The sequence below is a fragment of the Candidatus Gracilibacteria bacterium genome, assembly GCA_041658685.1.
In the GTDB taxonomy this organism is placed as follows: Bacteria; Patescibacteriota; Gracilibacteria; order UBA1369; family UBA12473; genus JBAZZS01.
Window position 1 is genome coordinate 115,344 of sequence record JBAZZS010000003.1, and the last position, 57,671, is coordinate 173,014.

The 57,671-nt window shown below is 45.3% G+C and carries 63 protein-coding genes, 1 tRNA gene and 1 other RNA gene (2 of these 65 cut by a window edge); 25 read left to right on the forward strand and 40 right to left on the reverse strand.

Going from position 1 to position 57,671, the window contains the following annotated elements:
- The 4 genes in view from sufC to WC882_05035 are tightly spaced (at most 10 nt apart) and all read left to right on the forward strand, a layout consistent with a single transcriptional unit that may run on beyond the window.
- Window positions 1–530, forward strand: the 3' portion of a protein-coding gene (gene sufC / locus WC882_05020; protein ID MFA5842995.1) for a Fe-S cluster assembly ATPase SufC. 220 nt of this gene lie to the left of the window's left edge; the window shows 530 of its 750 coding nt (coding positions 221–750); the start codon falls outside the window, past its left edge; its stop codon occupies window positions 528–530.
- An 8-nt stretch (window positions 531–538) separates the two neighbouring features.
- On the forward strand, window positions 539–1,927 hold the full coding sequence (gene sufB / locus WC882_05025; GenBank protein ID MFA5842996.1) for a Fe-S cluster assembly protein SufB: 1,389 nt from the start codon (window positions 539–541) through the stop codon (window positions 1,925–1,927).
- Between the two features lie 10 nt (window positions 1,928–1,937).
- A complete protein-coding gene (locus WC882_05030; protein ID MFA5842997.1) occupies window positions 1,938–2,684 on the forward strand; it encodes a SufD family Fe-S cluster assembly protein in 747 nt (248 codons plus the stop codon).
- 1 nt (window position 2,685) lies between these two features.
- The gene (locus tag WC882_05035; GenBank protein ID MFA5842998.1) at window positions 2,686–3,924 is read left to right on the forward strand and encodes a cysteine desulfurase; all 1,239 of its coding nucleotides are present in this window, start codon (window positions 2,686–2,688) and stop codon (window positions 3,922–3,924) included.
- Between the two features lie 76 nt (window positions 3,925–4,000).
- On the opposite strand, the gene WC882_05040 is transcribed toward WC882_05035, so the two are convergent.
- A complete protein-coding gene (locus WC882_05040) occupies window positions 4,001–4,705 on the reverse strand; it encodes a DNA alkylation repair protein (GenBank protein MFA5842999.1) in 705 nt (234 codons plus the stop codon).
- A 123-nt stretch (window positions 4,706–4,828) separates the two neighbouring features.
- Between WC882_05040 and WC882_05045 the strand changes: the two genes are divergently transcribed.
- Window positions 4,829–6,763 (forward strand): hypothetical protein, encoded by a 1,935-nt coding sequence (locus WC882_05045; GenBank protein ID MFA5843000.1) that lies wholly within the window; start codon window positions 4,829–4,831, stop codon window positions 6,761–6,763.
- Here the strand turns inward: WC882_05045 and WC882_05050 are convergent.
- Window positions 6,752–7,666: a GerMN domain-containing protein gene (locus WC882_05050; GenBank protein MFA5843001.1), complete on the reverse strand. Its 915-nt coding sequence runs from the start codon at window positions 7,664–7,666 to the stop codon at window positions 6,752–6,754. The genes WC882_05045 and WC882_05050 overlap by 12 nt on opposite strands.
- Before the next feature lie 89 nt (window positions 7,667–7,755).
- A complete protein-coding gene (nth, locus tag WC882_05055; GenBank protein MFA5843002.1) occupies window positions 7,756–8,409 on the reverse strand; it encodes an endonuclease III in 654 nt (217 codons plus the stop codon).
- A gap of 74 nt (window positions 8,410–8,483) precedes the next feature.
- Here nth and WC882_05060 point away from each other — a divergent pair, with 74 nt between their 5' ends.
- Window positions 8,484–9,098 (forward strand): MarC family protein, encoded by a 615-nt coding sequence (locus WC882_05060; GenBank protein ID MFA5843003.1) that lies wholly within the window; start codon window positions 8,484–8,486, stop codon window positions 9,096–9,098.
- Between the two features lie 387 nt (window positions 9,099–9,485).
- Here the strand turns inward: WC882_05060 and WC882_05065 are convergent, their stop codons facing one another.
- The 5 genes from WC882_05065 to rpmH are packed head-to-tail and all read right to left on the reverse strand — an operon-like array spanning window position 9,486 to window position 12,812.
- A complete protein-coding gene (locus WC882_05065) occupies window positions 9,486–10,484 on the reverse strand; it encodes a septal ring lytic transglycosylase RlpA family protein (protein MFA5843004.1) in 999 nt (332 codons plus the stop codon).
- A 32-nt stretch (window positions 10,485–10,516) separates the two neighbouring features.
- Window positions 10,517–10,981: a R3H domain-containing nucleic acid-binding protein gene (locus WC882_05070; protein ID MFA5843005.1), complete on the reverse strand. Its 465-nt coding sequence runs from the start codon at window positions 10,979–10,981 to the stop codon at window positions 10,517–10,519.
- A 50-nt stretch (window positions 10,982–11,031) separates the two neighbouring features.
- A complete protein-coding gene (locus WC882_05075) occupies window positions 11,032–12,333 on the reverse strand; it encodes a YidC/Oxa1 family membrane protein insertase (GenBank protein ID MFA5843006.1) in 1,302 nt (433 codons plus the stop codon).
- Window positions 12,288–12,671 carry a ribonuclease P protein component gene (gene rnpA, locus WC882_05080; protein ID MFA5843007.1) on the reverse strand — a complete coding sequence of 128 codons (384 nt, stop codon included), beginning with the start codon at window positions 12,669–12,671 and terminating at the stop codon, window positions 12,288–12,290. The genes WC882_05075 and rnpA overlap by 46 nt, the downstream gene beginning before the upstream one ends.
- Before the next feature lie 12 nt (window positions 12,672–12,683).
- Window positions 12,684–12,812, reverse strand: a complete 129-nt coding sequence (rpmH, locus tag WC882_05085; GenBank protein MFA5843008.1) for a 50S ribosomal protein L34 — start codon at window positions 12,810–12,812, stop codon at window positions 12,684–12,686.
- Window positions 12,813–12,959: 147 nt separating this feature from the next.
- Here rpmH and WC882_05090 point away from each other — a divergent pair, with 147 nt between their 5' ends.
- A complete protein-coding gene (locus WC882_05090; protein ID MFA5843009.1) occupies window positions 12,960–15,005 on the forward strand; it encodes a hypothetical protein in 2,046 nt (681 codons plus the stop codon).
- Window positions 15,006–15,008: 3 nt separating this feature from the next.
- Here the strand turns inward: WC882_05090 and WC882_05095 are convergent, their stop codons facing one another.
- The 6 genes from WC882_05095 to gltX all read right to left on the reverse strand — a co-directional run bounded on the left by WC882_05095 (window position 15,009) and on the right by gltX (window position 19,713).
- Window positions 15,009–15,362, reverse strand: a complete 354-nt coding sequence (locus WC882_05095; protein ID MFA5843010.1) for a hypothetical protein — start codon at window positions 15,360–15,362, stop codon at window positions 15,009–15,011.
- A 17-nt stretch (window positions 15,363–15,379) separates the two neighbouring features.
- Complete coding sequence (locus tag WC882_05100; GenBank protein ID MFA5843011.1) at window positions 15,380–16,537, reverse strand: acetate kinase; 1,158 nt, start codon at window positions 16,535–16,537, stop codon at window positions 15,380–15,382.
- A 39-nt stretch (window positions 16,538–16,576) separates the two neighbouring features.
- Window positions 16,577–17,299: a hypothetical protein gene (locus WC882_05105; protein ID MFA5843012.1), complete on the reverse strand. Its 723-nt coding sequence runs from the start codon at window positions 17,297–17,299 to the stop codon at window positions 16,577–16,579.
- A gap of 161 nt (window positions 17,300–17,460) precedes the next feature.
- Window positions 17,461–17,790 (reverse strand): hypothetical protein, encoded by a 330-nt coding sequence (locus WC882_05110; protein ID MFA5843013.1) that lies wholly within the window; start codon window positions 17,788–17,790, stop codon window positions 17,461–17,463.
- Window positions 17,791–17,814: 24 nt separating this feature from the next.
- Entirely contained in the window at window positions 17,815–18,138 is a 324-nt protein-coding gene (locus tag WC882_05115) for a hypothetical protein (GenBank protein MFA5843014.1), read from the reverse strand.
- Between the two features lie 84 nt (window positions 18,139–18,222).
- Complete coding sequence (gene gltX / locus WC882_05120; GenBank protein ID MFA5843015.1) at window positions 18,223–19,713, reverse strand: glutamate--tRNA ligase; 1,491 nt, start codon at window positions 19,711–19,713, stop codon at window positions 18,223–18,225.
- Between the two features lie 906 nt (window positions 19,714–20,619).
- On the opposite strand from gltX, the gene WC882_05125 reads away from it, so the two are divergent.
- A complete protein-coding gene (locus WC882_05125; protein ID MFA5843016.1) occupies window positions 20,620–22,950 on the forward strand; it encodes a DNA translocase FtsK 4TM domain-containing protein in 2,331 nt (776 codons plus the stop codon).
- A gap of 190 nt (window positions 22,951–23,140) precedes the next feature.
- On the opposite strand, the gene secA is transcribed toward WC882_05125, so the two are convergent.
- Window positions 23,141–25,879 carry a preprotein translocase subunit SecA gene (gene secA / locus WC882_05130; protein ID MFA5843017.1) on the reverse strand — a complete coding sequence of 913 codons (2,739 nt, stop codon included), beginning with the start codon at window positions 25,877–25,879 and terminating at the stop codon, window positions 23,141–23,143.
- A 59-nt stretch (window positions 25,880–25,938) separates the two neighbouring features.
- Here secA and WC882_05135 point away from each other — a divergent pair, with 59 nt between their 5' ends.
- The gene (locus tag WC882_05135) at window positions 25,939–26,229 is read left to right on the forward strand and encodes a hypothetical protein (protein MFA5843018.1); all 291 of its coding nucleotides are present in this window, start codon (window positions 25,939–25,941) and stop codon (window positions 26,227–26,229) included.
- Here WC882_05135 and WC882_05140 read toward each other — a convergent pair.
- The 9 genes from WC882_05140 to WC882_05180 all read right to left on the reverse strand — a co-directional run bounded on the left by WC882_05140 (window position 26,226) and on the right by WC882_05180 (window position 34,635).
- A complete protein-coding gene (locus tag WC882_05140) occupies window positions 26,226–26,495 on the reverse strand; it encodes a type II toxin-antitoxin system YafQ family toxin (protein ID MFA5843019.1) in 270 nt (89 codons plus the stop codon). The two genes, WC882_05135 and WC882_05140, sit on opposite strands and share 4 nt — an antisense overlap.
- Complete coding sequence (locus tag WC882_05145; GenBank protein ID MFA5843020.1) at window positions 26,408–26,773, reverse strand: type II toxin-antitoxin system RelB/DinJ family antitoxin; 366 nt, start codon at window positions 26,771–26,773, stop codon at window positions 26,408–26,410. Before WC882_05145 ends, WC882_05140 begins: the two co-directional genes overlap by 88 nt.
- Window positions 26,774–26,848: 75 nt before the next feature.
- On the reverse strand, window positions 26,849–28,303 hold the full coding sequence (locus tag WC882_05150; GenBank protein MFA5843021.1) for a sugar transferase: 1,455 nt from the start codon (window positions 28,301–28,303) through the stop codon (window positions 26,849–26,851).
- A gap of 86 nt (window positions 28,304–28,389) precedes the next feature.
- Window positions 28,390–28,746: RNase P RNA component class A (gene rnpB, locus WC882_05155), an RNA gene on the reverse strand.
- 166 nt (window positions 28,747–28,912) lie between these two features.
- Entirely contained in the window at window positions 28,913–29,503 is a 591-nt protein-coding gene (locus tag WC882_05160; GenBank protein ID MFA5843022.1) for a tetratricopeptide repeat protein, read from the reverse strand.
- A gap of 143 nt (window positions 29,504–29,646) precedes the next feature.
- Window positions 29,647–30,531: a UTP--glucose-1-phosphate uridylyltransferase GalU gene (gene galU, locus WC882_05165; protein ID MFA5843023.1), complete on the reverse strand. Its 885-nt coding sequence runs from the start codon at window positions 30,529–30,531 to the stop codon at window positions 29,647–29,649.
- Between the two features lie 2 nt (window positions 30,532–30,533).
- Window positions 30,534–31,052: an Hsp20/alpha crystallin family protein gene (locus tag WC882_05170; protein MFA5843024.1), complete on the reverse strand. Its 519-nt coding sequence runs from the start codon at window positions 31,050–31,052 to the stop codon at window positions 30,534–30,536.
- Window positions 31,053–31,102: 50 nt separating this feature from the next.
- Window positions 31,103–34,291, reverse strand: a complete 3,189-nt coding sequence (gene ftsH, locus WC882_05175) for an ATP-dependent zinc metalloprotease FtsH (GenBank protein ID MFA5843025.1) — start codon at window positions 34,289–34,291, stop codon at window positions 31,103–31,105.
- Window positions 34,292–34,305: 14 nt separating this feature from the next.
- Complete coding sequence (locus tag WC882_05180; protein ID MFA5843026.1) at window positions 34,306–34,635, reverse strand: RNHCP domain-containing protein; 330 nt, start codon at window positions 34,633–34,635, stop codon at window positions 34,306–34,308.
- Window positions 34,636–34,746: 111 nt separating this feature from the next.
- On the opposite strand from WC882_05180, the gene WC882_05185 reads away from it, so the two are divergent.
- From WC882_05185 to WC882_05215, 7 genes are read left to right on the forward strand one after another with little or no spacing between them, the layout of a single operon-like run.
- Window positions 34,747–35,256 (forward strand): PilN domain-containing protein, encoded by a 510-nt coding sequence (locus tag WC882_05185; protein ID MFA5843027.1) that lies wholly within the window; start codon window positions 34,747–34,749, stop codon window positions 35,254–35,256.
- Between the two features lies 1 nt (window position 35,257).
- Entirely contained in the window at window positions 35,258–35,791 is a 534-nt protein-coding gene (gene pilO / locus WC882_05190) for a type 4a pilus biogenesis protein PilO (GenBank protein MFA5843028.1), read from the forward strand.
- Between the two features lie 19 nt (window positions 35,792–35,810).
- Complete coding sequence (locus WC882_05195) at window positions 35,811–36,989, forward strand: type II secretion system F family protein (GenBank protein ID MFA5843029.1); 1,179 nt, start codon at window positions 35,811–35,813, stop codon at window positions 36,987–36,989.
- A 20-nt stretch (window positions 36,990–37,009) separates the two neighbouring features.
- Window positions 37,010–37,822, forward strand: coding sequence for a prepilin-type N-terminal cleavage/methylation domain-containing protein (locus WC882_05200; protein ID MFA5843030.1), 813 nt, complete (start codon window positions 37,010–37,012; stop codon window positions 37,820–37,822).
- A gap of 9 nt (window positions 37,823–37,831) precedes the next feature.
- Window positions 37,832–38,455: a hypothetical protein gene (locus WC882_05205; protein MFA5843031.1), complete on the forward strand. Its 624-nt coding sequence runs from the start codon at window positions 37,832–37,834 to the stop codon at window positions 38,453–38,455.
- Window positions 38,456–38,500: 45 nt separating this feature from the next.
- Window positions 38,501–39,289 carry a prepilin-type N-terminal cleavage/methylation domain-containing protein gene (locus WC882_05210; protein MFA5843032.1) on the forward strand — a complete coding sequence of 263 codons (789 nt, stop codon included), beginning with the start codon at window positions 38,501–38,503 and terminating at the stop codon, window positions 39,287–39,289.
- A gap of 22 nt (window positions 39,290–39,311) precedes the next feature.
- Window positions 39,312–40,256: a hypothetical protein gene (locus WC882_05215; GenBank protein ID MFA5843033.1), complete on the forward strand. Its 945-nt coding sequence runs from the start codon at window positions 39,312–39,314 to the stop codon at window positions 40,254–40,256.
- Window positions 40,257–40,261: 5 nt separating this feature from the next.
- On the opposite strand, the gene WC882_05220 is transcribed toward WC882_05215, so the two are convergent.
- Complete coding sequence (locus tag WC882_05220; GenBank protein MFA5843034.1) at window positions 40,262–40,813, reverse strand: hypothetical protein; 552 nt, start codon at window positions 40,811–40,813, stop codon at window positions 40,262–40,264.
- A 62-nt stretch (window positions 40,814–40,875) separates the two neighbouring features.
- Between WC882_05220 and metG the strand changes: the two genes are divergently transcribed.
- On the forward strand, window positions 40,876–42,393 hold the full coding sequence (metG, locus tag WC882_05225) for a methionine--tRNA ligase (protein ID MFA5843035.1): 1,518 nt from the start codon (window positions 40,876–40,878) through the stop codon (window positions 42,391–42,393).
- Here metG and WC882_05230 read toward each other — a convergent pair whose 3' ends face one another.
- Genes WC882_05230 through WC882_05250 form a run of 5 tightly spaced genes read right to left on the reverse strand, consistent with a single transcriptional unit; the run spans window position 42,394 to window position 44,948 of the window.
- Window positions 42,394–42,813, reverse strand: coding sequence for a pilin (locus WC882_05230; protein MFA5843036.1), 420 nt, complete (start codon window positions 42,811–42,813; stop codon window positions 42,394–42,396).
- 10 nt (window positions 42,814–42,823) lie between these two features.
- On the reverse strand, window positions 42,824–43,372 hold the full coding sequence (locus WC882_05235) for a hypothetical protein (GenBank protein ID MFA5843037.1): 549 nt from the start codon (window positions 43,370–43,372) through the stop codon (window positions 42,824–42,826).
- A 10-nt stretch (window positions 43,373–43,382) separates the two neighbouring features.
- Complete coding sequence (locus WC882_05240; protein ID MFA5843038.1) at window positions 43,383–43,868, reverse strand: pilin; 486 nt, start codon at window positions 43,866–43,868, stop codon at window positions 43,383–43,385.
- Window position 43,869: 1 nt separating this feature from the next.
- Window positions 43,870–44,478 carry a hypothetical protein gene (locus tag WC882_05245; GenBank protein ID MFA5843039.1) on the reverse strand — a complete coding sequence of 203 codons (609 nt, stop codon included), beginning with the start codon at window positions 44,476–44,478 and terminating at the stop codon, window positions 43,870–43,872.
- A 14-nt stretch (window positions 44,479–44,492) separates the two neighbouring features.
- Window positions 44,493–44,948 (reverse strand): hypothetical protein, encoded by a 456-nt coding sequence (locus WC882_05250; GenBank protein ID MFA5843040.1) that lies wholly within the window; start codon window positions 44,946–44,948, stop codon window positions 44,493–44,495.
- Between the two features lie 119 nt (window positions 44,949–45,067).
- Between WC882_05250 and WC882_05255 the strand changes: the two genes are divergently transcribed.
- Together WC882_05255 and WC882_05260 are read left to right on the forward strand one after the other, a co-directional pair.
- Window positions 45,068–45,144 (forward strand) — tRNA-Ala (locus WC882_05255).
- Window positions 45,145–45,201: 57 nt separating this feature from the next.
- Complete coding sequence (locus tag WC882_05260) at window positions 45,202–46,029, forward strand: hypothetical protein (GenBank protein MFA5843041.1); 828 nt, start codon at window positions 45,202–45,204, stop codon at window positions 46,027–46,029.
- A gap of 1 nt (window position 46,030) precedes the next feature.
- Here WC882_05260 and WC882_05265 read toward each other — a convergent pair whose 3' ends face one another.
- The 9 genes from WC882_05265 to WC882_05305 all read right to left on the reverse strand — a co-directional run bounded on the left by WC882_05265 (window position 46,031) and on the right by WC882_05305 (window position 51,414).
- Entirely contained in the window at window positions 46,031–47,074 is a 1,044-nt protein-coding gene (locus WC882_05265; GenBank protein ID MFA5843042.1) for a type IV pilus twitching motility protein PilT, read from the reverse strand.
- A 45-nt stretch (window positions 47,075–47,119) separates the two neighbouring features.
- Complete coding sequence (locus WC882_05270; GenBank protein MFA5843043.1) at window positions 47,120–48,142, reverse strand: hypothetical protein; 1,023 nt, start codon at window positions 48,140–48,142, stop codon at window positions 47,120–47,122.
- 84 nt (window positions 48,143–48,226) lie between these two features.
- A complete protein-coding gene (locus WC882_05275; protein ID MFA5843044.1) occupies window positions 48,227–48,766 on the reverse strand; it encodes a hypothetical protein in 540 nt (179 codons plus the stop codon).
- A 167-nt stretch (window positions 48,767–48,933) separates the two neighbouring features.
- Window positions 48,934–49,284, reverse strand: a complete 351-nt coding sequence (locus WC882_05280) for a small basic family protein (GenBank protein MFA5843045.1) — start codon at window positions 49,282–49,284, stop codon at window positions 48,934–48,936.
- Window position 49,285: 1 nt separating this feature from the next.
- Window positions 49,286–50,206 (reverse strand): hypothetical protein, encoded by a 921-nt coding sequence (locus tag WC882_05285; protein MFA5843046.1) that lies wholly within the window; start codon window positions 50,204–50,206, stop codon window positions 49,286–49,288.
- A 15-nt stretch (window positions 50,207–50,221) separates the two neighbouring features.
- Window positions 50,222–50,383: a hypothetical protein gene (locus tag WC882_05290; GenBank protein MFA5843047.1), complete on the reverse strand. Its 162-nt coding sequence runs from the start codon at window positions 50,381–50,383 to the stop codon at window positions 50,222–50,224.
- Window positions 50,384–50,405: 22 nt separating this feature from the next.
- Window positions 50,406–50,549 (reverse strand): hypothetical protein, encoded by a 144-nt coding sequence (locus WC882_05295; GenBank protein ID MFA5843048.1) that lies wholly within the window; start codon window positions 50,547–50,549, stop codon window positions 50,406–50,408.
- 131 nt (window positions 50,550–50,680) lie between these two features.
- On the reverse strand, window positions 50,681–51,247 hold the full coding sequence (locus tag WC882_05300) for a DUF1858 domain-containing protein (GenBank protein MFA5843049.1): 567 nt from the start codon (window positions 51,245–51,247) through the stop codon (window positions 50,681–50,683).
- Window positions 51,248–51,261: 14 nt separating this feature from the next.
- Window positions 51,262–51,414, reverse strand: coding sequence for a hypothetical protein (locus tag WC882_05305; protein MFA5843050.1), 153 nt, complete (start codon window positions 51,412–51,414; stop codon window positions 51,262–51,264).
- Between the two features lie 65 nt (window positions 51,415–51,479).
- Between WC882_05305 and WC882_05310 the strand changes: the two genes are divergently transcribed.
- Entirely contained in the window at window positions 51,480–52,457 is a 978-nt protein-coding gene (locus tag WC882_05310; GenBank protein ID MFA5843051.1) for a magnesium transporter, read from the forward strand.
- 359 nt (window positions 52,458–52,816) lie between these two features.
- Here WC882_05310 and WC882_05315 read toward each other — a convergent pair whose 3' ends face one another.
- Window positions 52,817–53,662, reverse strand: a complete 846-nt coding sequence (locus tag WC882_05315) for a sugar nucleotide-binding protein (GenBank protein MFA5843052.1) — start codon at window positions 53,660–53,662, stop codon at window positions 52,817–52,819.
- A 112-nt stretch (window positions 53,663–53,774) separates the two neighbouring features.
- Here WC882_05315 and WC882_05320 point away from each other — a divergent pair, with 112 nt between their 5' ends.
- The 5 genes from WC882_05320 to WC882_05340 all read left to right on the forward strand — a co-directional run.
- Entirely contained in the window at window positions 53,775–54,056 is a 282-nt protein-coding gene (locus WC882_05320; protein MFA5843053.1) for a YerC/YecD family TrpR-related protein, read from the forward strand.
- 119 nt (window positions 54,057–54,175) lie between these two features.
- The gene (hisG, locus tag WC882_05325) at window positions 54,176–55,054 is read left to right on the forward strand and encodes an ATP phosphoribosyltransferase (protein MFA5843054.1); all 879 of its coding nucleotides are present in this window, start codon (window positions 54,176–54,178) and stop codon (window positions 55,052–55,054) included.
- Window positions 55,055–55,065: 11 nt separating this feature from the next.
- Window positions 55,066–55,263, forward strand: coding sequence for a hypothetical protein (locus WC882_05330; GenBank protein ID MFA5843055.1), 198 nt, complete (start codon window positions 55,066–55,068; stop codon window positions 55,261–55,263).
- Window positions 55,264–55,286: 23 nt separating this feature from the next.
- Complete coding sequence (gene hisD / locus WC882_05335; GenBank protein MFA5843056.1) at window positions 55,287–56,576, forward strand: histidinol dehydrogenase; 1,290 nt, start codon at window positions 55,287–55,289, stop codon at window positions 56,574–56,576.
- A gap of 26 nt (window positions 56,577–56,602) precedes the next feature.
- A protein-coding gene (locus WC882_05340; GenBank protein MFA5843057.1) for a phosphotransferase crosses the window boundary here: on the forward strand, window positions 56,603–57,671 show its 5' portion. It continues 125 nt past the right edge of the window; the window shows 1,069 of its 1,194 coding nt (coding positions 1–1,069); it begins with the start codon at window positions 56,603–56,605; the stop codon falls past the right edge of the window.

The following is a 57,671-nucleotide window of genomic DNA, read 5'->3' on the forward strand; positions in this document are numbered from 1 at the left end:
AACGAGCTCGTGCCGGACTTTTCCTTTCGTTTCAACATCCTCGGGAGATTCCGGGTGTGAATTTGGTTTCTTTTTTAAAGTCGTCGTACAATGCGGTGAAAAAGCTGAACATGTCTTTGTTCCATTTTAAGAAATTATTAACTGATAAAATGAGTGTGGCCGGAATGCCATTGGGGTTTATGAATCGTTATTTGAATGTGGGTTTTTCCGGGGGAGAAAAAAAGAAATGCGAAATTTTACAAATGGTTTTGCTGGAGCCCAAGTTGGCGATTTTGGATGAGCCGGATTCGGGGATGGATTTGGATGCGGTGAAAGATATTTGTCGCGTGATTAAGGCGCTTCGTAATCCGAAACAAAGCTTTTTGCTTATTACTCACAATCCGCGCATTTTGGACTGCGTGTTGCCGGATTATGTGCATTTGATGGTGGAGGGAAAAATCGTGAAAAGCGGGGGTGTGGAATTGGCGAAACGCATTGAGAAAGAGGGGTATGTGAATTTTATGAAAGCGAAAGGATTAAAAATTTTATAAAATTTTTCATGCCTGCTCTCGATTATCTCAAATCTTCTTCTCAGCGTTCATTAAAATCGGTTCGATCCCCGAAACGGTTTAAGCGTGCTAAAAAAGGGCTCTCAAAAGAGGTGGTGCTTGCGATTTCTCGGTCTAAAAAAGAGCCCCAATGGATGACGGATTTTCGATTGGAATGCTTGGATTTGTTTTATAAAATTCCATTGCCTTCGTTTGGCCCGGATTTATCGGCGTTGGATTTTGATGAATTGATTTATTACGCTTCTCCGGAAGAAATGAAGGGTTATGCCACGCGCTGGGAGGATGTTCCGGATTCGGTGAAAGAAACGTTTGAACGATTGGGAATTCCACAGGCGGAACGTGAGGTGTTGGCCGGAGCCGGGGCGCAATACGATTCATTGAATGCGTATCATAAGTTGAAGGAAACGTGGGGAAAGATGGGTGTGATTTTTGAGGATATGGATCAGGCGTTGAAGCATTATCCCGAGTTGGTGAAAAAATATTTTATGAAAGGGGTGCCTCCGCGAGATCATAAATTCGCGGCATTGCATGGCGCGGTGTGGTCCGGAGGAACGTTTTTATATGTGCCCAAAGGCGTTCAAATTAAAGATCCGTTGCAGGCTTATTTTCGAATGAATACCAAGGCTATGGGGCAGTTTGAGCATTCCGTGATTGTGGTGGAAGACGGGGCGAGCGCGCATTATATCGAAGGGTGCAGTGCGCCTAAATACAATGCCACGTCGTTGCATGCAGGGTGTGTGGAAATTTTTGTAAAACCGCATGCGAAAATGCGTTATTCCAGTGTGGAAAATTGGTCGCTCAATACCTACAATTTGAACACCAAGCGTGCGATTGTTGAGGAGGAGGGGACCATGGAATGGGTGAGTGGGAATTTGGGAAGTGGAAGGACGATGTTGTATCCGTGTTCGATTTTGAAAGGACGAGGGGCGCGAGCGGATCATTGGGGTGTGGCGATTGCCGGGAAAGACCAAGTGCAAGATATTGGGAGCAAAGTGATTCATGCGGCACCGGAGACTACGTCCACGGTTTTGAGTAAAAGCATTTCCAAACAAGGGGGAGTGGCGGTGTATCGCGGGTTGCTTCAAGTGAATAAAGGCGCTAAAAACTCTAAGGCTTCCATGCGTTGCGATGGGTTGATTTTGGATAATCAATCGCGCGGCGATACGATTCCAACTCTTCGCGTGAATGAAAAAAATGTGTCTATTGCGCACGAGGCCACGGTCGGAAAAATCAGTGAAGAGCAGTTGTTTTATTTGCGTAGTCGCGGGCTTTCTGAAGAGGAAGCGCTGGCTATGATTGTAAATGGTTTTATTGAGCCGGTGGTGCGCGCGTTGCCGCTGGAATATGCGGTGGAAATGAATCGGCTCATTGCTTTATAATTTTATTTTTATGGTGAATTTGTCTGCTTTTAAAGGCGCTCGATCGACTTCATTTCAATTTGAAGTTTCTAAAAAATCAACACTTGAAATTGTAGATGATGTTTTGTTAAAAGAAAGAACGATTGAAATTCACGTTGGGGCCGGAGCGGAGTTGCATTGGCAGTCTTTTCAATCGTCGGTTTCAAAATTTCCTTCGAACATTAAAAAGCGATTTATTTTGGATTCAAATGCGAAGCTTGTTTTATTTGAGGGGGGTAAAGGCGGATCAAAATTTCATGAAGAAATTGAAGTGGTTTTAAAAGGAGCCGGAGCGGAATGCACAACGGAAATGTTGTTTTCCGCGGATGGAGTTCAAGAATCCACGGTTTTATTTTTTGCTCATCATTACGGAAAAAACACCAAGTCCATTGTGCGATTAAAGGGCACTTTGAGTGGTAAATCGCGAGGCGTTTTTAAAGGATTTATTCGGGCGCATTCGGGGTCGTTTGGGATGCAAGGAAGTTTGGAGGAACATGTGCTTCTTTTGTCTGAAGATTGTCGCTTGGAAACGATTCCGGGGTTAGAAATTCAACATTCGGAAGTTGGTGTTTTTCACTCCGCCAAAATTGAACATGTGGATGAAGAAAAATTATTTTATTTGCAGTCTCGCGGGCTTTCGACCGAACAGGCGATTGAGTTGATCGTGCAAGGATTTTTCGAGGATTCGTTTCGGCTTTTGAAATCTTCCAAACCTAAGTCATTTGCTTTAAGCTTGTAGCATGATTAAATCTCGTTTTCCCATTTTCAATCATCAGTCCGAGTTGGTTTATCTCGATAGTGCAGCCACGGCTCAGAAACTTGATATTGTGTTGGAGGCCATGCAGCGTTATCACGAAACGTTCAATGCAAATGTGCATCGCGGTCTTTATCCGTTGGCGGAAGAGGCGACGGCCGCGTATGAGGCGGTGCGCGATCAAGTTGCCGTGACTATGAAAGCTCGTTCGCGAGAAGAAGTGATTTTTACGCATGGCACAACCGAGGGTTTGAATTTGGTGGCGCAAGGCTTTGCCCCGCAATTTTTGAAATCCGGAGACGAGATTGTTTTGACAATTTTGGAACATCATTCCAATTTGGTTCCATGGCAAATGATGGCAAAAAAAACGGGTGTGATTTTAAAATTTTGTCCGCTCACAAAAAAAGGAATTTTGGATGAAAACGCGTTGGAAAAACTCATCACACGCCGTACAAAAATCGTGAGTGTAACCGGGCTGTCGAATACGCTTGGGTTTGTGGTGGATTTGCCTCGCGTGATTGCTCGGGCGCATGCCATGGGCGCAAAAGTGTGTGTGGATGCGGCGCAATATGCGGCTCATTTTCCGATTGATTTTAAAGGATTGGACGCGGATTTTTTGGTGTTTTCCGGGCACAAGATTTATGGGCCCACCGGGGTTGGCGTTTTGTTGGCGAAACGAGATTTATTGGAGAAATTGGAGCCTTGGATGGGGGGTGGAGACATGATTCGTGAAGTGCACCTAGACCATGCCACGTGGAATGATTTGCCGTGGAAATTTGAGGCGGGCACTCCGCCGATTGCAGAGGTGATGGGGCTGGGGGCTGCGGTTTCTTTTTTTCATGAAATTGGATGGGACGTCATTCAAAAACACGATCAAGAACTTTATGATTATGCCAAAGAAAAATTGTCTACTCTTTCGTTTGTAAAATTGTTGGGCCAAGGTAAAGCAGGGAAAAATTGCGGAGCGCTTTCATTTGTTGTAAAAGATGTGCACCCGCATGATGTGGCTGCACTTTTAGGTGAAAAAAATATTTGTGTTCGTGCCGGGCATCATTGCACCATGCCGTTGATTAAAGCATTGGGTGTGTCGTCAACAACACGTATGAGTTTTGGAATTTACAACACCAAAGAAGACATTGATCGGGCCGTGAGTGCAATTCGTGAAGCGAAAAATAAATTGAGAGGATGAATTAAAAAAAAGGCGGGTATTCCCTCTGTCGCATAGGAGCGAAACGCCTCGGATCATGAGTCGCTGGCCTTTCTTCCTTGAAAATGCGACTTCGGAAACACCCACATCTTTTTTATAAATTTAAATACTTTTTCCTTTTCTCCTCCTGGAATTTTTCGATCGCGTAACGAAACATGGTGCGAGGCATACGACTTGCGTATTTTTTAAGAAATTGTTCTTCGGTATCGAGGTTTCGTTTGCCGATTTCGCGCAACATCCATCCTACGGCTTTGTGTAAAAGATCGTGCGTGTCGTTGAGTAAAATTTCCGCAAGGGCCAGGGCATCTTTATAATCATTGTTTTTGATGAAATGGAAGGTGGCGAGCACGGCAATGCGGCGTTCCCATAGGTTTTTGGAGCGTGCGAATTTGTATAAAATGGAACGATCTTTGCCCTTTAGCCACGGGCCTAAAATGTACGGAACCGAGGTGTCCACCAAGTCCCAATTGTTGATGCCTTTTCGATGTTTGAGATAAAAATCGACGATTTTTTTGCGTTCAATTTCGGTTTTTGATTTCTCGAAATTATGACGCAAAATGAATAAGGCAATCATGCGTTCTTCGTGGATTTTTGAGTGGATTAATTTTTTTAAATCGTTGAGCGGAAGTGTGGAATATTGTTTTGCGAGAGTGCGTAAGACCGGAACTTTAATTCCAATAAAAATATCGCCTTCGCCGTATTGTCCGGGCCCGGTTTTGAAAAAACGTTGCAAGGCAATGGCTTGATTGGGGTTTGCTTTTTTTGAGAGGTCTTTTTTTAAAGAGAGAAAATCTTTCATGAATAGGTCATTTTATAAATTTAAAATACCAAAAAATAAGGATAAGAGATATCCTTCATGTTTGACGAATGTTTTTATCTCATTATTATGAATGTAGGCTTAAGAGAATTCTAATTTTATGTAATGGCTTCACTTTTAAGAAAATGTTTAGTTTGCCATGAATCGTTTGAAATCGATGAGTTGGATCAAGCGTATTATTTAAAACGCCAAGTTCCACTTCCCAAACTCTGCCCCAAGCATCGGTTACAACAACGTCTCGCTTTTCGTAATGAACGGAAATTATTTATGAGACGTTGCGATGCCACTCCGAAAAATATTGTTTCCAATGTGCGCCCGGATGCAATTTTCCCTGTTTTTAATCTTGAAGAGTGGCATAAACAAAATCATGATGTCTCTTTTTTAAATGAGTTTGATTTTGAACGGACTTTTTTTGATCAATATGCGGATTTGTGGCCGCGTGTTCCCCGTATGAGTAAGGCGAGTGCCGGCAATGAAGAAAAATCCGAATACAGCAATCATTGTGGGAATTGTCGTAATTGTTATTTTATTTTTAACTCCGAGGTGGATGAAGATTGTATGTATTTAAAGTTTGGGGATAAGTGTCGGAATTGTATGGATTGTAATAATATTTTGAGCTCCGAATTGTGTTATGAATGTGTGAATGTAAAGCATTGTTTTAATCTTAAATTCTCCGATGATTGTGAGTCTTGTAGTGATGGGGATTTTTTACGCTATTGTCGTGATGTTAAAAATTGTATGTTTTGTTATGGGTTGAAGCATAAAGAATTTTGTCTTTTTAATCAGCAACTTTCTAAGGAGGAATATCAAAAACGGGTGAAAGAATTTCAATTGAATTCGTATATTGGAATTCAGTCTTGTATACGAAAATGGGAAGAATGGAGTAGCTCTTGGCCCAAGATGAGGCATGTGATTGTAAAATCCGAAAATTGTACAGGGGAGTCTATTTTTAGCAGTAAAAATGCACGCGATTGTTATAATGTAAATAAGCTTGAGAATTGTCGTTATGTGATGAATTCCGTGGATGTGAAAAATTCCTATGATCTTTTTGCTTACGGCATGAAAACCGCTTTTTGTTATGAATGTGTTACGATTGCGAATTCTTATGATTTAAAATTTTGTAATTATTGTTTTGAAAGCCGTGGGCTTGAGTATTGTGAAAGTTGTTGGGGGTGTACGGATTGTTTTGGATGTATTGGTTTAAAAAAGGCGCAGTATCATATTTTTAATAAGCCGTATTTGGAACTGGATTATCGTCGGTTGGTTTCTAAAATTCGTAAACACATGATTCAAACCGGGGAATATGGAGAGTTCTTCCCTGAGAAATTTTCACTTTTTCCGTATGAAGATACTTTGGCGCAAGATTATTTCCCTCGTCCTATGGAACGATCTGCGGCTTCCATCCCTCTGGGTTTATCTTTTGTGGATGAAATCCCGGATGCGATCGAGGAGGTTTCGCTTGAGATTACGGAGCGTACTTTTTTGTGTCCAAAAGAAGAGAAACCGTTTAAATTTCAACGTAAGGAAATTCAATTTTATAAAAAAATCGGAGTAGCATTGCCTCACGTGTCGTTTGAGTCGCGGTATAAACGCAGGGATGGATTTGTTCCGTTTCCGTATGGGAAAATTTGATCGTTGAGTCTTTCTCGCGGTACACTGAGGCGGTATGGATCTTTATCAAGAGCAAATCATTGATTTGGCCAAGCACCCGTTGAATCGCGGGGCTTTAAAAAACGCCACACATACGCATTCGGGTGTGAATGTGACGTGCGGGGATCATGTGCGAATTTATTTGAAGGTAAAGGGGAAAGGAGCTTCGGCTGTGATTGAAGAGGCGATGTGGGAAGGCGAAGGGTGCGCGATCAGTGTGGCGGCTGCGTCATTGTTGACCGAGGAACTCAAAGGCAAGCCGCTGAAGGTTGTGAAAACGATGGAGTTGAAAGATATGTTAACATTGCTCGGGATTGAAATGCTGGGGCCTGCGCGAGTGAAATGCGCAACGTTGTGTTTGGAAACGGTGAAGGGGGTTTAGGGCTGTAAAATATCTTCGGTTTGGCCGTTGATGGAGATTTGGACTTGAGTGATTCCGTCGAATTGGAGAAGGGTTTTTTCGATTTGCGCGCGGATGGCGCTCACACGACAAGAGCCGCCTACGGCTTGTTCAAAGGTTTTGTCAAAGTCGACGGAAACCGTGTTTTTATTTATTGAAAGGGATTGAAGCGTGACATTGTCATTGATGGAGGTGAAATAACCTTCTGAGGTTTCTGTTTCGGTGGGGCCTTTGAGGAGTTTTTGAATGGTGGCTTCCATGGCTTTTTCAACAGGGATTATTTGAGCGATGATTCTGGAAACGGGATAAACTTGTTCGCAATCGAGCATTTCCGGATTTTTTTCTGTGTTTCCAAAAAAGATAGAGATGTTTTTTCCTGTCGAAGCAGAAGGGGTGAATTGAACCGGGAGGTCAAAAGAGGCGTCGTTCTCGGGAAGGCCGGAGGGGTTGTCTTTTTCAAAGTGAAGGATACCGGTTGTAGATTCTCCGGGTGAAAAAGAGTCGATTTGGGCGGTGAAAGGGACAAAATTTTCCGTCATCCAGTCGCCTTGAGCTTGGGCTGTGGTTTGAGCGAGGACGTTGTTGTTTTCATCGAGGAGGGTGATGGGGAAAGAAGCTTCAAAAAACCAAGTGCCTTGAGCTTGGCCTTCGATGATGAGAGGTGCGGAAACGAGCGCGTTTTCAGTGGGGGTGGTGAGGGTGATGGAGGCAGTGGAGCTTGTTGAATCGGATGTGTCTGTTGATCTCGTGGAGTCGGAGTCGTCTGTCGGACTTATTGAATCGGTTGTGTCTGTGGAGTCCGAGGTGTCTGTTGTGCCGATTGAAAATTGGCATCCGGCCATTAAGGCGATGGCGAGAAAAATGGAAATTAAAAGAAGAAATTTGAATTTCATGGGGGTGGGGATTAAAGAATGGGAAATTGAAGAGGTGGGTCGACTTAAAACCATATCATAAATAACATAATTTTACTATTGGAAAGCGATTATTTTTTGGCGGCCAATTGTTCTTTTTTCCCCGGCCATTGGCAGATGTTTTTTATCGGACATTCCCCGCATTTGGGGCGAGGGGCTTTGCATGTGGTTCGGCCGTGCGCGATGAGTTGCATATGAAATTCAATCCAACGGTTTTTTGGGATGGTTTTTAAGAGTGCAAATTCGGTTTTTTGCGGGGTTTTTTCGTGCACCAATCCAAGGCGGTTGGTGACGCGAAAAATGTGCGTGTCTACGGGGAAAGCCGGGATGTTGTAGGCTTGGGCGAGGATGGCGCTCGCGCTTTTGCGACCAATGCCGGGGAGGGCAATGAGCTCTTCCATGGTTTTAGGCACGATGCTCTTGTGTTTTTCGACCAGCGCGCGAGCGCACAAAATGAGATGTTTTGATTTTTGTCGATGATAGCCGGTGGAGTGAATGATGTCGCGCAAACGATCTTCTCCCAATTGGAGGAGTTTTTGAGGCGTGTTGTAGTGAGGGAACAGATTGGGGGTCACCTTATTCACCCGTACATCGGTGCATTGTGCCGCCAGGACCACAGCCACCAAGAATTCAAACGGCGATTTAAAATTGAGCGTGGGTTTTGGATGGGGGAATTTTTTATCCAAAATGCGTAATACGGTTTGGACTTTTTGAGGAGTCAGCATGATTGATTTAATCTTAAAAATAAGGTATAATCATAAGATAAATGGATCCCATTTAAGACCTAATTTCCATTTTTATGTTTCAGGGCGTTTGGTTCGATTCCTATTTTACCGCTTTTTTCTCTCTTTTTGTAATCATGGATGCGTTTGGCGCACTTCCTCTTTTTTTGATGCTTTCAGAAAAAATACCCAAAGCAAAGCGTGTCAAAGCGGCAAATAACACCTTATTGGTGGCCGCGATTTTGTTGTTGATTTTTATTTTTGGGGGGAGTGCGATTTTAAATTATTTTGGAATTTCAATCCCGAGTTTTCAGGTTGCCGGAGGACTTATTCTTTTGATCATTGGACTTAAAATCGTGTTGGGTCTTAAACTTGGAGCACAACAAAAACATGTTGAGTTGTATGAATTCACTGCGGTTCCTATGGCTACGCCTCTTATTGTGGGCCCGGGTACCATTACGACCACTATTATTTTGGTGGCTCAATATGGGTATGTTTTAGTGGCACTCGCCGCACTGCTTAATCTTATTGTGATGTGGATTGTTCTTCGTAACGCTTTTTTTATTTATCGTTTCTTGGGGCATCAAGGGGTTGAGATTATTTCTCGTATCGTGGGTATTATTTTAACAGCCCTTGCCGTTGAATTTATTCACGAAGGGCTTGTGGCTTTGGTTTCTGGTAGTTCTTTATAGTTTTTTCATCGTGTCGCTACTCCCGTATTCGGGTGCACATAATCCATGCTTTGTTCCAAGGGGGCGTCCATTTCGGCAACACTTTCGGTTTCATTCACATTGATCATGGCTTGAGCGTCATTGAGTAGGCTTTGGAGTTCGCGATTGTCACTGCTTAATGTTTCATATTCGGCTTGAAGTTGTTCCAAATAATACCCCTTGCCGGATTGAAGGCCTCGGATGTAAAGAAAGCTCACCATAGAGACAATGAGTAAACTGAAAACCGTAAGAACCAACATGCGTGAAGCGCTTCGGATTTGTTCGGAAAGCGGTTTGGTTTTTTCACGAATTCGGCGAACTTTTTTTGAATTTTTAAAACGGTTGTGATAATAGGGGTCTTTCATATTTTTAGTTATAAACGATTTCCATTTCGACTTCAACCACTCCTGCGCTTAAATCTTTTCCAAGAGCCTCGAAAGCGCCGGTGGTGAGGTCTAAAATACGTCCTTCCACGTAGGGTCCGCGGTCAACTATTTTTACAATAATCGTATTGCCATTGGCGGGATTGGTTACGCGCACATGCGAGCCAAACGGGAGTGTTTTGTGCGCGGCTTGATATTCGTTTTGGGCCAACGGCTCGCCCGAAGCGGTATTGTGCCCGTCAAAGGATTGGCCGTAATAAGAGGCAACTCCATATTCCATCACGCCCGAATAAATTCCCGGATTTTTGAATCGATAAATGATATCAGCGAGTGCTCCGCGCGTTAGGGGATCTCCGGCATGGAGATTGCCGTCTTTTTTAATGTAAGCGAGCCCGTTGGCAAAGGCATACGATACATAATTGGCATACCAGGTGTCCTTGAGAACATCCGGGGCCGGGTCTTCAAATAACGTGGGAGAAACATACGGTTCGTTAAACGTACCCGAGGTTTTGATGAGCATTTTTAGGGCTTCAGCCAGATTGACCGTATTTTCGGGAGCAAAGGATCCATCGTCGTATCCGTTTACAATCCCTTTTTCATAAGCGGTTTGGATGTAAGGGAAAAACCAGTCGTCTTGTTGAACATCCGAGAAATAAAGAGTTGGCGTTGGAGGTTCAGTGAAGGTTGCGTCCGGGGTGGCATCGTTGAGTTCAACGGGATTCACGTTTTCCGTTTCATCAAATGCCAACAGTAATATTTTAAGCGTTTCAGCTCGGTTGATTTCATCATACGGGCGGAAGGTATTGTCCTCATAGCCTTCGACCACCTCCAAATCGTATAAAAAATGAATGGCCTCGTAATAGCGGTCGGTTTCAGGAAGGTCGGGAAAGAGGAGAGTTTCTTGCGCGTACACAAAAGGCACATTTCCTCCCCATAAGAAGAAAGAAAATATAAAAATTACACTGAGCGCTAGTTTTTTTTTCATAATAAGTCCTTAGGGGTCCGATCCAGGACTGATTAAGCATTGGCAAGGCTGATCACTACGGCACGGAAATTTCCTTCTCCTTCGCTTTGGGTGGCCACATCGCTGAATTCGGGTTTGGTGAGATGCATGTGAACCAAGCGTCGGAAATAAGGAGACATGGGAGGCAGTTTTTTGGGAGTGCTGTATTTTCGCACCAATTCCACTTTTTGTTCCGCGAGGTTGAGCACGCTTTCTTCTTGGCGTTTTCGATAATTGTCCACATCGAGTGCCACAGAGAAAGATTGTTCCATCTTTTTATTGAGAAGGATCTTTAAAAGGTGTTGGATCGCAAAAAGAGTGGCTCCGTGATAACCGATCAAGTGTTGAGGTTCATCGGTTTCAATGTTTACTCGATAACTGTTTTCCTCGGTCGGATCCGCAACGATGTCGAGTTTGCGGAAAGAGATGTGAAGGAGTTGAAGCAAGGGTTGAAGGGTTTCGCTGATGATTTCTTCCATGGTTTTATAAAAAATTAAGAGATTAAAAATGACGTAAGACGGAATTCGTTTTAGGCTTTTTCAATTACGCGAACCGTGGGCTCGTTATCATTGGGTTTCTTTGAAGTGCTTTCTTTATTTACCACAAGTTGTTGAACGATTCCATAGATTGTGGAGGTTCCCCAATAGAGGCCTACCCCGGAAGGAAGGCTGGCGGTGAAGAAGGCGATCATGACGGGCATGAAATATTTCATCATATTGGTCGCCATTTGCATTTCGCTTTGCACATCTTTGGTGCTTTCCACTTTTTTGGCGAGATCTTGGCCTTTTTCTTTTTTCTTGGCCTCTTGTTTTTTCTTGGCCTCTTGTTTTTTCTTGGCTCGAGTCAAGGAAAGATGCATTTGAATGAATTGAAGCCCTCCAATGATCAGAGGCAAAACAAATACATTCGGCGTGGTGAGTTCCAATATATTAAAGAAATGGGTATTGATGGTTTCGTAAGAGAAGGATTGAGAGACGAATGAATAAATAAGGCCGCTTTTGTCCGCACTGAGTCCGTCGCGCACCACTTGATACAGGGCAATCAATATCGGGATTTGAATGAACATCATAAGACAACTTCCAAACGGATTCACTTTGTAGGTTTTCCAGAGATTCATGGTTTCGAGCGCGAGTTTTTCTTGATTGTCTTTGTATTTTTGTTTGAGTTCCTCAAGTTTGGGTTGAAGTTCTTGCATTTTTCGTTGAGAACGGAGTGCTCGTTGAGAAGGGAGGAGCAGAAGTGTTCGAATAAAAAGGGTCAGAAGGATGATGGCCAAGCCTAAACTGTGGCCCGGGATTTTTTCAATGAGAAAAATTAAAGTATTCAAGATCGGTTGATACATGAACGCGAGCCAAAAATGGCTTAAAAAGCCTCGTTCACCGATAATGAATTCATTGGAATAAAAGGTTTGGTCGTTCACCGCGGCTTCGATGCGGTAACGTCCAAGATCTGAAAATAGGCGATAGGTCCAATTTTTATAACTGAGGGTTGTTTTTTCTCCTGCAGCGAGGGTTAATGTCGGCATTTCTTCTTCCGGGCAAATCGTGGAATCCGAAGCCTGGACAGCGATCCATTCTCCGTTGCTGTAATGGGATACGTTTAAAGGTTCTTCTGAGCAATCTCCGATTAAAAGAGTCATCGGGGCCTCCGTGTTGTTTTGCAAAGTGATCTTAATTTCTTTTCCAATCGTGTACTCGGTTTTAGAAGTGGAGAGGCCGAGATCATTTTCCGTTAATGTGGTGTCTGTTGGGCCTTTCCCGCCCCAGCTTTGCAATAAGCTTATTCCTAAAAAGATGGCAATGATCCAGAGGAAAAGGCGGTTGTTTTTCATCGGAGAGATGGGATCAGGGATAAAAGAGCGGCTTCAATGTCTTTAAATGAAGCGGTTAGAATGGATTTTTTAGGGAGAATCACGACGTCGAATATGGGGAGTGAGGGGACACGGTCGTAATGTTTACGAAGGAGGGAATAAATTCGGCGACGAACCCGGTTGCGATCTACGGCTTGGGTGGCAATATTAGTGCTAACCAAAACGCTGAACCGATGGTGTTTTTCAACCTCGTTTCGACGGAAGCGCGCAACTAAAAGTCGGTTCATTCCAAGTTTACCACGCTTTAACAAGCCCGGGATATCGTCTTTTCTTTTGAGGTGATAAGGGCGAGCAAGCATGAGAAAGGCCTGTTAGGCCGATAAACATTTTCGACCTTTTGCACGGCGTCGAGACAAGACGTTGCGTCCGTTTTTGGTGGACATACGTGCTCGGAAGCCGTGAGTGCGTGAATGTTTGCGTTGACTGAGTTTTTTGAGCATAAAAAAGGGGACAAAAGCGGGGAGATGATAACAGTGGAAAAACGAAAAGGCAAAGGAAAAAGGTCTGCTTGCGGGAGAACGGCTTTTTTAGTATGGTAGGGCCGATTTGTTTTTCGCATTTCTTCGCTATAATTTAGCTCTTTTAATATGACTTTTCGAATCGTTAGTGACTCTTTATTGGTCGGCAAAGAGCCGATTGGGTTTACGCAAAATTATTTTTATGAATGGGATGACGGGTTGGGGGGGGCTCCGGCTCAGCTTTTTCTTAATTTCACATTGGCCTCGACCGATGTGCCCGGAGATGAGATTGGAGAATTTATTTTTGATGTGATGAAAAATTATTTTTTTCATAATTTGGAGCGTGATGCAGGGGCTCGTTTTGAGGATATGTTAAAGGAAATTAATCATGCGGTTCGCGAGAAAGAGGGAGCGCTTCAAACCAAATTTATTTCCAAGGCTCATGTGATTGTGGCTGCCATTTCCGGAGAAGCCTTGTTTTTGGCGCAACATGGGGGAGGCGAAGGGTATTTAATCCGAAAACGTTATGTGAGTAATCTTACGGATGGGCTTTCGGATCCCAAGAACGAAGAGGATCTTTTTACCAATATTGCGAGCGGAGAATTGCATACCGGAGATTTTGTTTTATTGTCGTCCACGCGATTGCTTCGTTACATTACGCAATCCGATTTGGGCCGATTGATGGCGGAAACTCCTCAATTGAAGGCTGCGTTGGATGCGATCTCGGATGCGGTTTCTCTCGATTTGATGGAACAAATGAGCGTGATGGGTATTCATGTGCAAGAAAAATTGCCCGAGAGGGTGGAGGCGGTAGGAGATGAGGGAGAAGAATGGTTGGAGACTAGGGTTGAAACAGGCTCCGGGAAAGCCGGAAAAGCGTTGAAAACGTTAGGTTTACACTTAGGTAAAGCCACGGCATCGCTCAAGTTGCATCTGGGGAAATTGATTCCGAAAAAAGAAGCGGAGAATGAAAAGGAAACGCAAATAAAGAGCGAGGAGGACGTTTCTCAAAAAGAAAGTTCTGAATCTCAATCGTTGCTTTCTCCCGTTACACGCGTTTTTAAGGAGTGGAAAGACCTTAAACGTGATCGTATTTTATTGACGTTGATTGTGGTTGTGGTGGTGCTTTTGGTGGGGACTTGGGTGGTGCGCCATCAGGGGCAGAAATATCAATACATCACGGAATTGGAGACTAAACTGGAGACCGTCGAAACCGATATCAATACCGCTAAGACGACCGGGACGTACGATAAAGAAACGGCTCAAACGCTTTTGGATGAGGCGGAAACATTGGCGTTGGAAGTGTTGAATTCCGGATATTTGAGAGCTAAAGCGAGTGAGTATTTGACGGAGATTGAGGAACAGCGTGATTATTTGGATAATGTGACTCGCATTGATACTCCTACGGTTTTCGTGGATTTTACAACTAAAAATCCTACGATGAATGCGTTGGGAATTCTTCCGTTTAATGATCATTTTTATGTGTATGAGTACAATCAATTGTATGAAGTGATTTTAGATCAAATTGAGGACCCGGTTCAAATTGATGATAAGGAAGTGGTGATTGATGCCACGTATTTCGAAGAAAATGATGCGATTTTATTTTTAACCAAAGCCGGGCGCGTGATTGAATATGCGGAGGGGCAATTTTCATTTGTGGATACTGCGGATTTGGCATGGCATACCGGGGTGGCTTTGCAGGTTTATAACAGTCGGATTTATATTTTGGATTCCGTGAATGGCCAGGTGTGGAAATATTCGCCGAGTCGTGACGGGTATGGCAATGCGGAGGGTTATATTACGGATGCCACGGACATTAAGGGGGCGGCTTCGATCGCGATTGATGGGACGATTTATGTGTTGCAAGACGATGGGTCGTTGGTCCAATTTTCCGGAGGTGAAAATACGAATTTTTTAGTGAAAAAAGGGCCGGAGGCCGATTTGTCCGGAGCCACGGTGGTGTATGCGGAATTGGATATGTCACAAGTGCTGGTGTTGGATCCTAGCACAAGTCGTATTTTGGTTTACATCAAAGATGCCCGAAGTGGCGATTTGGTCTATTCCCGTCAATATGTACTTGAAAACGCCGAAGATCTTCGCGATGTGTATTTTGATAAAGAAGCCAATCGAATTTATGTATTGGGGAAGACCAAGATTTATCAGATTGACTATTAAATTTTATCTACGGATCCCATAGTCACCGATGTGGAGGGTTGAGCCGATCGCATTTCCTTTTATATTGAGGTAAAGAGCTTGAACACGATAATGGCGTTGTGTGTTTGGTGTGTTTTTAATTTCAGTGGTGAAAATTTGGATATTTCTTGTGCCATGAGGGGATCGGGCTCGAATGGCTTGAAAAATAGCTTCTCGATAATAAGGTTCCGGGAAAGCTTTTAATAAAGAATCGTTTGTGTCGAGGATAGGGATATCTTGAATTGATATTTGGGTGATTTCTTTGGTGGGGGTGGCCTCATCATCGTCCTCCCATACGGGTTCTTCTTCGTTGAAGGATTCTCCGGGTTTTGGAATCATAAATAAGTATTGTAAATTTACAAAAGCCGTGTGATTTTTTGCGCAATGGCCAGTTCTTCATTGGTGGGGATGACCAGCATCGGAAGGCGGCTTGCTTGGGAATGAATGGGGCCGGATTTGCCTTCACTTGCGCGTTTGTTTTGGGTGGGAGAGAGGTTGAGGCCGATGTATTCGAGTTCTTTACAGATTTCTCTCCTCAAATACCATGCGTTTTCGCCAATGCCTCCGGTGAACACAATGGCGTCGAGTCCCTGGAGAGGGACGGTGTATTCGGCGATTTTTTTTGCGATTTGATGTGAGAAAAGTTCGAACGCGCGTTTTACAGTTTTGTGTTGGGGGTGTTTGGGATTGAGGTAAATTTTGGATAGAGGTCGTACGTCGGAAGAAATCCCGGTGAGGCCCAATAAGCCGGACTCGTGGTTGAGGAGATGATGGATTTTTTCAGGAGAGAGTTTGAGCGTTTTTAAAAGATAAAGCACGATGGCGGGATCGAAACTTCCGGTGCGCGTGCCCATCAAAATGCCTTCGAGGGGAGTAAATCCCATGCTGGTGTCGATGGATTTTCCGTTTTTGATTGCGGTGAGAGAAACGCCATTGCCGAGATGGCAGGTGATGATTCGACGATGCGGTTTTTTATTGGCTTTGAGCCATTTTATCGCTTTTTTGCTCACGTATTCGTGGCTGGTGCCGTGGAATCCGTATTTACGAATTTTGTGTTTGGAATAATACGAATAGGGCAAGCCGTACAAATAAGCTTTTTCGGGAAGAGTGGAATGAAAAGCGGTGTCAAAAACAGCGACGTTTTTGGTGTGAGGAATGAGCCTTAAACAGGCGCGAATGCCTTCAATATTGGCCGGATTTTGGAGTGGTGCGAGGGCTGAGATTTTTTCAAGATTTTTTAAAATTGCCGGAGTGATGAGGGTGGGCTGGCTATATTTTTCTCCTCCGTGGACCACTCGATGGCCGATGGCGCGAATGTCGCGGATGGATTGAATGGCGTCTTCTTTTTGTAAAAGAGTGAGCGCTTTTTGAAGCGCATCGGTGTGGTTTTTTGCTTGGCCTTTTGGAAGACCGATGGCGTCGATGTGGCCTTTAAATACTTGTTTCCAGTTGCGGCTTTCGATGAGTTGAAAGCGAAGGGAAGAGGAACCGGCGTTGAGAATGAGGAGAAGCATCTTCCCTATTTTAATCTCGGATTTGATAAAATACTAATTTTATTCTTTTTTAGAGAAAGAAGAAAATGCAGAAATGTGACCCTTCGTTGCGCTGAGGGTTTGATGTTCCCTGGAGAAAAATTCGTAAGGAGCGTTTTTGGCAAAAAGAAATTTGGGGAGATGTTTTTTGGCGGTGACAATGTTCATTTTCGCAAAGGTCCACAGCATTCGGAATAATTTTTTGGGTTCCGAGACGTTGGCGAATTGTTGGTTGCGCAAGGCTTCAAAAATGGATTCGCTATTTTTTTCGGCGTGAATCATGACATGACCCATTTCGAGTTGTTCGAAAAGATGGACGTCTGCGGTGGCGATGTAGGGAAGATCGTGTGAGGAGGCGAGGCGTTCCGCTTTTTTATTAAAATCGATGGTTTTGCTGTAAAACCATGATTTTTCAATGCCATCGAACAGGTCTAAATTGGGTTCGAGTCGTTTTTGAAAACATTTGGATTTTCCCGGGTAAAAAGGGTGCGCGGCAATGGTAAAACATTCGGGATGAGCTTTTCGATATTCGCGAAGATCGGGAAGGGTTTTTAAATTTTCGGCTTCGGGCGTGGCATTGAGAATTAAAACGTGGCCATTGAGATTGAGTTCGATGCCGGGGATAAGGAGAATTCCGAGTTTCTTGGCTGCTTCTTGAATGATGCTCGGGCAAAGAACGCGGCGATGCGTGGTGATGGCCAGTACGTCAAAGTGGAGTTTGTAGGCCCGTTCAACAAGATCCATCACCGTGTAGGGGATGTAGTCATCGAGATCGCCTTGGGCGTGAAGGTGAAGCGAAGCTTTGAGCAGGGGGATTTTGGGTTAAGCGTTAGTGGAGGGGAGCATAGCATAAAAACGAGAAAATGGCTAATTAATGCCGTTTTTACTGTAGTGCGATTTGAGGTTTATCAATTCGTTGATGGCGTTTCGGTGGACGCCGGATTTGTATTTGGGGTAGTCTCTTCCGTTCCGGTGAATTCCTCGAGGCTGTTTACAGCTTCATTGATGCTGTCTGCGGCCTCTTGAATGTCATCTGCGGCTTCTTGCGCTTGGTCTGCCTTTGTCGTGAACCACGATTTGATTTCTTTTACTTTATTGACAATATTCGAACCCGCGTCTTTAAGTTCGGTGCCCACGGTCCCGATTTTTTCAGAGGCGGTACAGCCCGAAAAGAGAGATATGGTTAAAAAAGTCGCAATTAAAAAACAAGCGCTGAGGGAGGTGGATTTTTTCATGATAGGAGGGCTAAGAAGGGGAAATTAAGAGGATTTGCTGAATAGGCTGGAAAAGTCGCCGTCGAAATCTTTGAGAAAATTATGCATGTCGAGCACTTCGTCGGGTTGGACGGTGCGGATGTCGTGGGGAGTTTTTGCTTCGCCTTTTTTGGAGATTCGCTTTGCTTTAAAGAAGACGCTGAGGAGCGTTTTATTTTTACAATGATCGCAATGCGCCGCCAAAAATCCTTCATTCATGACCGTGCCGATGATGTGGATGTTGGCATCCGGAAACGGACGTTTGCAATCCTTGCATGGGATTGTTTTTTGGATTTGTTGGATGATTTGTTTGAGTTCGTTGAAATTCATGCAATAAGTGTAGCAAAAAAGAGGATTTTTTCAAGGAAAATCCATTTACGATCTAGGTAGGAACCGACGAAAGTGGAAGAATTTTTATTTTAAAATTCGTAGCGTTTGATCCAGTCGGTCGAGCGTCTTTTCTTTTCCCAGGATTTGAATCATTTCAAATGCACCGGGAGAAAATTCTTGGCCTGTGAGGGCCATGCGAAGAGGCCAGAGCACTTGGCCGTTTTTAAACCCAAGGCGTTCGATGGTTTTGACCAAGCAGGCTTTGATGGCTTCCTCAGAGGAAAAATCGGTGTGGGCATTGAGGTCGTCGCGTGCGGCTTGAAGTGCGGTTTTGGCTATGACTGCGTCGATTTTCATTTTCTCGCTTTGAAGGAGTTGGAGGTCGTAATCGATCGTGTCATTCAAAAAATAATGCAACATCGGAGCTGCGTCCGCGAGAGTTTTGATGCGCGTTTGGACGGCCTTGAGCGCGGTTTTTGCATACGGCGTTTCAAGGGTTTTTTCTCCTGTGAACCACTCGGTTTTTTCGAGCCAGGGGAGGAGGCGTTGAGCGAAATCGTCCACGGTCAATTTTCGGAGGTATTCCCCATTCATCCAATTCAAGCGCTCGACGTCAAAAATCGCACCGGATTTGTGTACGTTCTCGAGATTGAATTTTTCGATGAGCTCGTCGAGGGAGAAAATTTCCTGTGTGCTGCCTTCGCCGGGATTCCAGCCGAGAAGCGCGATGTAGTTGATCATGGCCTCTTTGAGGTAGCCTTTTGCGATGTAATCCTCCACAGCCACGTCGTTTTGGCGTTTGCTGAGCTTGGTTTTGTCCTTGTTGAGCAGGAGCGGAATGTGCGCGAATTCGGGCGGAGTCCAGCCAAACGCTTTGTAGAGATAGAGGTGTTTGGGTGTGGAAGGAAGCCATTCTTCGCCGCGGATCACGTGCGTGATGCCCATAAAATGGTCGTCGATGACATTGGCGAGATGGTAGGTTGGGAAGCCGTCGGATTTGAGTAAAACTTGGTCGTCAATGAGATTGGATTCGAATTTGAGATCTCCGCGAACCACGTCGTGAAAGCGGAGCGTTTCGTTTTCCGGAATGGCGAGGCGAATCACGTAAGGCGTTTTTTCAGCGAGAAGTTTATCGGTTTCTTCCTTGGAGCAATAGCGGCATTTTTTGTCGTACATGGGGGCGAGGTGCTTGGCTTGCTGCTCGGTGCGCATCTGGTCGAGGCGCTCGGGAGTGCAAAAACAGCGGTACGCGTGGCCTTTTTGTAAAAGTTCTTCCACGTGTTTGAGGTAAAGGGCGGTGCGTTTGGATTGAATATAGGGGCCGTTTTCGCCGATTTCTTTTTCGTTGGGGTTGGTGGGATTGGGTCCTTCGTCGTATTCCAGTCCGGCCCAATTTAGGGTTTTGAGAAGGCTTTCCACCGCGCCTTCCACATAACGGGTTTGGTCCGTGTCTTCAATTCGTAAGATGAAATTGCCCTTTTTTTGTCGGGCAAAAAGATAAGAATATAGGGCGGTGCGCAAACTTCCGATGTGAAGGAATCCGGTGGGGGATGGGGCAAAGCGGGTTTTGATCATGGTGGTGAATTGGATTAATGTAACTTTGTCATGGTGAGGAGTCACGAAGTGGCGTCTCGAACCATGAATTTAAGAAAAAGTTTGGCGTTGAAGCCACCCTTCGAGAGCATCAGGGTGACAGTGGGAGGATATCAGAATTATATGAATTTTTAAATAAGGGAAAAATGCGGAGGGAGGACACTCGTTTCACTTGTGTCTGTTTGACAGACTCTTTTTTCTGGGTGTAGCTTGGTGGTGATTTTATTTTTTAAAATCTTGAATTATGGCTATGGATAGACCCAAGGGAGGACTTTTTGAAAAGGCTTTTAGGGTGGCACGAAACGTTGTGCCTTTTTTGGCGCTGACTGCCTGTGATCAGAAAGTTTGTGAAGGACCGTTGAGTTCGCTTTCGGTTGATAGATGTAATGCCGTTGTGGTGAGTAAAATAGAGGATTGTATGGGTGGTTTTTTTACGAGTGGGAATGGGAGTGGTACTGTTGATGGATGTTTACACGAGGTCCGAGAAGATCTTCAGGAACAAGCTGATGATCTTGAGCAAGACTGTATAGATGCAGGGAAAACAGGGGATGAAGCTGTCCAGTGCCGGGATGCTATTATGACATGTCTTTATGGGACGCCGGGGAAGTCACCGCGAGTGAAAGATTGTGTAAACCAAGTTATCCTACCGTCTGTGGATGGTACTTCTAGATGAAGGCTCCCTCTACGATAGGTGTTAGCTATTATTAAAATGCTGGATAGGAATACTTCGCGTGAGAAAAAATGCTAGTTTCCCTTCGCTGCGCTGAGAGAGAATGCGGTTGATAGGACACTTCGCTCGCCTGCTGCTCGCTTCGTGTCTGTTGCTCTTTTGTCCCTTTTTTTGTATATTAAATCGGAGTTTAGGTCTTTTCTTTTTATCTTTTTCGCATGCCGTTACGCAAATCGAGGCGCCCTATTGCTCGGCGTCGTTCCTCAAAATCCACGCTTCAGCTCAAGGTTGAAACTCATGTGATGCGTGAGATTTGGGCGGTCACGGATATGGCGCTGTGTATTTTGACGGTTTTGAGTATTCAAGGACGTTTGGGCGTGGTTGGCCATTTGTGGAATAGTTTTTTGACCCCGATTTTTGGATGGGGGCTGTATGCGGTGCCTGTGTTTTTGGGTGGGATTTCGCTCGCGCTTTTTTTTGCACGACAGATTCGATTCGACGCGACGCGTATTTTTGGATTGATTTTGCTTTCGATTTCCGTGCTGGGGACGTTGCATCTTGCGGTGCCTGAGGATCAGATTTATGAAGTGGCTCGCGCCGGGCAATACGGCGGGTATATCGGATTTGTTTCGAGTTTTATTTCGCGACAGATTTTAGGAGTGACCGGGTCGTATGTCGTATTTTTGGCGTTGTTTTTGATTTCGGTTTTATTGACGTTTTCGGTTTCAATTCGAGATGTTTTGAGTTTGGTTGAATTTAAAATTCCGGCCTGGTTTAGCCAAAAACCGGAGATTAAAAAACGGCCGATTGTGACCGGGGAAGAGCCGGAGGAGTTTGATGACGAGGACGAAGACGATGAAGAAATGGTAATTCACACGTTGCCCACGACTTCGGAGGAGGAGATGTTGAATGTGCGGCCTGTGGATCCGAATACCGAGGATGAAGATATGGATGTGGACGTGGATTTGAAGGAGGAAGAAGGAGAGAAAATTCCGGTGGAAAAAATTGCGCAAGCGTTGGATGAGGCTGAAGCCGGAGCTGAGAAAAAAGAAGAAAAACCGTGGGTTTTTCCGCCCTTGGATTTATTGAGTGAACGCGCACCGGACGTGGCTCATGATCCTGAAATTTTACGAGAAAAAGCCGAGGTGATTCGTAATAAATTGGCGCAGTTTGGGATTCAAGTTCGGATGAATGATGTGCATGTGGGGCCTACGGTGATTCAGTTCACGTTAAAGCCGCATGAAGGCGTGAAATTGTCGAAAATCACAGGATTGAAAAACGATTTGGCTTTGGCGTTGTCTGCGAATGCGATTCGTATTGAAGCTCCGATTCCGGGCAAGCCGCTCGTGGGCATCGAAGTGCCGAATGACACGCGTGCGATTGTGCGTCTCCGCGAATTACTGGAAGATGAAACGTACGCGAAATTGCAGGCTAAAACCAAGTCCAAATTGATCATTCCGTTTGGTCGGGATGTGTCCGGTACGCCGATTGTGGGGAATTTAAGCACTATGCCGCATATGCTCGTGGCCGGGTCCACGGGTTCCGGGAAATCCGTGTTCACGAATGCGATTTTACTTTCCTTTTTATACAACAATTCGCCGCGCGATTTACGGTTGATTTTGATTGATCCCAAGCAAGTGGAATTGTCCACTTACAATGGGATTCCTCATCTGTTAACGCCGGTGATCACCGAACCGGAACGGGCTGCGATTGCGCTCCGATGGGTGGTGGCGGAAATGACGCGACGTTACACGGTTTACGCGGATTCCGGGCATCGCAATATTGATGAATACAATGGCGATCCCAATACGCCGCAGCACATGCCTAAGATCGTGGTGGTGATTGATGAGTTGGCGGATTTGATGATGGTGGCGGGGAAGGAAGTCGAGGCTTCGATTTGTCGCATTGCGCAGCTCGCTCGTGCCGTTGGAATTCATTTGATTGTGGCCACACAACGTCCGTCCGTGGATGTCATTACCGGGCTTATTAAAGCCAATATCCCGTCTCGTGTGGCGTTTACGGTGGCCTCGTCCATCGATTCGCGAACTATTTTGGATGGAGGCGGGGCCGAGGATTTATTGGGAAATGGAGACATGTTGTTTTTATCCGGAACTACAGGAAAATTTATTCGCGTGCAGGGGGTGTATGTTTCGTCTCAAGAAATTCAAAAAGTGACCAATAATGTGAAGCTCACGCTGCAAGGTGATGAGCCGACTTATAATGAAGAAGTCACGGCGAAAAAAACGGCTTCGCTTCATGTGCAAGGAGTCCCGGCTTCTCAAATGGGAGATGATGACGATGATGAGCTTTACGACCAGGCTTTGGCGATTGTGAAACGTTCGCAAAAAGCGTCGGCCACCATGCTTCAACGGTATTTAAAAGTGGGTTATTCCCGTGCGGCGCGGCTCATTGATATGCTGGAACGAAATGGAGTTGTGAGCCCCGGCGATGGCGCTAAGCCAAGAACGGTTTTGGTGGGACGAGGAGACGTGGTGGCGGATATGGAAATGCAAGATGCCGGAGGAGAGTTTGATGAGGGGGAGTATTAACAGACACGAACGAAGGGAGTGTCCTATTCCCCGCATTTTGTATTATAAAGCCAAGCGGTCAGGAAGAATTTTTGTTCACATGGGAGTCGGACACTCGGATCATGATTCTCGTGTCCTCTTCCTTAAAAATATTCACAAAAATTTTCCTATCCCTCTTGCCTGAAAATTTCTGCCCTCATTATAAGCAATTTTATTGCCCACAGCATTTTTTATACTTTTTCCCACTGCCGCAGGGGCAAGGATCATTTCTGCCGGTTTGATTGGCGGTGCGAGCGCCTCCGCCGATGATTTTGTTGGGGCCTTTGTTGGGAATGCCTTGGGGTGTGTCGTCGGCACGAATCACGGTTACGGTATCGGTTTGAGAAATGGTTTTATTGGTGGGGGCTACGAATCCGGTTTTTAAATAGGAGGGTTTGGCTCCGGCCTTGAGTGTTTCGTCGTGAAGCGCGCTTTCGATTTGGCTTTGGTTGGTGCGAAGGGTTCCGGCAATGGGGGCGGCTCCGAGTTTTGCGGCTTGGTCTTCGGCGGCGCGGACTTTGATTTTAAACAATGTGTTCACGGTTTGGCGTTGAATGGTTTGGGTTAATTCGGTGAACATTTGAAACGCTTCTTGTTTGTATTCAATCAACGGATCGCGTTGGCCGTATCCGCGTAAAGCCACACGTTCGCGTAAGCGAGACATTTCATCGATGTGTTCCATCCATAGTGTGTCGATGACACGCAAGGTCACGGCGCGTTCGATTTGGCGCATGAGATCGGGAGAGGGGAGTGATTCTTCTTTTTCTTTGTAACGTTCAAGTAAAAACGTTTTGGCGAGGCCCACCAATTCATCGGATTTTTTGTGTTTTTTGAGTTCTTCTTCGTCGATTTCCCCTTCGATATCTCGGGTTAAGGTGTTCAAGGTTTCTGCGATTTCTTTGTAATCCCAGCCCCCGACCATATCCGGATTGGAATGGCGCATTACAATGACGTTGGCTTCTTCTTCAATGGTGTGTTCGGTTTCTTTTTGAAAGTCGTTTTGTTCGAGCAAGGCATGGCGTTTTCGATAAATGATTTCGCGATGTTTATTCATCACATCGTCGTATTCGACCAGGTGTTTGCGAATATCAAAGTTGCGGCCTTCGATTTTTTTCTGTGCGCCTTCAATGGATTTGGAAATGAATGAATTTTCAATCGGCATGTCGTCCGGAATCCCGAGGCGTTCCATAATGCCTCTCACGCGATCGGATCCGAACAAGCGCATGAGATCGTCTTCAAGGGAAATGAAGAATTGGCTGGCTCCGGGGTCTCCCTGACGACCGGAGCGACCGCGAAGCTGGTTGTCGATGCGGCGACTTTCGTGGCGTTCGGTGCCGAGGACAAAGAGCCCTCCCGCTGCAGTCACGTTTTCGCCGAGTTTGATGTCGGTTCCGCGTCCTGCCATGTTGGTGGCAATGGTGACCGCGCCGTATTGTCCGGCGTTCATGATGATTTCGGCTTCCCGTTCATGATGTTTGGCATTCAAAACATTGTGTTTGACGCCTTGCATGGTGAGCATGGAGGAGAGAAGTTCGGATTTTTCGATGGAAATCGTGCCGATGAGCACAGGCTGTCCTTTTTCGTGTAATTCTTTTACTTTTTTCGCAATCGCGATGTATTTGCCTTGGGCGTTTTTGTAAATCGTGTCGCGTTGGTCTTTGCGTGTTACGGGTTGGTGGGTGGGGATCACCATGGTTTCGAGTTTGTAAATGGTGGCGAATTCTTCGGCTTCGGTGAGCGCGGTTCCGGTCATGCCCGCGAGTTTTTCGTAAATGCGGAAATAGTTTTGGAACGTGATGGTGGCCAAGGTTTTGCTTTCGCGTTTGATTTCCACTTTTTCTTTGGCCTCAATGGCTTGGTGCAGCCCGGCGGAATAGCGGCGGCCTTCCATCATGCGCCCCGTGAATTCGTCGACAATGAGAATTTCTCCGTTTTTGACCACGTAATCGATGTCTTTTTTGTAAACGGTTTTGGCGCGCAAGGCTTGCTCGATGTGATGCACTTCCTGAAATCCGGCGTCGGTGTAAATATTTTCTACGCCCATGAGTTTTTCCATGTGCGCAATGCCGGCTTCGGTGAGGAGTGCGGTTTTGGCTTCTTCATCAATGTTGTAGTCGACTTTTTCCTCGAGTTGGCCCACGAGGTTGGAGTATTTCATGTATTTGTCCGTGGATTCTTCGGCCGGTGCGGAAATGATAAGCGGGGTGCGGGCTTCGTCGATCAAGATCGAGTCGACTTCATCCACGATGGCGTAATGGAGTGGGCGCTGAACGCGGTGTTCGGCGCGGCCGGCCATGTTGTCGCGGAGGTAGTCAAATCCAAATTCATTGTTGGTTCCGTAGGTGATGTCGGCATTGTACGCGGCCTTTTTTTCTTCGCGATTTTGATTGTGAATGATCACTCCCACGCTGAGTCCGAGGAGATTGAAAATTCCCCCCATCCATTCCGCGTCGCGGCGGGCGAGGTATTCGTTGACCGTCACAAGGTGAACGCCTTTTTGAGTGAGCGCGTTAAGGTAAAGCGGCAAAACACAAACGAGGGTTTTTCCTTCCCCGGTTTTCATTTCTGCGATTTTTCCGGAGTGGAGAATGAGGCCTCCCAACAACTGAACGTCGTAGGGCACCATGTCCCAAACGGCGTCATGCCCGCGCACATCCCATTTTTTTCCGCACGCACAGCGGCATGCGAATTTGACGAGAGCAAAGGCTTCGGGCACGAGTCCTTCGAGGTCGGTTTCGTTGTCTGCCAGGCGTTTTTTGAATTCTTCGGTTTTCTTGGGGATGTCTTCTTCTTTGAGCGTTTTCTGGTACTCTTCTTCGATTTTATTGATGTGTTCGACCGTGGGGCCGAGGCGATTCAGCTCTTTTTCATTGGGATCGCCGAGGATGGCGTTGATGAGGCGGACGAGCATGAGAAGAAATTAAATTTTTTGAATTCGTAAGCGGAGTTTAGCAGATTTTAAAGAAAAGAATGGGAATTAAGATAATGGAAAGCCTTGACATATTATTATTATTATTATTATTAGAGAATTCAGCCGTTCCCTTTAAAAAATATTTTATGTCTTTAAATGGCGAAGAGAGAGATATTGGAAAACTCGATGAAATTCGTCCAGATCCAAACGGGCAAGAAATAGGTAGAATGGATGTTCTTGTTGGGACTCCGGGATTAGATTCGGAGAGCGGAAACCTCGGTATTCCTAAAAAAATAATTATAACTGCGGCAATGGTTAAAAATTGGAGGGAACGCGGAGACATATATTAATTTTCTCCATAGACCTGATTATGTGTGCCGACATCCAACATCAGCACTACCGTGTATTTTTCATGTTCTTCAAAAATAACTCGGACATCACTCGTCACTGAAAAAGATTTTTTGCCTTGCAGGGAGCCTTTGAGCGGATGGTTTTTGAGGACGGGATCAAAAGGATTGGTCATGAATATTAAAAGAGTCGCATCCACTTTTTGCTTCAGCTTAAGATTAAGTTTGCGGTAACGTTTATCAAATGTTTTGTGAAATAAAATTTTCATTTCATGGAATCAAGATGCGCTCTTAATGCTTTTTTTGTTTTAAACGGACCCCTCACGTTTATGCCTCTTTTGGCCTCATCGGAAGCTATTAAAATTTCTTGTTCCTCTTGAAGCGTTAAGCCATTTTCAGTTATTAAACGAAAAGGGATGGCTTGAGTGATTACAATTTGATGCAAATACATTGTGATGGCGGTGCTCATATCAATTCCCATTTCATCCAGCACTTTTATCGCAGCTTTTTTAGTGTTGTCTTTGATGCGTACGTGAATATTGGACATTTTAAAATTAAATTTATGAAATTTAAAGCTATAAAAAGGATAGCATGAGTGTGTTGCAGTTGTCAACACAATGGGTTAATCCGCCCCCTTTCCACTCAGCACCACAAAAATGGTTCGAACCAGGATTTTGAGGTCGAGAAGCATGGACCAGTGTTCAATGTAGTAGCTATCGAGTTCGACTTCTTTTTCAAAATCGAGATCACTGCGGCCGTTGATTTGCGCCAGGCCGGTGATGCCGGGTTTGATGGTGAGGACAAAACGCTGATGTTTTTCATAGTGCGCCACCTCTTCCGGGAGGTGCGGGCGCGGGCCCACCAGGCTGAGATCGCCGATCAGGACGCTCCACAATTGGGGTAATTCATCGAGGCTCCATCGTCTTAAAAAGCGGCCAAATCGTGTGACGCGAGGATCGTTTTTAATTTTAAGCAGAGGGGAATTTTTTCGAATGTTTTTTTCAGCCAAATCCGTGTAGCGCAGACTGTCGGTTTTGTGCTTCATGGTGCGGAATTTGTAGAAGGGGATGAGTTGGCCCTGATACCCCACGCGTTGCACCGGATCCCCGTTGTCTTTTCGCGTGAAAAGAATCGGGCCGCGGCTGTCGAGTTTGATGCCGAGCGCCACCAGCAGTAAGGGGGGAGAGAGGAGTATGAGAAAAAATCCGGCGGCCATGCTGTCGAAAATGCGTTTAAAAACGCGTCCCCATCCATCGAGAGGCGTGGCTTTGAGAGAAATCATGGGCAATCCATCGATGTTGAACACGTCGATTTGCGTGGAGTGCATTTGTAAAATATCCGGTACAAAATGGTATTGGAGGTGATTTTCACGACAAAACTTGATGATGCCTTCGGCTTCGGTTTCGGAAAGGTCGGAAGCGGTTTGAATGATTTCTTCGATGTGGTATTTTTTAACGATTTCTTCGAGATTTTTAAAGGAGCCGAGCACGCGCAAGGTTGTTTTTGCGGAAGTGGTTCCTTTTAATGTGAGCAATCCGACAATGTGATGAATGGGGTTTTGTTTGAGTTTTTTGGAAATTTTTTGCGTGAGAATGTTGTCGCCGATCATGAGAATTCGTCGTCGGCCTATTCCAAATCGGGCGAAGGTGTGTTGAAGAATGCGGATTCCGATGCGTCCCAAGCTGAGTGCCACGATGGTGAGAATCCAGATGTAGCCGAGAACCAAACGAGAGAAAAAGAATTGGCGCGTGATGAAGTAATATCCGATGATGAGCATGATCCAAGCGGATACGAGAAAGATCAATTTAAAAATTTCACTACCGAGGCGGTTTGTTTTTCGGAGCGAATACATTTTGTTGAGCGCGAGTACGAGTACGAGCGCGAGGATGGTCCAGCCCGCCAATGTTAAAAAATCGGGAAGCGAAGGGAAGCTGAGCGTGTCGATGGGTTGAAAATGGATACCCGGGATCAGGTCGGTGTAATGGCGAAGTCGATACGCGGCCATGAACGCTAAAAAGGCCATTCCCGCGTCCAAGGGAATTTTTGCAAGACCGAAGAGCATTTCGGATTTCTTCATGAGTTCATTTTAGGAGTTATTCGGGCGGGAGGGAAGGAATTTTTAATATTAAAAATTCACCGAAGTTTTTGCTCCAGTGAGTTTTTAAGAAGAAAATCATCATAAGCCGAGTTTTGTCCGCGGGTCCTAAAGGAGCGGCGGTGTGATCATCTCTCTAGGGCCGTTGTTGCCAACGGTCTCGTGCGGTGAAAGGTTTGGAGAGTGGCCTCGCCCTGAATCCCAAACCTCCAGTTCACCTTGCAGCAGAAAGGGTTTACCCCTCCATCGGTCACCCGACAGAGTCCCTTGCGGGCGTTTCACTCTCCGCCGAAGCGGAGCTACGTCTCTGTGGCACTTTCCCTATATCTCGGTTTTCACCGGGACACGGTCGCTGTTAGCGATTTTCATGGGCCAAGCTGCTCGGACTTTCCTCTCCATTTAAGGAGCGATCACTCCGATTTTCTTCGAGCGGAGTATAGGGAAAATGATTAAGAAAAACAAGTGGGAGAGGAAAATTTTTATGAGCATTTTTAAGGAAGAAATGCCGAGAATCATGATCCGAGGCATTTCGCTCCCATGCGAATAAAAATTCTTCCTGACCACTTGTTTTGAAGTGTTTTTTAGGAATTTCTACTTTTCCTCCTTCAATCTCTGGTATTCCTTTTGAAAAAACAACGCGGTTTCGAGGCAATCTTTGGCTTTTTGATTTTCGGGATCAATGGTTAAGGCGCGTTGGAGAAGACTGACGGTGTTGTTGAATTCGCGATCGTTCAAGTAGCACACGGCAAGGTCGCACATGATCAAACAATCTTGAGGAGACATGGTTAGGGCGCGTTCCAAGACAATGAGTCCTTTTTTGCGTTGACCGAAATGAAAATAAGACCAGCCCAAACAACGGAGAATTTCCGGGTGGTTGGGTTGAAGTTCATCGGCTTTCTCTAAAAGTTGAACCGAAGTTTTCCAATTCCCAAGTGCGGAATGTGCAAACCCCAATAAATAATTGGCATTGGCGCTATTCGGATCGATTTGAATCGCACGTTCCAGGGCTTTTTTTGCTTTTCCGTATTCTCGTATACTTAAAAAGTTATCTCCGATCTCTTCAAACGCTTCCAAACAGTCCAGATCATAATTGAGAATTTTTTCACAAATATGAATGGCCTCTTCATGGTGTCCTTCGAGTTTTTGACGTTCCACTTCGACGAGCAAGGCTTGGTAGTCCATGAGATTTTGTTTTTATTTTTGAGTTGTTTTTGTGTATCTCCTTATTGTATCAAATTTTCTTTCGAGAATCAATGCGCTTAACTCCGAATACGCAAAAGTACACCCGGCGCTTTTTTAAGCCGTAAACGTTGTTTTTTGGTTTTTTATCTCAAGTTTTTTGTCAGGTTTTGTAAATAGGTTTTGAGCTCCGGGCCGAGGTCGTCGCGTTTGAGTGCAAAGTTGAGCGTGGCTTGAATCAATCCGAGTTTGGTGCCGCAATCGTAGCGTTTTCCTTCAATTTCATACCCGTAAATTGACTCTTTCCCAAGCAATCGTCGGAACCCGTCGATGAGGCGAATTTCTCCGTCTTTGGTGCCGGATTCGGCTTTTTCAAGCTCTCGGAGTAAGGCCGGAGTGCAAATGTATTTTCCAATGATTCCCAGGTCGGAAGGCGCGTTTTCAGGCTTTGGTTTTTCTACGAGACCTTCAATTTCCACAAGACGACCATGGATTGATTTTGCCTTCACCATGCCATATTGGTCACTTTGTTTTCGATCAATTTTTTCGAGCCCGATCACAGAGGCGCGTTTTTCATTGTAAACATCGATGAGTTGTTTGAGCGCCGGAACCGAGCCGTCCACCACATCGTCTCCGAACAACACGGCAAACGGTTCGTCGTGCAGTAGTTCTTTGGCGCATAGGATTGCGTGGCCATCGCCTTTGGGCGAGGGTTGGCGCACGTATACAAATTTGGCTAAGTTGGAAAGGGCGCGGACTTGTTTTAATAGGTTGTGTTTTCCTTTTTCTACGAGATTGTATTCGAGCTCGAACGAGTCGTCGAAATGGTCTTCGATGGCGCGTTTGCCACGACCGGTGATGATGATGATTTCTTCAATGCCTGCGGCCACGGCTTCCTCCACCAAATATTGAATAACCGGCTTGTCCACAATGGGGAGCATTTCTTTGGGTTGCGCTTTGGTGACCGGGAGAAATCGCGTTCCAAAACCCGCGGCAGGGAAAACGGCCTTTTTGATGGGGGATTGTGGCATAATTATTCTTCGCGAATTTGAATGAGTCTTGTGCGGACGCGTTCGGTTCTTGGGATGCGAATGGTGAGAATGTTGTGTTTGAATCGCGCTTCGGCTTTGCTTGAGTCCACGGAACCGGGGAGCAGGACGGATCGGGAGAATTTTCCCCAAAAACATTCCTTCATATAAGGATCGTTGGTTTTGATGGATTCTTTGTTGGGGATTTCACGAAAGCCTTTGATCGTGATCACATCGTCCGTGATGTTGATGTTGATGTCGCTCGGGGGCGTGCCTGCCACCGGAGCGATGATGATCATTTCGGTTGGGGTTTGGTACACGTCTACGGAAAGTTGGCCTTCTTCTTCGTCGTGCGTTTGAGTTTGAGAGCCTTGAGCTTTTGTACCTGTGTTCGGAGTTTCGGATGGGGAAATCGAAGGAGTGAAAGGCGCGGGTCGCATCAAGGGCTCACTCAATTCGTGCTCGTGGCGCGAAAGAGATTTGAGCTTGGCTTTGGTGATTTTTCCGATTCCGATGGGTTTCATACGGATAAGTTAAAACAAGAATGGAAAAAGGTAAAGGGGAGAAAATTTTTCTATTCATTCTTTTCTTTTTCCTCTTTTAGGGCTTTGAGCTCGGATTTTTTGAGGGTCGTGGGGGGAAAGAAAGCCAAGAAATCTTTTTGTGAAAGTGTTTCTTTCTCGATCAGGGCTTCGGCGATTTTGTGGAGAAAATCTTTGTGGTTGGCGAGGATTTTTTTGGCGTTTTCGTAAGCGGTTTTGACGATTTTTTCCACTTCGGAATCGATTTCAGCGGCCATTTTTTCCGAGAAATTGCGTACACGGCCAAAGTCGCGGCCTAAGAAAACTTCCTGATTGGATTCGCCATAAATGATGGGCCCGAGGGTGCTCATGCCGTATTCGGTGACCATTTTTCGGGCAATGCGAGAAGCGCGTTCGAGGTCATTGGAAGCGCCGGTGGTCATTTCGCCAAAGATCAATTCTTCGGCCACATAACCTCCAAGGAGTGACGCGAGTTCATCAAAGAATTTGCTGCGACTGCTCAAGTGTTTGTCTTCATTCGGGAGGAACCACGTGGCGCCCAGAGACATGCCGCGCGATACAATAGAGATTTTATGTACGGGATCGCATTTGGGTGAAAAATGTCCGGCCAAGGCATGGCCGACTTCGTGGTACGCGGTGATCTTTTTTTCTTCGACGGACATGGCGCGCGATTTGCGTTCCGGGCCCATGACGATTTTTTCCACAGAGAGTTCGATGTCTCTGACATTCACGGTTTTTTGATTCTTTTTGGCGGCTCGAATCGTGGCTTCATTGAGAAGGTTTTCAAGATCAGCTCCGGAGAATCCCGGGGTTTGTTGGGCGATTTTTTTGAGGTCCACACGAGTGAGAGGTTTGTTGCGGGCGTGCACTTCCAAAATGGCTTCGCGTGCCTTTAAATCCGGACGATCCACGACCACGCGTCGGTCAAAACGGCCGGGGCGGAGGAGGGCGGGATCGAGCACATCGGGACGATTGGTGGCTGCCATGACAATGACATTTGAGCCTTGTTCAAAGCCATCCATTTCCGTGAGAATTTGATTGAGGGTTTGTTCGCGTTCATCGTGTCCGCCACCCATGCCGGCGCCGCGTTGGCGACCTACGGCATCGATTTCATCAATAAAAACAATACAAGGCGCATTGCGTTTGGCGCGCTTGAATAAATCTCGGACGCGTGAGGCGCCCACCCCTACAAACATTTCCACGAATTCGGAACCGGAAATATTAAAGAAAGGCACATCGGCTTCGCCGGCCACGGCTCGGGCGAGAAGGGTTTTTCCGCAGCCCGGAGGTCCGATTAAGATCACGCCTTTTGGGATTTTGGCACCCATGGTTGTGTATTTTTTTGGATTTTTTAAGAAATCCACAATTTCTTCGAGTTCATTTTTGGCTTCCTCGGCGCCAGCCACATCACTGAATTTATTTTTTTTCTTTTGTTCTTCATTGAGACGCGCACGGCTTTTTCCAAACGCCATGGCCTGATTGTTGGAGGCTTGCGCTTGGCGCATCATGAATACAAAAAACCCGATGAAAATCGCGAAAGGGATGAGGCTGATGAGCAGGTCTTTCCAGAAATTTGATTTTTGCGTGTCGATCACGTCGACTTGAATGGTTTCCAATAAGGTTGGGTCCACGTCTTTTAGAATATCCGAGAGCGTGGCTGAGGATTCTTTGACGGTAAAAAACTCGTACGTATCGGCTTCGTCGGTGAGGGAATAAAGAATACGATTGCTGTTGACCTCAATTTTTTTGACTTCGCCTTTTTCAACACTTTCAGTAAAAGTGCTGAGTGGGGTTTCTTCGGTGACCGAGGTGCCGGAGTTGAAGAAAAAATAAAGACACGTCACAAAGAGCGTGACGAGAAGAAGGTATAGGAAAGGGTTTTGTGGCTTTCCCATTGGTTTTTTTGCGGATTTTGGAGGGAGTTCATCTTGCATAGCGAAAGTGATTTTACGATAAAAATAGGGGAAACGCCATAGAAATCATTTATTTTTTTTAAATTTTTCGTCCAGTCGCGTGCCCACGGCAATGATGACATCGTCTTGAGTGGTGTACACGGGGATGGTGTGGCGTTTTTCGCGCGGGATTTTGAGGTCTGTGAAAAAATCTTGGAGTTTTTTGGTGCCTTTCATTCCCGAGGGTTGGAAGCGGTCCCCGGGTTTGGCGGCGCGGATTTTGATGAGGCCGTTGGGGATGAGGGAAAAGTTGAGATCGAGAAGGGAGTGTTTGTCATGGTGAGGCTCTCGAACCATGACTTTAGAAATGGGCTTGTTTTTGAATGTGTGGTTCGACAAGCTCACCACGACATTAGCTTTTATTCGTTCATGTTTTAAGATTTTAAAGTGAACCCAATGGTACGCGGTTTTGACATTTATCTGAGGCCCGAATTTTTTCATTTTTCCGGTGTGATCGTTTTGAATGAGTTTTTCGATTTCAAGGATGAGCGTGCGGGAGAGGTTGTAGGTGCTTTTGTAAAAATAGCCGTATAAATATTGGAGGAGGAAATGACGTTTTTCTTGAGGAAGTTTGAGGAAAGATTTGGTGGAAAAAGAGAATGCGTTTGCGTTTTTTTTGAGCCAGTTTTTTGTTTCTTTTTTAAGCGTTTTATATTCTTGTAACGCCTGGCGACGTTCAATTTGAAAATCTTTAAAAAGATTTGGATTTTTTTTGAGTAATTTTGGAAGGGTGACGAGCCTCATTCGGTTTCGCGTAAATTCAAGGCTCTGATTGGAGGAGTCGATGCGATAAGGAATTTTTTCATGAGCGAGAGAAGAGAGAATCGTGAGTTTGCGTGTATTAAGGAGCGGGCGATGAAGAAATCCGTTTCGAGATTGTATGCCGATGAGACCTTTGAGTCCGCAACCGCGCGCTTTATTAAGGAGCACGGTTTCGAGATTGTCGTCGAGGGTGTGGGCCGTGAAGATGGCTTGAGCGTTGTGTTTTTGGCGAACACGTTCAAGAAATTCATAACGAAGAATTCGGCCGGCTTCTTCCAGAGATTTTTTGTGAATTTTGGCCCATTTTTTAACATTTGCGGATTCGGTTTCGAATGTCAGGTGATGTTGTTGTGCAAGTTTTTTTACAAATATTTCATCCGCGTCGCTTTCTTTGTCGCGCAATTGGTGATTGAAGTGGGCAAGAATGGGGCGTTGGCCTTTTTTAAGGAGTCTATATAAAAGGTAGACAGAGTCGGGGCCGCCGGAGATGGCTAAAACAACTGTCATGAAAAAAGTGTAAGTTAAATTTTCCCAATCCTTTCCCATTGATCATCCTCGGCCAGGAGATTTTTAATGGTTTTTCCGCACGTTTCACAACGATGAATTACGTCCATGCCGAGCCAGCCCTTGCGATTTCCTTTTTCGAGGCGCAGCGGTTTCATGAGGCCTTGGCACTCGCTCAAACGATCGCCGGGCACGTCGCGATCCACGTGAAGGGAATACATGCAAAACGGGCAGTGGTTGCGGTAACTGCGGCCCAGCGGAGAGACCAGAGCTCCGCATTTTTTGCAGGTAAAGCCTTCGTTTTTGGCAATGAAATGTTTTCGGGGAGGAGAAATGGGTTTTTTCATAAATTCAGTATAGCTCTTTATAAGGTTGGCGCGAATGGGCGCGAGTTGACTTATCTTCGAAAATGAGATACAATATACAGAAAACTCAAACAAACTTTAACCCCCTTATCTATGTCGGAAGAACGTTCCGCACTTCCTGGAAGCTCCCTTAAACTCAGCCATCTTGTGGCCGGAGTGGTGGTGCTTTTTGTTTTGCTTCTCACGGGTTGGTCCGCCTTTCAACGCTATTCGGTCCAACGTTCTATTGATGATGTGAATGCGCAGATCAGCGAAACCAATACCGCGTTGGATGAAATGCGCGCTAAACAGGTGGAATCCATCATTGTGGCGGCTCAAACCGTGGATCAAGTCCAGGCCTCAGCTATCCTATGGTCTTCCGTGATCACACGATTGCTTGAAATCACGCCAGTGGATATTTTTTACCGTTCGTATTCCGCTTCCAGCGAAGGGGAAATGACGGTGAGTGTGCTGGCGACGTCTTATGAATCTGCGGCTGAGCTCATTTCAATTCTTGAAGGCGAACCGACCTTTTCCAATCCGTTCGTCGCCTCTTTGACTCAGGGATCTACGGATTCCGGGACAGGAGTTGTTAGTTTTGGAGTAACCTTTAACGTTCAATAATATGTCTAAAAAATCTTCTCCTCAACTTGTTACTGCCGGACTTCTTGTGATCGCGGTTTTGGTCGCGGCCCTTATTTGGAAGCCCATGCGCGCTGACGTCACTGCTCTTTCCGCAGACTTAACCGCTCAACAAACCGAATTGGCCACTTCGCAGGCCGAGTTGGCGTCTCTTACCGGATTGGAATCAAAAATTCCTACAGCCGAAGTGGAACGTGAAAAATTACTCACTTTGGTTCCGGAAGGACTCAACGAAGATGCGTTGGTGAAGCAATTGTCTGCGATTGCCAAAACGGTTGGCGTGTCTTTGACCTCGATGTCTTTTTCACTTCAAAATGCGCAAACCGATGGAGCGAATACGGTTACGATTTCCGCTAATTTTATAGGTTATTACAATAGTTTGATTTCGTTGTTGCAGGCTTTGGAAAACAGTTCACGTCTTTTTAAGGTTTCTTCGGTTGGGGTTCAACTTGGAGAGGTGACTGAAGCCGGTTACCTTATGACATTTAATGTTTCTTTGGAAGCCTATTATCAATAATTTCTAATCCTTAAGTTGTATGAGTGAATTTTCCATTGATGAAGCTCTTTCCTCTTTGGGGGAAGTGAAAAATGCTCAAAATGAAGTCGTGATTTACGGCGTGACGGATCGATCCAAGGAATCCTTGATGGTGCGGTTGAACGATTTTTTTATAGATCGACAAAAAGTACCCCTTAAAGAAAAAGCATACTTTTTCCATTTGCTTTCTGTGATGTTGGATGCCGGGATTCCGATGTTGAATTCCTTGAAAATTCTTTCCACTAAAACCACGAATGAACGGTTTAAACGCGTGATTGCGACGATGGCGCATCATGTCGAACGCGGACATCCTCTTTCCGAGGTGATGGCTAAATTTCCGATGGTTTTTGACGATACCGAGCTTGGTGTGGTCAAATCCGGAGAAGCGATTGGGCGTGTGGATCAAATGTTGGCACGGCTTTCCAAACAAGTGGAGAGCGCGTATGAAGTTCGTTTGAAAGTTCGAGGGGCGTTGACCTACCCCGCGGTGGTTATGGTTGTGTTGGTGGTTGCCACTTTGGTGGTGATGACCTTAGTGGTGCCTCGGTTGCAAGATTTTTTCGTTGAAAGCAATGTCAAATTGCCGTTGCTGACCCGAGTGGTGATTGATTTTAGTACTTTCTTTATTAGTTATTTTTGGGCTATTGCGATTGGAGTTTTTCTTTTGGGAGTATTGGGAAGTGTTTATGCCAATACCGAATCCGGTCGATTGAAAGTGGATTATTGGATTTTAAAAATTCCATTTGTGGGAGATCTGATTCAGAAATCATTGATTGCTAAGTTTGTTCGTATGTTGGGGGTTTTGTCTTCGTCCGGGTTGCCGATCAATAAGGCGCTTTCGATTTTGGGTGACTCCATGGGCAATACGCTTTATGAATGGAAAGTGAAAGAAGTGGTGGCCGCGGTGGAGCACGGAGAAAAAATTTCCGAGACTTTGGCGACCACGCCATTTTTATTTCCGGAAACCGTGACAGCCATGCTTTCCATTGGAGAAAATTCTGCGACCCTCGATCAGGCGGCCTCTAAATTGGCGGATCATTATGAACGAGAAATTGAACATTCGATTAAAAATATGACTACGATTTTGGAACCGCTCGTGATTGTGCTTGTTGGAGGAGCGGTGGCGGTTTTGGCGCTTGCGATTTTGGGCCCGGTGTTCTCTCTCAGTGAACTTGTTTAGGATGTTTTAAGATTGATTTTATGAATTTAAATTTTTTTTTCATTAAAATAGCCAAAGTGGCGAGAGGAACCAAGAAGGCTTTTTGGCCACCGCGGTTCGTTCGCTCCTGCGGTGAACGCCCGCTATGCCTCGCTCCAATCGCTCCGCGTTGCGGAGGCCAAGCCGATTGTCGCTGTGGAATTGCCCAAAAATCTTCTTTGGCCTCTCGCCAAGAAACTCTGGGTTTTACTTTAATTGAGCTTCTCATTGTGATCACTATTTTGGCCGTGCTCACCGGAGTGGCGCTTTTGGATTACGGATTTTCGGTTAAAAAAGCGAGAATTCAAGTGGCGGCCGAAGAACTGGTTGCCTTGTTGGGCGATGCCACTGTGCGTAGCCAAACGCAATTTTCGCAAATCGAAGAAGTGGATGGAGCGGACTCGACCGTGGTTTGTTATGGGGTAACGATTGAAAAAGGAAGTTTGCCGGTTTTATTTAAAACGTCACGAGATGAAGACACTCAATTATGTGTGATGTCCGATCGTGAGCCTGTTAAAGAATTGTCTTGGGAGGATTTGGTTTTTGTTACCGACATCGATTGGACGGCGATGACGGTTTCCGGGACAGAGACCGACACCGTTGATTGGATCGCTTTTCTTTTTTCGCCGCCCAAGGGGGATGTTTCCGTGTATTTGGATTCGGGTTTGCTTGTTGAAAAATCCGAGGTGACGGAAGTGCAAGTGCGTTTGACGTATCAAAATTCTTCGGAGTCGGTTTTGAATAAAGTGGTGAAAATCAATCCTGTAACTTCGAGCTTTATGATCCTCACGCAGAGTGAGGTTGAGGCGCTTTAATTTTTTTGTATGAAAATTTTACGTTCAAAATTTGAGAAAAAAGGATGCCTTGCCCGTGCATTCACCCTCGCGGAAGTGGTGATCGGTGTGACGATTTTGAGTATTGTGCTTATTGGAATCACCACACTTACGATCACGTCCATTCGTGCGAATGAAGCCAATATCCATCGTTTGACCGCGTATTATTTGGCACAAGAAGGATTGGAAGGAATGCGCACGATTCGCGACAGCAATTGGTTGCAAAATTATACGTGGAATGAAGGAGATTCGTTGTGGGGGATTGGGTTTGAACAAGAAGGTTATTATTTGATTGATTATGTCCCGGGATCTACGGTTGAGCCTTTTAAATTGACTTTTTTGGGGACAGAAGAACCTTCATCCGAGGGAGTTCAATTGTATTGGGCCGGGAATGATGCCAGTCATTTTTATGTACAGGACAAAGATGCAAGTCTTTCTTCTTGGGCCTCCGAGGCGGAAGCTTCTCCTTACAAACGTTATTTGTATGTTACGTATCCGAATTCGGCAGAAGACATTGCGGAAGTGACGGCGGTGGTGTTGTGGGACGAGCATGGACATTCAAAAAGTATGGAAGTGTCGACTCGGCTTTCGGATTGGAAAGAAGGCCCGTTGTAGAGAATGACCAATGATCCAATAAATGACTAATTATCCAATGTTCAAATGATCAAAAAATACATTAAAAATTGGGAAAGCTCTGTCACACTGAGCCTGCCGAAGTGTGAGCCTAAGAAAAAGCTTGATCGTGAAGGTATGGTTCGACAAGCTCACCATGACCAATGCAAACAAGCCCACCATCCTAAGGCCTTTACATTAGTGGAACTCATCATCAGTATGGTGATTTTTACGGTTTTTGTGGGGGTGGCTTCGACCACGTATATTTATGTGAGTCGTGCGTTGCGTCATGCGGCCGAGGTGCGGTCCGTGTATGCGGAAACGCGTTTTTTAATGGATAAAATCACGCAAGATGTGCGGTTGTATACGATTGATTATGAGTGTTATGAGGCCGCGGCAGTTATGGATTCCTCTTATGGCTCGGATTATGGCGAATGCTCAGGGGCTTCATCCGGATTATCAGCCCAGGGACAAACGTCTTCGTTGCATCTTATTTCCGCCGACGGAGAGCATCGCATGTCGTATCGATTTCAAGATGGAGGATTTTCGATTTTGGAATTGGATTATGATACGACGGCCGTGAATTGGATCGCTTCGGAAGGCTATTATTCCGGGTTTCAGCCGTTTGAAACACAACGAGTGGATCTTGATTATGTTCAATTCATGATTAAGCCGTTGAGCAGTCCGTATGAAAATTATATAAAAGATGCTTCGCAATATCAGCCGAGTGTGAATGTGGTGATTGCGGCACGGAGTATGTCCACCTTACTTCCCGAAGTTTTGCAGGTAAAAATGCAGTCCACGATTGCGAGTCGAGTGTATGGGGTGGAATTTTAAATTAAAAATTTATTAAAAAAATATGAAAAACGAAAGACGAACAATTAAAAAAAATCCAAGGGGGAGTGCTTTACTTATTTCCCTTTTATTGATGGCATTTTTGATGGTTTTTGGGTTTGGGATCAGTCAAATTGTAGTGGATTCGATCCGTGTGGAACGCAATGTGGTGGATGCGGGAATGGCGTATTTTTCCGCAGAGGGAGCGGTGGAATCGGCCTTGTATTATCGTGAAAATCGGTTGCCCGGGTATGAAGCGCAGGATGATACTTCCGGAGTCCAAAGTCAGAATGTGATGCTTGGAAATGGGGCTTTGATGACCTACAACATGATGGCTGCGGAGACCTTGGTTCCTTGCGCTCATGAAGAAAACGCATGGCGCGAATTGGGGATTCAGAAATCCGTGTCTTGGCCGTTGTATCGATGGGATGCCGAGGTGGGGCGAGCGGATCTTGAGGATTTTACGCTTTCTTTTAAGGTTGAAGATCGTGACGGAAATCTCAAAGCGGTTTCCGGTAATGTTTTGCGATGGAAAATTTTGGGCATTGATAAAAAAGATGGGAATACCAAGGCGATCAGCGGGCTTTTTGAATACACCGGGGACACGAAGACCTTGGATGCGATGGTGAATACGGCGAGTTTTTATGAAGGGTCTGAAGGAGGCACTTATGTGCATTACAATAATTATCCAATTTCCGATTTTTTAGAAAACCATTATTTCAACACCCTTATTTTGACCAATGTGATTGTGTTGTCGGCGCAAGATCCTTTTAATCCATTGCCGGAGGACTACGGTCTCCAATTACAGCTTTCCACGGCCAATCAAGGGGTGAGCGAGTCGCCGTGCGAATATACACTGATTCAAGCCGATGGCACGAGCGGCGGTGTGACGCAAAATATTGACGTGAAAGTGAAACTCGAATCGTTTTTGCCGGTGTTCAACTTTGTACTGTACGAGACGGCGAATTAAGCGAATTATTGATTGCAAACGTAAGCGGTTGTTATGCAACGCAAATCCCTTCCGTCATAAGATTGAGAAGTGAGGGCGAATTTGACCGTTTCCATGTCGGGATTTGGACAGGTCGCTTGGGTGATGGCAGCGGAGCCCTCGATAAGAGCAAGATCATGCCCGGTAAAATCATCGTTTATACTATATTCTCCATTGCATTCTTCTTCGGTAATCCCGGCGCTTTCTTCACAATCGGTTACGGCTTCGGAAAGATCTTCGGACTTAAAACAATCGGTTCGAGTTGTAAGATCGGATGTATCTATTGCTAGGTCGTTTGCGGTCTCTTGTTTCAATCTTTCTTCAGTGGCAATAAGAGCGTTTCGGACGTAATCCGGGAGTGTTTCTAAAGCTAGAGTGATTCCTGGGATCTGTTCTTCAAAACAGGCCACTAATCCTTCACAAGAATTATCATATCCGTTGGTGTCGTGGTTGGCATTGGGGTCGCAAGCATTTAATCCCATTACAACAGGAAGGATTTTTTTTAATGGCATGGGTATTTCGAGTCGTGGGAAATTCATGTTAATATAGGATTAAAGTTTGCAAAGGATTGTTATTTTATAATAATCTTAATATTTAGTCAATGGCTCCTTTTTACATCACCACCACACTTCCGTATGTGAATGCGGATCCGCATATCGGTTTTGCGTTGGAGATCATTCAGGCGGATGCGATCGCTCGATATCGTCGGTTGTGCGGAGATGAGGTTTTTTTCAATACCGGGACCGATGAGCATGGGGTGAAAATTTATCGAAAAGCGTTGGAGGCTCAGCAAGAGCCAAAAGCATATTGTGACGAATATGCGGCTAAATTTGATGCGCTTAAGGTGGCACTTAATCTTTCCTATAATAAATTCATTCGGACCACAGACGAGGATCATATCGCTGCGGCGCAGGAGTTTTGGAGACGGTGTGCGGCCAAAGGCGATATTTATAAGAAAAATTATAAAGTGAAATATTGCGTGGGGTGTGAGTTGGGAAAAACCGAGTCCGAGCTCAATGAAGACGGTCGTTGTCCGGTTCATCCGAATATGCCGCTCGAGTCCATTGAGGAAGAAAATTATTTTTTTAAATTTTCCGCGTATCAAAAACCGTTGTTGGAACTTTACTCAAAGAATCCGGAATTTGTTTTGCCGGAACATCGGCTTACGGAAATGATTGAATTCACGAAAAAAGGGCTTGAGGATTTTAGTATTTCCCGGCTCAAAGCCAAAATGCCGTGGGGCGTGCCGGTGCCCGGAGATGAGGCTCATGTGATGTATGTGTGGTTTGATGCACTCGTGAATTATATTTCTACCTTGGGATGGCCTCAGGAGGATGGGAATTTTTCAAAGTTTTGGCCCGGGGTGCAAATTGCTGGAAAAGACAATTTACGTCAGCAATCGAATATGTGGCAGGGGATGTTGATGTCTGCGGGATTGCCGTCGTCCAAGCAAATTTTGATTCATGGTTTTATCACGTCGAACGGACAAAAAATGAGCAAATCCCTCGGGAATGTGGTGGATCCTTTTGCGGTGGTGAAGGAGTATGGAGTGGATGCGCTTCGGTATTTTCTTTTGAGAGAAATTCCGACGGATGATGATGGAGATTTCAATACCGAACGATTTCGGATCGTGTACGACAGCGATTTGGCGAACAATTTGGGAAACTTGCTGAGTCGCACTTTGGCGATGACGGAAAAATATTGCGAAGGCAAAGTGCCGGCGCCGGTGCAACACAAGGGCGCGATCGAGCAAATGGAAGTGGCGTGGAAAACGATGGAGGCTGCGATGGGGCAATTTAATCTTAAAAAAGCGATTGAAGAGGGCGTGCTTGAAGTTTTGAATGCAGCCAATCTTTTTGTGGAAACGGAAAAGCCGTGGGCTCTGGCTAAGGCCGGAGACACGCAAAAGTTACATGAAGTGTTGTATGTGCTTTTGGAAGGATTGCGGCATGTGAGTTGGTTGCTGGAGCCGTTTATTCCCGGGACCACGGCGAAAATGCGTGAACAATTGGGGGTTACGGAAACCGAAAAAGAAGGCAATGCGCTTCACGAATGGGGTCGTTTAAAACAAGGCACAATTGTGAAAAAAGGGGAGTCTTTGTTCCCGAGGTTGGCGTAGCTATACGCTGAGCGTAATGCGAATGATGGCTTGAACAATGGCGTAGGAAAGGATCACAAGACAAAGCCCTAAAATGGCCCATGTGAGCCCCTTTTTTGCCGATTGAATCGTTTCTTCTTGGCCAAAGGCGCGTACATAAGTGAATCCGCTGTAGATGATGAAGAAAATGGCTAAGACTCCGGCGAGTTGTAATAAAACCACAATGATATCCGCAATGATCCAGTTGATGGCGTCGGATCCGAATTTGTCTTCAGCCTTGGTCCCGGCTTCATCGGGATGTAATTCTGCCCAGCCTTCGGGCGCATATTCCGGATGGAGATCGGAGGGGATAGCGAGTTGGGCTTGGAGCGTGTTTCCTTGAGGGAGGAAAAGCATGGCGCTGACCAGGAGGCCGATCATGAGAATTTTTGTTTTTTTCATTATGGAATTTTTAATCAAGATTCAAATAGACGAGGCCGTAGATGGCGGCGTAAGAAATGGCGACGATGATGGCACCGATCACGGAATAAGTCATGATTTTTTTACCTTGATTGATGGATTCTTCGTTGTCGTTGGACATGACAAACAGATACCCGCCATACAGCAGTGCAATGAAAATAAGTGTGCCGGTGATGGCCAATGCGGTGTTGATGAAAAAGGGAAGAAAATCCGTAAAAAGATTGCCGCTGGGGAGGCTGGTTGAGCCTTGATCCCCCTGAGGAGATCCCTCAATGAGGGCTTGTTCGTTGGGGAAGAGACATTCGAGTTTTTGTTCACTGGAGAGGTTTGCGGGGGAGTCACAGGGGTCTGTTGCCGGGGTGGATGGAGTTGATTCGGTGGAGTAGTCCGGCATATCACCTTCCATGGAAGAGGTGTCGGTTTCCTCAATGGCATCTGTGAATTCATCGGCCGGATCGTCGGCGGCTTGCACAAGCGGAGCGGCCAACAATAGGGTCAAAGAAAAAGTCAGAAGAGCGATGAGTATTATTTTGAATTTCATAAGAGAAAAATTAAATGCTGTCGTATTCGATTTGTTGTTGAGTTTCAGGGTTGTAGGTGCCTTTTGGCATTGGAATGGTGTTGATGATGGAAACAATGGCGTAGGCGAGGATGGCGATTCCCAATCCTACGGCGGCCCATAAGGCGTTTTTTTTGGCGGCGGTGATCCCTTCTTCTCCTCCAAAAGCCAGAATAAATCTAAGCCCCGAGATGATGAGTGAAAGTACGGCCAGTCCCGCCACCAGTCCCAGAAAGGTGCTGATAAATGTGGGGATGGCTTGTTCTTGGAAGTATTCTTGGACAGCTTCTTGATCGTCTCCCTCGGCAGGGCCGGGGAGGAGGTCCGGGTGGGAGACAATGGGCATGGTCACTGTGTTCTCTGCGGCGATTTCTCTTCCCGCGGCTTGCGTTAAAAGAGGAGAGAAGGCTCCGCTCCACCCTAAAACCATGAGGAATAATCCGAGGACTGTTATTTTTTTGAGAAAAGTTGTCGTCATATTATTTTTGAAAGAAAGTTGGATTGATGGTGTAAAGAATGAGCGCGGAAAGGAAAAGAACGACCAATCCGGAGAGGGATTGCATGATGCGGGTTTTAGCTGCCCCAATGCTTTCGCCACCGCCTTGATCCATGGAGATTTGGATGCCGCTGATTACGATAACCAAAACCGCAATGATTCCAACGATGCCGGCGGCCCAGCGATAAATCACGGCGATGTAAGTTTTGAGGATACCAGTGCCCGAGGTTCCGCGAATGATTTGAACAAGGGTGCAGGTGGCGTCCACGGGGCAACCTTTACTATAGGCTCTATAGTAAGTTTCCGTTGTTTTATCTGTTGTTGACCCTGTTGAGCTCGTTGCTTTACAAGTGAATTTCCAATATACGGCGCTTACATCAATTCCTCCACTGGTGATTTTTTGATCAAAAGAACCCAGGGGTTCGGTGATTTCCATGATTATGGTGCTGTCTCCGGTTTCCGAGGCGAGTTGATTTAAGCTTTTTCCTTCAGTTGAATCACAGTAAACCGCATCTGCGGTTGCAATCCCTCCCAATAAAAACAGAGAAAAGAGACTCAGTGTAAAAATGATTTTTCGAAGGGGTTTTTTCATAAAAAAATCTTGAATTAAGATTGCAGATAGAAAATTGATTGCACAAAACGGACGATGATATAGGAAAACATTGAAATCACAAGACCGACAATCGCGGTTTCAAGTAAGGCTTTTCCTTTTTGGAGTTGATCTTCACTGCCTTGCGAAACAATCATGCGGATTCCGCCGATTACAATCAGGCCCATGGCGATGACTCCGATGATGCGTGTGATAAAATTGATGGTGTCTAAAATGAATGAAAGAAGGGGCGTTTTGCTGTCTTCGGATAAATATTCTTGCCCTTGGATGGCTGTTCCTTGTTCATCGTTGACATTTAAGATGTCTCCCACGTCAAAGGATTCCGTATTGTTTAGATTGCTGGGGATGGTGATGGTTTGAGCAAAAGTGACAGATTGGAATGAGATTAAGAAAAAAGGGCACAATACGGCCCATAAAATTAGATGGGTTGAGAGGAGAATTAGTTTTTTCATCTCATTATTATACCAGAAAAAATAAGGTTAGGCAATTGCCGGAGAGAGAAAATACTGGTGTTTTTTGTAAGGCATGGTATAAAAAGGGGTGTCGTTTTTTGAAAAAGACTTTTCATTGTGGGGCTGTAGCTCAGCTGGTTAGAGCGCTTGCATGGCATGCAAGAGGTCACGAGTTCGAATCTCGTTAGCTCCACCAGAAAAAATCGTTTAACGATTTTTTCTTTTCCCCTGTATTTTCCTTTGTATTTTTTTTATGAGCCACAAGCGAATATTAGCATTTTATATTACGCTCGTTGCTTTAATTGTGTTTGGGGTTGCTTGCCAGCAGCGGGCTTCGCTTCCTGTCGATACGACCGTAGTCCCGGAAACGATTGAGGAGACTCCTGTTATTGAGGAATCGGTTGTTTTATTGTCTGAAATTTTTGATGCCGAATCTCTCATCCCTGTGAATGCTGTGATTAAAACCATTTATGAGTTTGATCTCGATAGTGATGGGAAAAAAGAATACGGCATTGAATATGAAATGGATGATGTTATCTCTAAATATGGGAGACCCGTGCAAAAGGCTTATTTGGATGTTTTTAGGTTTACGAACGGCTCTTGGACCGCAATCAAGCAAGATGAAATCGATAGAGATATGAATGAATTTAGAATCACGGTGGTCCATTTTGATTCTTCTCTATACGATTATCTTTTAGTTCAAAAACCTTCAGATCCTCACGGTTATATGAGCGGTTATTATGTTTTTGGCATGACGACGGATGGATTGTTTGAGGATCTTCCAATTCCAAAAGCTTATCTGCATGAAGAAGAATATCTTGAGACCGGGGATACGTGGCTGTTTTACGATGGAGTTACCGTGACCCCGACGGCTCTTATTGAGCATTATGAGGTGGCGTGTGAGTCAAAAGAATGGACTGAGCCCCGTTTTGGGGGAGTCCCTGGCGATGAATCGGGCCCTTGTAGAATTCTTCAAGTGGCTCAAACCATAACTGAGAATGGATTCTCAACACAGCCAGAGATTCTTGTTAATGCTACCGAGGAAGAATTCGCAGAGCTCGTAGCAAACCCGGAGCCCTAATTTATTCCTGCACGTTTTTTTGATAGGTTTCTTCGGAAATGAGGCCTTGTTCGAGCAGTGTTTTGAGAGAGTGGTTCATGGTTTGCATGCCGTCCTTTCGGTTGGTTTCGATCACTGAGTCGATTTGATAGGTTTGACCTTTTCGAATCAGGTTTTTGACTGCGTGATTAGACAGTAAAATTTCGAGAGCCGCGATGCGCTTGGTGCCGTTGACCGTTTCTTTTTCCGCGGGAAGGAGTTTTTGCCAAATCACCGCTTCCAAGGTTGAGGCGAGTTGGGTTCGAATTTGAGCTTGTTGATCCGGAGGAAAAACGTCAATCACACGATCGACCGTATTTGCCGCGCCTTGGGTGTGAAGGGTGGAAATCACCAAATGCCCGGTTTCTGCGGCCGTGATGGCCAAACTGATGGTTTCAAGATCACGCATTTCTCCGACAAGAATTACATCCGGATCTTCACGCAACGCAGCTCTGAGCGCACGGCTGAAACTCACGGTGTGGGTGCCGACTTCGCGTTGTTCAATCACGGACAAGTTGTTTTGATGAAGGAATTCAATCGGGTCTTCCACGGTGAGAATGTGTTTTTTTTGTGAATGGTTGATGGATTTAATCATGGCCGCGAGGGTGGTGGATTTTCCGGAACCTGCGGGACCGGTGATGAGAATGAGTCCTTTGCGAAGTGAAGTCAGGGCTTGAATTTGAGGGGGGAGTTGGAGCTCTTCCAAACTCAACGGGACTTCCGGAATCACACGAAACACACCGCTGATTCCATTTCTTTGCACAAAAATATTCACACGAAAACGAGCAATTCCATCCGCTTCAATTGAAAAATCCAAATCCGAAGAATTTTGCAATTTTTTTTTAAGGGGATCGTCCATGACCTCGAGGAGGTATATTTCCGCGGTTTTTTTGTCGAGAATCGGATGGTCGTCAATGGGGACAAGCTCTCCGTTGATACGAAGAATGGGCTTGGCGCCGCTGCCGATGTAAAGATCCGAGGCTTTGCGGTCTACCGAGGCGCGAAGAAGTTGTTGAATGCCGTTCATGGGAAATGAGAAATTTTAGATTTTAAATTACGTGCGTGGTGTCTGTTAGGTTCTGTGGATTCTTCCGCCGTTGTCGTCTGGGGTATTTTCCGTTGGAGTTTCCTCTGCGGGTGTTTGATTTAGATATTCTTCCTCGGTCATGGTGGGATCAAGAATCGTTACATTTGGCTGAGATAAGTCATTGTAATCCGCGTGTTCAAAGCGATTTCCTCCCGTGGTCCAAGATCCGATGGTTTTGTCGTCGTTTTCAAACGGAGCGCTCAAGATGTAATCTTGATTGGGCCCGAGCGTGTTTTCATACACCGCGTAAGTGTAAATATCTTTTTTTAGAGGAAGAGGAAGTTCGCTTAAAAATCCTTGTTCCACGAGTACGGTGTTGATTGTATCCGCGGTTGGATATTGTTTGTTGGCATCGTAATATTCGATGAGTGCTTTTTCGATGGTTTCAAGATCAATAAGCCTTTTTTCGTTGCGAGTCGTAGCCGTGTTTTCCGTTTCGGTTGGGGGCGTTTCATCGGTTATGATTTCATCCGGTGTGGTTTGGTCAATGATTGTTTCATCGATCGTGGATTCGTCCGTGGATTCGTCTGTGGTTGTGTTTTCCACCACAGGCTGATCGGAATCTTTAATGAATGTTTCGTATCCGTACACAAGTCCGATTCCGAGGATGAACAATCCGGCCAAGATCAATAAATTGATGAAAAGTGTGCTTGGATTTTTTTTCTCCAAATCTTCGAGGTCTTGCATTTCTTCGGGGGGGACGGCTCCGGTCGGGCTTGAGATAAGGTCGTCATCGATATCATCGGGGGGCATTCCCGGAATAGATTCTATGGGCATTTCATGAGAAGGAATCGGTGAGGGTTCCGAGGTTGACATTTCCGTCGTTTTTCCGAGTTTTTCATCCGCTTTTTTCAAGAGATCCTGCGCAATGCTGTTGTTGGGTGCCACATGGAGAATTTCTTCACATCCTTGTTTTACCTTTTCAAAATCACCGCTCACAAACCAGTTTTGAATCTGTTTGAGTGCGCCTTCGATCGGGTTGGGAGTGTTTTGATTTTGGTCGTCCATTTTTGTTTTGGTTAGAAGATTTTATTTTTGAATTGAAATTGGAATGCGGGGGGAGGGGAGCGCACTGCGCTTCGTGCGTGATGTCTAGTGCGTGGGAATAACGTTCTCGATTGCGCCCCATTCGGAGTCGCCTTGAGCGGGAATGATGAAGGTGAGTTCATCGCCGATCGAAGCCTTAAAATAGGTGACGGAGGCGAGGAGCACTTTGTAGCTTTTGCCTTCGGCTAAGACGTGATATTCGCCGTTTTCAAGAGAAAGAACACCTTTGACGTGTTTGCGTTCAATGGGTCCGATTTGTTTGTATAAAAAGGATCCGTTGCCCTGAATCGTGAGTTTGAGTCGGTCTCCGGGGATGAGTTTGGATTTGCTCGCGTAATTTACGGCCACGGTGTAAATTTTTTCATTCGGTCCGATCATGTTTTGTCCGTCAAAAATACCTTCAAGGATTTGGGTGTCTCCAAAAGAAGACATCGAAAGTCCGGAAGCCATTTCATTCAAGGAAAGAGTTTTTCCGCCTTCGACTTTTTCTCCGTCCAAAGAAGCGAGAATTTGTCGGGCCGCTGTTAAATTGGCCTCGGCTTTTTCAATGAGGTCTCGAATACGGGAAAGGGAAGAAGAATTCATATTTAATATGTGATTTTTATTGCTATATTGACTCAATTATACAGGAGAAAGAGGAAAATTTCAATGAAATAACGAGCGGTCAGGAAGAATTTTTGTTTAAATGGGAGCGAAACGTTGAAAATTTTTACAAAAATTTCCCTTTCCCGCCCGTTAAAAGCTGAAGTAACTTAATCCGCTTTTGCCGTCCATTTTTGCAAAAGTGTTCGGCGGATGATTCCCACATTTCCGAAAATACGATAAGTGAATACCACGGTGGCCGCGAGATAGAGATCGAGTCCGAGTTTATCTCCGAGAAATGTGATTCCGGAAGCGAGAAGAATGTTGAAAAATAATCCGGATAGAAAAATAATCGAGTTGTAGCCGTCGGCTTTGACTTCGGCACGGGCCGCACCAAACAGGGCGTCTAATAATCCGATGATGATGACTGCGGTGTATTTGGTGTATTCCAAGGGGATATTGACCTGGATAAGCAATCCGATGATTAACCCGATAATGAGACCGAAGAAAGCAAAACGCATATTAATTTCTTTTAAAAATTATTTTTTCTCCATTCACGCCTTCGATGCGTAAATCGATGTAGTCAATGCTTTCCTCGTAAATATTGAGACTGGAAAGCGCGAGTTTTAATTTGGTGAGTTGCTCGTCGAGATCGAGGGTGAGGTCGAGCCATACGTAAAAATTGCGTTCCGTGAACAAATGGACCTCTCGTTCAATGGGGAGATAAAGAGCGTACGTCACTTTCATTCCGAATTTGTCTTCATAGGTTTGGATGGAGTCGAGAATAAAAGCCAGTTGATCTTGAGGAACGAGCAGTGTTCCTTCCGGAATGCTTTGTTCGCGCTCAACCACAATGAGCGGAAGTCCTTCCATTTGCGTTTCGGTGGAAAGGATTCGGCCACTGCTGTTGAGGAGAAAATATGTTTCTTTGTTGTCCGAGGTTTTCAGGAGAAGATTGGCGACTTTCGGGTAAGTGGTGAGTTCAATGAGCAGTGTGTCGGGTAGTGTTTTTTTAATCTGAATGGATTCGTATTCCGGGTATTCTTCCAAAAGAAATGCGTAAAAAGGGTCGGCATTGAAAAGAAAAATATTCGAATCTTTAATTTCTTGAAAAAGGGTTAAAAGCGGATGGGTTTCGAGCGATTCTCCATCTTGGGTGACGGCGATTTTTTCAATATTGAATCGAGGAGAAATGAAAAGAGTGTGGGTAATACTGATGAGAATTACGCCAATCACAATGAGTAAAAAAGGTCGTTTGAGTTTTGCGAAAAATCCACGCAATCCTCGGCGCGGAGTGCGTTTTGATGTCGAGGAGAGAGGGTTTGAAAGCGTTGATTTTTGGTTTGAAACAGAGGTTCGTCTGGATTGTACGCGAGGGCGTAATCGCGGATGTGAAAAACCCGAAACCGTGGGTTGTTTTTTCCGTTTAAAAAACATGGGCAATGGCCCCGGAGGGTTTTAAAGAGTGAGATCGGGATTTGTGGTCGTGTTTTCTTCTGTCGGAGGGGTTGTTTGACTCGGAGCGACGGCTTGCGGCGCCAGGGATGTAAACAGCATGAATCCCACGAATAAAATCGTAATGATCCATACAAAAAGGCGAGCGTTGCGAGAATAGGCCATGGGAAGGGATATTAAAGAGGGACTAGGAATCCTTTCGGGAAGCGATGATCGCGGCTTTGCGAACACGAGCTTTGGCCTTATTTCTGCGCTTGGCTTGACTGCTTTTGGGACGAGTTTGGTTGGCCATCGTCATCCCATGATAGCGAGAATGAGCTTGATTGGACATGGAGAAAAAGTGTTTAAAGTTAGTATTTCGTATGAGAAGGAAATGCAGAAAAAGAAGAGAGGGAAAGCGCACTTCGCTTTGCTACGTGCGTGGAGTATAACAGGAAAAACTGAGGAGTGAAAGTGAAAATTTTATACCTTTTTTTCGAGTTTTGTGATTTTAAATCCGGTTTCGTTATACGTTTCCATGAAATTGATCATACTTCCTTGAATGATTTTGAAGGATTTGGGATCAATGTAGAGGATTACATGGTGATCGAACGGGATGATTTTATCTTCTTTTTTGGCCTTTTTTTCAAAATCCATGGCGTAGTTCGGATTTCCATCGATCCCTTTTTTCGAAAGCACTTTCACTCGAATGCCATAGGTTTTTAAGCCTTCTTTTTCCGCGAGCTCGATGATTTTGAGCAGCGCTTTTCGTGTGATGTACAATTTTTTTTCTTCGAGATCTTTTTGATAGGAATCGTATTCGAGGGTGAGAACGTCTCTGATTTCTTTCAGTGCTTCTTCTGGCATACCGTGGCCGAGAACGCCTTGTTGAAGCGTTTCCCATTCGTTGAGAGCGCAATCCAAACACGATAACCCAAAGTCTTGTAAAATTTGGGCGGCAAGAGGGTGTTTTTTTAAGATTTCTTCAATGGTGAGGGTGTCCCAAGAAAAATCAAAATTCGTTTTTTGGGACGAACTTTTTTTTGGCATGAGGATGAATTGAATTAAGGGGTCGGAACGGTTTCCGATTCAATGATTGTGTCGGGAGTGGGGAGTGTGGGATTGTTTTTTTGCCAAAACATATAAATTGCGCCCGCGATAAGTGCAAGGATAAGAAAAGTGGCAAAAACGGATGCATTGGCACGAGGAGGCTTCATACGAGGTCATTGTAGCGGCATAATTGACAGTTGACAATTGACATTGAACAGTCGACAATTTTCTCGTGAAAAAAATAAGATTAAAATCGGATTCCGTCGGAGCGCAAATGACTCGGCGTGTTCCTGTGGTTTTTGTGCAATCAACGTTGGCTCAAGTCAAAACACTTCTCACTAAAGAAGCGCGACATTTTTCCAGTATTCATGATGTGTATGTGGTGGATGAATTTCATAAATTGGTGGGTGTTTTCCCGGTTAAGGCTTTGTATATTTATCCATTGTTGAAAAAAGTTTCTGACATCAGTACTAAAAAATCATTGATTTCGGTTTGCCCCGCGGATCACCAAGAAAAAGTGGCGTATCTTGCGATTCGACATCATCTCAGTCAGGTGCCGGTGGTGGATGAAAAAGGAAAATTTTTAGGCGCGGTGTTGAGTGATACGATTTTGTCCATTCTTAATCATGAAACGCACGAAGATATTTTGCGTATGGCCGGTATTCATAACAGTCATGCATTTTCGCCGTTGTTTGAGACGTCGTTATGGACCTCGCTTCGGCATCGATTGCCGTGGTTAATCCTTGGATTGCTTGGCGGGCTGTTGGTTGCAAAAGTGATTGATTCCTTTGAGGCCACCTTGGCCATTAATTTGGTGCTTGCAAGTTTTATTCCTTTAGTGGTGTACATGGGGGATGCGGTTCGTACTCAAATGGAGGCGCTGATTATTCGGGATTTGGCCGGCAATCATCGGTTTGTTTTTGGTCGTTATTGTAGGCGGGAATTTTTAGTTATTTTTTCCATCGCGTTGTTTTTCGGAATTTTATTGGGAGGGATTGGATGGATTTTTTATGGACAAATGTTGGCGTTGGTTTTGGGTGTTGCTTTGTTTACGGCAATTTTATCGTCGATTTTTACCGGACTTTTTGTCCCGTATTTTTTTACCAAACTTAAATTGGATCCCGCGGACGCGAGCGGACCGATTGCCACGATTTTGCAAGACACGTTGAGTGTCTTGATTTATTTTGCGTGCGCTCATTTGTTTTTATAAAAAAACCCGCTTCGTGTGAGGCGGGCTTTTTTGAAATGCAAAGAATATTTATTTCTTCTTTCCTTTTCCTTTCACTGCTTTCTTTGCTGGTTTCTTTGTTACTTTTGTCTTTTTTGCTTTGACTTTAGCTTTTGCCATTTGAGGAGGGCGTTAAGAATATTAAGTGATTTAATCTTTCTCCTCATTTTTATCTGTCACAAGAGCAGTTTTAAAAAAGAGTTTTACAAATATGTTAAAAGTATCTTTGTATTAGGTTTGGCGTGTTGTCACGTTTTAATGTAATACTACAATAAAACGCTGGTTTTTGAATGCATTAAATTTTTACAACACGGAGAATGCGATGTATGGGTGGCACTTTGTTACGCTGCGTGTTTTTTAAATCCTTTTTCCAAACAATCGCGCACTGCGGCTTCGATGGGGCGCATGGCCAGTCCTTCTTTGGCGAGTTTGTCGGTGTTGAGCATGCAGTTGGAGCGTTTGGCCGTGGCGTAATTTTTGGAATAGAGTTCCTCCAGGGGAATGACGGTGTATTTGAAATTGGGATCCACGATTTCTTTATAAAGATCGAGGATGGTGGCGTGGTCGATGAGGCCGGGATTGGTCATGTTATAGATACCGGTTCGGTGACGTTTGATGAGTTCGTACGCCGTGGGGAGGAGGTCGTCGATCACAGTCATGGAGTTTGCCACACTCACCACTTTTTCATATTGGAGAATTTTAGTGATGAAATTGCGCGGTCCGGGCGCGGAATCGATGGGCATGCGAATTCGCAATTGAAGTACGGGAAATTCCTTGAGCGCTTGATCGGACGCGGTTTTGGTTCGGCTGTAATAACTGCCGTCAAAATTGGGTTTGTCTTCTTCGCTGAATCCTTTTCCATTATTGTCGCCATCGTAAATGCAGCCGCTTCCCAAATGAGCAAAATAAATATTTTTTTCAAGGCAAGCTTGAAGGAGGACAAGAGGGCCTGTGACATTGGAATAGAGTGTTTCTTGTTTGTGGTCTTCGCACCAGTCCACGTTGGGACGTCCGGTTTTGCCGGCGCAGTTGAGAACCACATCCGGGGTTTCTTGGGCGAGGTCTTTGCGCACGGCATCGATGTCACCGATGTTGGCGTTTCCAAAGAGGGAGGTTTCACCTTGTGCGTTGAAGAAGTTTAGGAAATGATTTCCGAGAAATCCTTTGCCGTAAATGAGAATTTTCATGGACTGTGGGTTATTTTTTAGTGGGGATATTATAGCGAATTGGAAAGGACTTGACAAACGCAAAATCGTGAGTTAATGTTTTAGCACACGAAAACATTTTTAAATCATTCAAATGGCTGAAAATTGGAAAAATTCACAAACCACCGATCTTTTTAAGGGCGTTCTCAAATTGAGGACCGCCGGTGAGTGTGAAAAATTTTTTCGTGATTTGTGTACCTTAAAAGAATTGGAGGCTATGGCCGAACGTTGGCAAGTGGTTAAAATGGTGGATAAAGAAATTCCTTATCGTGAAGTGAGTGAAAAAACGGGGGCGAGTACGGCCACGATCACTCGTGTCGCTCATTGGTTGCATCATGGAGAAGGGGGGTACCGGATGGTGTTGAATCGACTGTAAACACTTGAAACCCGGTTACTCTCCAAGAGCTCAACACTGAGCTCTTTTTTGATTCCCGTTTGGTTTAATGTTTTATCACGTTATCACTTAATTTATTTCATTCTTTAACTTTAATATCTATGAAACGTTTCAATGGAGATCGTCTCAAAATCGCGATTCAGAAAAGCGGTCGTCTGACCGAGCAAACCATTGATTTTTTAAAAAAGAGCGGGTTGGATTTTGAAGTGTACGGAGAGCGGCTCTTTTCGAGTTGTCGTAATTTTAATCTTGAAATTTTATTCATTCGAGACGATGACATCCCGGAATATGTGCAAGATGGGGTGTGTGATTTGGGAATTGTGGGGACCAATGTTTTGCAAGAAAAAAATGCGAAAGTGGAAATTAAGGAAGGATTGGGGTTTGGGCGGTGTCGATTATCGGTGGCGGTGCCGCGGGATTCGAAATTGAGTCGGGTGGAAGATCTTGAAGGGAAACGGATTGCCACGTCGTATCCGACTATTTTAAAGCGTTGGTTGAAAACGAAAGGGATTTCAGCGTCGATTGTGATGGTGAAAGGCTCGGTGGAAATCACGCCGAGTCTCAATATTGCGGATGCGGTGTGTGATTTGGTATCTACCGGGACGACGTTAAAAACGAATGGGCTTGAGGCTATGGAAGTGGTGTTGGAATCCGAGGCGCTTTTAATTGGAAATGTGGCGTCGTTTAAAAATCCTAAATTAAAATTGGATTTGGATCGATTTTTGATGCGAGTGAGGGCCACGTTGGCGGCGCGACGGTTTAAATACGTGATGATGAATTCACCGGAAAAAGCGTTTGATGCGATTCGGAAAATTTTGCCGGGGTTGGAAAGTCCGACCGTGGTGCCGTTGGCTACCCGTGGGATGGTGGCGATTCACTCCGTAGTGCCGGAGGATCGGTTTTGGGAAGTGATGGAGCAGTTGAAGGAGGCGGGAGCGAGTGGGATTTTGGTGACGCCGATTGAAAAAATGATCCTTTAATTTAAAGAAATATGAGTGAAATTTATAAATTGGAATTCATCGGCGCGCGGGGACAAGAAGGTCTTTTGGCCACCCCGGTTCGTTCGCTCCTCCCCGCAATGCGGGGTATGCCTCGCGACAATCGCCCTGCGTTGCAGGGACCAAGCCGATTGTCGCTGCGGAATTGTCCAAAAGACCTCCTCGCCCCTTCGCCGTTCATAAAAATTTAATTTATTTTTAATCTCAAAAATTTATGATCGAAATCTATGATTGGGAATTTGCGTCACCCGATATAAAAAGCCGCATTATGCGCCGCGCGCAAGCGGATATGGAAGCCATTAAAGGCGTGGCGACCCTGTGGTTGGATCGCGTGAAAAAAGAAGGCGATCAAGCGTTGTTGGCGTATATTCGTGAGTTTGATGATCCGTCGTTTGAATTGAGTCGTTTGCGGGTGAGTGAGGCGGATATTGCCGAAGCGTACGAGAAAGTGAAGCCCGAAGTGATTGAGATGATTCGAAAACAGATTCAAATTTCACGACGATTTCATGAGGAACAGGCGTCGCGCATTACTCAAGAATGGGAGATCGAAAGTGTGCCCGGAGTGAAAACCGGCGTGCGTGTGGTGCCTGTGGATGCGGCCGGATTGTATGTGCCTGCAGGAAAAGCGCCGCTTCCGACGGTGGCGCAAATTTTAACCGTCACGGCTAAGGCTGCCGGAGTGCCTCGTGTGGCCGTTTTTTTTCCTCCCACGGCTCCTAATTATGAAATCATTGTGGCTGCCAAAGAAGCGGGGGCGGATGAAATTTATCGAGTGGGTGGGATTGCAGCGATTGGGGCTATGACGTTTGGCACGGAGACGGTTCGTCCGGTGCGAATCATTGCCGGGCCCGGAAATCCTTATGTCCAAGCTGCGAAATTGCAGGTGTTTGGGAAAGTGGGAATTGATATGTTGTCCGGGCCGTCCGAGGCGTTGATTTTGGGGGATGAGACTGCGGATCCTCGATTTTTGGCTGCGGATGTTTTGTCGCGGTGCGAACATGGACCGGATTCGGCCGGGGTGTTGGCTGTTACGTCGCGTGCGTTGGCCGAGCAGGTGAAAGCTGAAATTATTCGACAATTTAAAACGCTTCAGCGTCAAAATTTTATTCAAAAAGCATTGGCAGGGTATAGTGCGATTTTGGTGTTTGAGTCTGAGGATGCGATGATTGATTTTGCCAATGAATATGCCGCGGAACATCTTGAAATTCAGATGAAAAATCCGCGAGAGGTGCTGAAGCGTATTCGAAATGCAGGGTCGGTTTTTCTTGGCGATTTTGCGCCGGTTGCGGTGGGGGATTACGCGAGTGGAACCAATCACTGTTTGCCCACCGGAGTGGCGCCCACGTTTGCGTCACCGGTGCGCGTGGGACTTTTCCAACGAGAAATGGAATTTCAAATGTTGACTAAAGAAGGATTGAAAAATTTGAAGTCTATTGTGGAGACGATTTCGGATGTCGAGGGGCTTGATGCGCACAAGAGGAGTGTTCAGATAAGGTTTGAATAATTTTTAATTTTATGACATTAGACTCAATGACAAAAATAATAACGATGGATCAAATTTATACCTTGCTCCAACAAAATCGTGAACAAGAGGCGAAAGAGGCGTTGGTTGAATTTTTGCGCACGCAATTTCCATTGAATCCTAAAAATTTACGATTTTTGCAGTCCGCGGTGTCGCTCAATTCATTTAAAGGCGAATTTGAAAGTGAGGGGAAACGTTATTTTTTTAAGACGCACATTGAAGTTGCGGGTGAAATTCGAGAATATGCGGGGGCGAAAATGCTCGAAGAGGCGGGGTATCCAATGATTGTTCCCGCGTATGTGTGCGTGGATCGCGGTCGGGAATTGTTGGTGTATCCGTTTATTACGGATGCATCGGTTTTTGATCTTGTGGCAGGGGAGACTTTTCAAAAGAAAAAAGAGGTTGATTTTGGTGCGTTTTTTCAAGCTCAAAACAAGTTTGATCAGCAGATTTTTAAGGCGTATCAACGGAGTTTTCAGCGTAAGGAGAAGTCGGTTTTTCCTGCGGTGCAACAATTGTTTTATTTGCGATTGAATGGGGCGCGATTTCAGGATTTCTATCAAGGAAAATCGCGAGAGTTTAGTGGGAAGGTTGTTGATTTTGATTCGCTTGCTCGTTCGCGTTGGATTGTGAATGGGAAAGATTGCGGAAGATTGGGTGAAGCGATTGAACAGGCAAAACGTTTGTTGGCGCCTGAAGCGCAACTTCCTTTTACCGTGGTGGGGCATGGGGATGCGCACAACGGAAATGTTTTTTATGGAGAAAAAGGGCTGCGGTTGTTTGATCCTGCGTATGCGGGGCGAATGGATCCGTTTTTGGATTTGACCAAGCCGTTGTTTCACAATGTTTTTGCGCGATGGATGTATTTTCCGCAAGAAGTGGAAACGCGAATAAAGGTTGATTTCAAGATTCGTGAAGGCGTTGTGGAAATCACTCATAATTATGAGTTGGATGAATGGGAACGATTGTTTTTGACTTCAAAAATGGAAAATGTTTTGAAGCCGCTGGTGGCGTGGCTTCGGGCACAAGGAGATCTTCCTACGGATTGGGAAGACCGGTTGCGCTCATCGCTTTTGT